The 54735-nt window shown below is 66.8% G+C and carries 59 protein-coding genes and 1 pseudogene (2 of these 60 cut by a window edge); 21 read left to right on the top strand and 39 right to left on the bottom strand.

What is annotated here, in order from left to right; translation table 11 throughout:
• Positions 1-306, top strand: partial view of a urate hydroxylase PuuD gene (locus tag C4B30_RS11550; protein ID WP_027784717.1) — the final stretch only. 888 nt of this gene lie to the left of the window's left edge; the window shows 306 of its 1194 coding nt (coding positions 889-1194); its start codon lies off the left edge, out of view; its stop codon occupies positions 304-306.
• Between the two features lie 99 nt (positions 307-405).
• Here the strand turns inward: C4B30_RS11550 and C4B30_RS11545 are convergent, their stop codons facing one another.
• Complete coding sequence (locus C4B30_RS11545) at positions 406-816, bottom strand: ACT domain-containing protein (protein ID WP_027784718.1); 411 nt, start codon at positions 814-816, stop codon at positions 406-408.
• A gap of 177 nt (positions 817-993) precedes the next feature.
• Here C4B30_RS11545 and C4B30_RS11540 point away from each other — a divergent pair, with 177 nt between their 5' ends.
• A complete protein-coding gene (locus tag C4B30_RS11540; protein WP_227789485.1) occupies positions 994-1158 on the top strand; it encodes a hypothetical protein in 165 nt (54 codons plus the stop codon).
• A 76-nt stretch (positions 1159-1234) separates the two neighbouring features.
• Here C4B30_RS11540 and C4B30_RS11535 read toward each other — a convergent pair whose 3' ends face one another.
• The 11 genes from C4B30_RS11535 to C4B30_RS11485 form a co-directional block, all read right to left on the bottom strand.
• A complete protein-coding gene (locus C4B30_RS11535) occupies positions 1235-1747 on the bottom strand; it encodes an ureidoglycolate lyase (protein WP_027784720.1) in 513 nt (170 codons plus the stop codon).
• Positions 1744-2757, bottom strand: coding sequence for an allantoicase (gene alc, locus C4B30_RS11530; RefSeq protein ID WP_027784721.1), 1014 nt, complete (start codon positions 2755-2757; stop codon positions 1744-1746). Before alc ends, C4B30_RS11535 begins: the two co-directional genes overlap by 4 nt.
• Before the next feature lie 62 nt (positions 2758-2819).
• The gene (gene uraD, locus C4B30_RS11525) at positions 2820-3341 is read right to left on the bottom strand and encodes a 2-oxo-4-hydroxy-4-carboxy-5-ureidoimidazoline decarboxylase (protein WP_027784722.1); all 522 of its coding nucleotides are present in this window, start codon (positions 3339-3341) and stop codon (positions 2820-2822) included.
• Positions 3338-4291 (bottom strand): allantoinase PuuE, encoded by a 954-nt coding sequence (puuE, locus tag C4B30_RS11520; RefSeq protein WP_027784723.1) that lies wholly within the window; start codon positions 4289-4291, stop codon positions 3338-3340. Before puuE ends, uraD begins: the two co-directional genes overlap by 4 nt.
• Before the next feature lie 147 nt (positions 4292-4438).
• On the bottom strand, positions 4439-5230 hold the full coding sequence (locus C4B30_RS11515; RefSeq protein WP_027784724.1) for an aspartate/glutamate racemase family protein: 792 nt from the start codon (positions 5228-5230) through the stop codon (positions 4439-4441).
• Between the two features lie 10 nt (positions 5231-5240).
• A complete protein-coding gene (locus C4B30_RS11510; protein WP_027784725.1) occupies positions 5241-6725 on the bottom strand; it encodes an NCS1 family nucleobase:cation symporter-1 in 1485 nt (494 codons plus the stop codon).
• A 149-nt stretch (positions 6726-6874) separates the two neighbouring features.
• Positions 6875-7579 (bottom strand): GntR family transcriptional regulator, encoded by a 705-nt coding sequence (locus tag C4B30_RS11505; RefSeq protein ID WP_027784726.1) that lies wholly within the window; start codon positions 7577-7579, stop codon positions 6875-6877.
• Positions 7580-7899: 320 nt separating this feature from the next.
• Entirely contained in the window at positions 7900-8838 is a 939-nt protein-coding gene (gene ldcA, locus C4B30_RS11500; RefSeq protein ID WP_027784727.1) for a muramoyltetrapeptide carboxypeptidase, read from the bottom strand.
• A gap of 100 nt (positions 8839-8938) precedes the next feature.
• The gene (gene tadA, locus C4B30_RS11495) at positions 8939-9535 is read right to left on the bottom strand and encodes a tRNA adenosine(34) deaminase TadA (protein ID WP_027784728.1); all 597 of its coding nucleotides are present in this window, start codon (positions 9533-9535) and stop codon (positions 8939-8941) included.
• Positions 9532-9933 (bottom strand): DnaJ family domain-containing protein, encoded by a 402-nt coding sequence (locus C4B30_RS11490; RefSeq protein WP_027784729.1) that lies wholly within the window; start codon positions 9931-9933, stop codon positions 9532-9534. The genes tadA and C4B30_RS11490 overlap by 4 nt, the downstream gene beginning before the upstream one ends.
• A gap of 280 nt (positions 9934-10213) precedes the next feature.
• Positions 10214-11449 (bottom strand): MFS transporter, encoded by a 1236-nt coding sequence (locus tag C4B30_RS11485; protein ID WP_152777301.1) that lies wholly within the window; start codon positions 11447-11449, stop codon positions 10214-10216.
• Between the two features lie 303 nt (positions 11450-11752).
• Here C4B30_RS11485 and C4B30_RS11480 point away from each other — a divergent pair, with 303 nt between their 5' ends.
• The 11 genes and pseudogenes from C4B30_RS11480 to C4B30_RS11430 all read left to right on the top strand — a co-directional run bounded on the left by C4B30_RS11480 (position 11753) and on the right by C4B30_RS11430 (position 20398).
• Positions 11753-12523 carry a GntR family transcriptional regulator gene (locus tag C4B30_RS11480; RefSeq protein ID WP_027784731.1) on the top strand — a complete coding sequence of 257 codons (771 nt, stop codon included), beginning with the start codon at positions 11753-11755 and terminating at the stop codon, positions 12521-12523.
• Positions 12520-14259 (top strand): fumarate reductase/succinate dehydrogenase flavoprotein subunit, encoded by a 1740-nt coding sequence (locus tag C4B30_RS11475; RefSeq protein ID WP_027784732.1) that lies wholly within the window; start codon positions 12520-12522, stop codon positions 14257-14259. Before C4B30_RS11480 ends, C4B30_RS11475 begins: the two co-directional genes overlap by 4 nt.
• An 11-nt stretch (positions 14260-14270) precedes the next feature.
• A complete protein-coding gene (locus C4B30_RS11470) occupies positions 14271-14516 on the top strand; it encodes a 4Fe-4S dicluster domain-containing protein (RefSeq protein WP_027784733.1) in 246 nt (81 codons plus the stop codon).
• 48 nt (positions 14517-14564) lie between these two features.
• Positions 14565-15989 carry an ABC transporter substrate-binding protein gene (locus C4B30_RS11465; RefSeq protein ID WP_027784734.1) on the top strand — a complete coding sequence of 475 codons (1425 nt, stop codon included), beginning with the start codon at positions 14565-14567 and terminating at the stop codon, positions 15987-15989.
• A gap of 45 nt (positions 15990-16034) precedes the next feature.
• A complete protein-coding gene (locus C4B30_RS11460; protein ID WP_027784735.1) occupies positions 16035-16910 on the top strand; it encodes an ABC transporter permease in 876 nt (291 codons plus the stop codon).
• Complete coding sequence (locus C4B30_RS11455) at positions 16907-17695, top strand: ABC transporter ATP-binding protein (protein WP_027784736.1); 789 nt, start codon at positions 16907-16909, stop codon at positions 17693-17695. Before C4B30_RS11460 ends, C4B30_RS11455 begins: the two co-directional genes overlap by 4 nt.
• A gap of 39 nt (positions 17696-17734) precedes the next feature.
• Complete coding sequence (locus C4B30_RS11450) at positions 17735-18730, top strand: HEAT repeat domain-containing protein (protein ID WP_027784737.1); 996 nt, start codon at positions 17735-17737, stop codon at positions 18728-18730.
• Positions 18727-19005: a gamma-butyrobetaine hydroxylase-like domain-containing protein gene (locus tag C4B30_RS11445; protein WP_027784738.1), complete on the top strand. Its 279-nt coding sequence runs from the start codon at positions 18727-18729 to the stop codon at positions 19003-19005. Before C4B30_RS11450 ends, C4B30_RS11445 begins: the two co-directional genes overlap by 4 nt.
• 104 nt (positions 19006-19109) lie before the next feature.
• A pseudogene (locus C4B30_RS36295) lies at positions 19110-19205 on the top strand (NAD(P)-binding domain-containing protein); the annotation flags it as partial.
• Positions 19206-19383: 178 nt separating this feature from the next.
• Positions 19384-19857, top strand: a complete 474-nt coding sequence (locus C4B30_RS11435; protein WP_089500434.1) for an NUDIX hydrolase — start codon at positions 19384-19386, stop codon at positions 19855-19857.
• A 91-nt stretch (positions 19858-19948) separates the two neighbouring features.
• On the top strand, positions 19949-20398 hold the full coding sequence (locus C4B30_RS11430) for an acetyltransferase (protein WP_089500309.1): 450 nt from the start codon (positions 19949-19951) through the stop codon (positions 20396-20398).
• An 82-nt stretch (positions 20399-20480) separates the two neighbouring features.
• Here C4B30_RS11430 and C4B30_RS11425 read toward each other — a convergent pair whose 3' ends face one another.
• Positions 20481-21104 (bottom strand): 2'-5' RNA ligase family protein, encoded by a 624-nt coding sequence (locus C4B30_RS11425; RefSeq protein ID WP_051421400.1) that lies wholly within the window; start codon positions 21102-21104, stop codon positions 20481-20483.
• 117 nt (positions 21105-21221) lie between these two features.
• Between C4B30_RS11425 and C4B30_RS11420 the strand changes: the two genes are divergently transcribed.
• Positions 21222-21839, top strand: coding sequence for a 3'-5' exonuclease (locus tag C4B30_RS11420; RefSeq protein WP_027784743.1), 618 nt, complete (start codon positions 21222-21224; stop codon positions 21837-21839).
• A gap of 212 nt (positions 21840-22051) precedes the next feature.
• On the opposite strand, the gene guaA is transcribed toward C4B30_RS11420, so the two are convergent.
• The 5 genes from guaA to C4B30_RS11390 all read right to left on the bottom strand — a co-directional run bounded on the left by guaA (position 22052) and on the right by C4B30_RS11390 (position 27755).
• Positions 22052-23671, bottom strand: a complete 1620-nt coding sequence (guaA, locus tag C4B30_RS11415) for a glutamine-hydrolyzing GMP synthase (protein ID WP_027784744.1) — start codon at positions 23669-23671, stop codon at positions 22052-22054.
• Positions 23672-23777: 106 nt separating this feature from the next.
• Entirely contained in the window at positions 23778-24386 is a 609-nt protein-coding gene (locus C4B30_RS11410) for a hypothetical protein (RefSeq protein WP_027784745.1), read from the bottom strand.
• Between the two features lie 6 nt (positions 24387-24392).
• Positions 24393-25853, bottom strand: coding sequence for an IMP dehydrogenase (guaB, locus tag C4B30_RS11405; protein WP_027784746.1), 1461 nt, complete (start codon positions 25851-25853; stop codon positions 24393-24395).
• Positions 25854-26150: 297 nt separating this feature from the next.
• Positions 26151-26963: a DUF2182 domain-containing protein gene (locus tag C4B30_RS11395; protein WP_027784747.1), complete on the bottom strand. Its 813-nt coding sequence runs from the start codon at positions 26961-26963 to the stop codon at positions 26151-26153.
• A gap of 27 nt (positions 26964-26990) precedes the next feature.
• Positions 26991-27755, bottom strand: coding sequence for a DUF899 domain-containing protein (locus C4B30_RS11390; protein ID WP_027784748.1), 765 nt, complete (start codon positions 27753-27755; stop codon positions 26991-26993).
• 114 nt (positions 27756-27869) lie between these two features.
• Between C4B30_RS11390 and C4B30_RS11385 the strand changes: the two genes are divergently transcribed.
• From C4B30_RS11385 to C4B30_RS11375, 3 genes are all read left to right on the top strand, one after another.
• Positions 27870-29090: a hypothetical protein gene (locus C4B30_RS11385; RefSeq protein ID WP_027784749.1), complete on the top strand. Its 1221-nt coding sequence runs from the start codon at positions 27870-27872 to the stop codon at positions 29088-29090.
• Between the two features lie 31 nt (positions 29091-29121).
• The gene (locus tag C4B30_RS11380) at positions 29122-29808 is read left to right on the top strand and encodes a Vgb family protein (RefSeq protein ID WP_027784750.1); all 687 of its coding nucleotides are present in this window, start codon (positions 29122-29124) and stop codon (positions 29806-29808) included.
• A 122-nt stretch (positions 29809-29930) separates the two neighbouring features.
• Positions 29931-30896 carry a DMT family transporter gene (locus tag C4B30_RS11375; protein WP_027784751.1) on the top strand — a complete coding sequence of 322 codons (966 nt, stop codon included), beginning with the start codon at positions 29931-29933 and terminating at the stop codon, positions 30894-30896.
• A 42-nt stretch (positions 30897-30938) separates the two neighbouring features.
• Here C4B30_RS11375 and C4B30_RS11370 read toward each other — a convergent pair whose 3' ends face one another.
• Together C4B30_RS11370 and C4B30_RS11365 are read right to left on the bottom strand one after the other, a co-directional pair.
• Positions 30939-31262, bottom strand: a complete 324-nt coding sequence (locus tag C4B30_RS11370; RefSeq protein ID WP_027784752.1) for an RnfH family protein — start codon at positions 31260-31262, stop codon at positions 30939-30941.
• Between the two features lie 4 nt (positions 31263-31266).
• Positions 31267-31704: a type II toxin-antitoxin system RatA family toxin gene (locus C4B30_RS11365; RefSeq protein WP_027784753.1), complete on the bottom strand. Its 438-nt coding sequence runs from the start codon at positions 31702-31704 to the stop codon at positions 31267-31269.
• Between the two features lie 99 nt (positions 31705-31803).
• On the opposite strand from C4B30_RS11365, the gene smpB reads away from it, so the two are divergent.
• Positions 31804-32250 (top strand): SsrA-binding protein SmpB, encoded by a 447-nt coding sequence (gene smpB, locus C4B30_RS11360; RefSeq protein WP_027784754.1) that lies wholly within the window; start codon positions 31804-31806, stop codon positions 32248-32250.
• 154 nt (positions 32251-32404) lie between these two features.
• On the opposite strand, the gene C4B30_RS11355 is transcribed toward smpB, so the two are convergent.
• The 3 genes from C4B30_RS11355 to ppsA all read right to left on the bottom strand — a co-directional run bounded on the left by C4B30_RS11355 (position 32405) and on the right by ppsA (position 36410).
• Positions 32405-33340, bottom strand: a complete 936-nt coding sequence (locus C4B30_RS11355; protein WP_027784755.1) for an SPFH domain-containing protein — start codon at positions 33338-33340, stop codon at positions 32405-32407.
• A 32-nt stretch (positions 33341-33372) separates the two neighbouring features.
• Positions 33373-33807: an NfeD family protein gene (locus tag C4B30_RS11350; RefSeq protein WP_027784756.1), complete on the bottom strand. Its 435-nt coding sequence runs from the start codon at positions 33805-33807 to the stop codon at positions 33373-33375.
• A 203-nt stretch (positions 33808-34010) separates the two neighbouring features.
• Entirely contained in the window at positions 34011-36410 is a 2400-nt protein-coding gene (gene ppsA, locus C4B30_RS11345; protein WP_027784757.1) for a phosphoenolpyruvate synthase, read from the bottom strand.
• A 377-nt stretch (positions 36411-36787) separates the two neighbouring features.
• Here ppsA and ppsR point away from each other — a divergent pair, with 377 nt between their 5' ends.
• Positions 36788-37603 (top strand): posphoenolpyruvate synthetase regulatory kinase/phosphorylase PpsR, encoded by an 816-nt coding sequence (gene ppsR, locus C4B30_RS11335; protein ID WP_027784758.1) that lies wholly within the window; start codon positions 36788-36790, stop codon positions 37601-37603.
• Positions 37604-37700: 97 nt separating this feature from the next.
• Here ppsR and C4B30_RS11330 read toward each other — a convergent pair whose 3' ends face one another.
• The 16 genes from C4B30_RS11330 to rpsB form a co-directional block, all read right to left on the bottom strand.
• Positions 37701-38483 (bottom strand): TrmH family RNA methyltransferase, encoded by a 783-nt coding sequence (locus C4B30_RS11330; protein WP_027784759.1) that lies wholly within the window; start codon positions 38481-38483, stop codon positions 37701-37703.
• Positions 38480-39124 carry a ribonuclease HII gene (gene rnhB, locus C4B30_RS11325; RefSeq protein ID WP_027784760.1) on the bottom strand — a complete coding sequence of 215 codons (645 nt, stop codon included), beginning with the start codon at positions 39122-39124 and terminating at the stop codon, positions 38480-38482. Before rnhB ends, C4B30_RS11330 begins: the two co-directional genes overlap by 4 nt.
• The gene (gene lpxB / locus C4B30_RS11320) at positions 39121-40290 is read right to left on the bottom strand and encodes a lipid-A-disaccharide synthase (protein WP_027784761.1); all 1170 of its coding nucleotides are present in this window, start codon (positions 40288-40290) and stop codon (positions 39121-39123) included. Before lpxB ends, rnhB begins: the two co-directional genes overlap by 4 nt.
• 3 nt (positions 40291-40293) lie before the next feature.
• Entirely contained in the window at positions 40294-41082 is a 789-nt protein-coding gene (lpxA, locus tag C4B30_RS11315; RefSeq protein WP_027784762.1) for an acyl-ACP--UDP-N-acetylglucosamine O-acyltransferase, read from the bottom strand.
• Between the two features lie 67 nt (positions 41083-41149).
• Complete coding sequence (gene fabZ, locus C4B30_RS11310) at positions 41150-41617, bottom strand: 3-hydroxyacyl-ACP dehydratase FabZ (RefSeq protein ID WP_027784763.1); 468 nt, start codon at positions 41615-41617, stop codon at positions 41150-41152.
• Between the two features lie 129 nt (positions 41618-41746).
• Complete coding sequence (lpxD, locus tag C4B30_RS11305; protein ID WP_027784764.1) at positions 41747-42826, bottom strand: UDP-3-O-(3-hydroxymyristoyl)glucosamine N-acyltransferase; 1080 nt, start codon at positions 42824-42826, stop codon at positions 41747-41749.
• A gap of 16 nt (positions 42827-42842) precedes the next feature.
• Entirely contained in the window at positions 42843-43340 is a 498-nt protein-coding gene (locus tag C4B30_RS11300; RefSeq protein WP_034185423.1) for an OmpH family outer membrane protein, read from the bottom strand.
• Positions 43341-43404: 64 nt separating this feature from the next.
• A complete protein-coding gene (gene bamA / locus C4B30_RS11295; protein WP_034185424.1) occupies positions 43405-45714 on the bottom strand; it encodes an outer membrane protein assembly factor BamA in 2310 nt (769 codons plus the stop codon).
• Positions 45715-45775: 61 nt separating this feature from the next.
• Entirely contained in the window at positions 45776-47149 is a 1374-nt protein-coding gene (gene rseP, locus C4B30_RS11290; protein ID WP_027784767.1) for an RIP metalloprotease RseP, read from the bottom strand.
• An 11-nt stretch (positions 47150-47160) separates the two neighbouring features.
• Positions 47161-48357 (bottom strand): 1-deoxy-D-xylulose-5-phosphate reductoisomerase, encoded by a 1197-nt coding sequence (locus C4B30_RS11285; protein WP_027784768.1) that lies wholly within the window; start codon positions 48355-48357, stop codon positions 47161-47163.
• Between the two features lie 14 nt (positions 48358-48371).
• Positions 48372-49193, bottom strand: coding sequence for a phosphatidate cytidylyltransferase (locus C4B30_RS11280; protein WP_027784769.1), 822 nt, complete (start codon positions 49191-49193; stop codon positions 48372-48374).
• Complete coding sequence (gene uppS / locus C4B30_RS11275) at positions 49187-49969, bottom strand: polyprenyl diphosphate synthase (protein ID WP_006478494.1); 783 nt, start codon at positions 49967-49969, stop codon at positions 49187-49189. Before uppS ends, C4B30_RS11280 begins: the two co-directional genes overlap by 7 nt.
• 49 nt (positions 49970-50018) lie before the next feature.
• Entirely contained in the window at positions 50019-50579 is a 561-nt protein-coding gene (gene frr / locus C4B30_RS11270; RefSeq protein ID WP_027784770.1) for a ribosome recycling factor, read from the bottom strand.
• A 112-nt stretch (positions 50580-50691) separates the two neighbouring features.
• Positions 50692-51405, bottom strand: a complete 714-nt coding sequence (pyrH, locus tag C4B30_RS11265; RefSeq protein ID WP_027784771.1) for a UMP kinase — start codon at positions 51403-51405, stop codon at positions 50692-50694.
• 156 nt (positions 51406-51561) lie between these two features.
• Complete coding sequence (gene tsf, locus C4B30_RS11260) at positions 51562-52443, bottom strand: translation elongation factor Ts (RefSeq protein ID WP_027784772.1); 882 nt, start codon at positions 52441-52443, stop codon at positions 51562-51564.
• A gap of 162 nt (positions 52444-52605) precedes the next feature.
• A complete protein-coding gene (rpsB, locus tag C4B30_RS11255; protein ID WP_006758564.1) occupies positions 52606-53346 on the bottom strand; it encodes a 30S ribosomal protein S2 in 741 nt (246 codons plus the stop codon).
• A gap of 377 nt (positions 53347-53723) precedes the next feature.
• On the opposite strand from rpsB, the gene map reads away from it, so the two are divergent.
• Entirely contained in the window at positions 53724-54539 is an 816-nt protein-coding gene (map, locus tag C4B30_RS11245; RefSeq protein ID WP_012328760.1) for a type I methionyl aminopeptidase, read from the top strand.
• 46 nt (positions 54540-54585) lie between these two features.
• Positions 54586-54735, top strand: the start of a protein-coding gene (locus tag C4B30_RS11240; protein ID WP_027784773.1) for a [protein-PII] uridylyltransferase. It continues 2427 nt past the right edge of the window; only the first 150 of its 2577 coding nucleotides appear in the window; the start codon lies at positions 54586-54588; the stop codon falls past the right edge of the window.

Here is a 54735-nt window from a genome sequence, read left to right as displayed (position 1 = left end):
TGGACGATGCCCAAGCCGGTCGCCCCGGAAGCGCAAGCGGCCAACGCACCGAAGATCGTGATCAACGACATCATGCCGGTCCTGCAGCAGCGCTGCGTCGAGTGCCACTCGGCCAAGCCGACGCTGATGGGCAGCGCGCCCGCGGGCGTGATGTTCGACACGCCGGATGAAGTGTCGAAGAACGCGCAACGTATCTACGATCAGGCCGTGCGCCTGAAGGCGATGCCGATCGGCAACGTCACGCACATGACCGACGACGAGCGGATGAAGCTCGCGGCCTGGTTCGAGGGCGGCGCGGTCAAGTAAGCCGCCGCGCGCCGGAAGTCGTTCGCCGGCGCCATCCTCTCCGTTCGCGGGCCCGGTGACGGGCCCGTTTTTTTGCCTGCGCGCAATACCCTTCTCGCGTCAGCCGTGCATCGCGTCGCGCTGTAGTGCGACGAGCGCATCGAGCGCGCGCGGGCCGTCGTCGAACGGCACGAAGATGTGATCGTGATACGCGGCGGCCATCACGTTGCAACTGATGCCGGCCGCGCCGAGCGCTCGCGCGAATGCCGCGGTGAGCCCGACGGCGGCAAGATCGGAATGCACGGTCAGCGTGATCCACGCGGCGCGGAACAGCACGGGCCAGCCGCGACGCACGGCCGTCTCCTCGCCGACCACGACCGTCAGCCCTTCCGCTTCGCGGAAGGTCGCAATCGTGTCGGACAACGACACGTCTCCCTCTTTGGGCAGTGACACGAACGCGAACGCACCCGGATGCAGTTCGGGTTGCATCGTGCGCAGCAGGATCGCGAGGTCGTTTTCAGGTTGGCTCATCGAAGGAACACGTCCGGAACCGGACGTCGTGCGGTGAAGGTGCACGCACCATAGCACGCGCGAGGAACGGCGCCATGCACGCCCCGCCGCGATTTCGTCCGCAAGCCAGCGTCGGAACGCGGGTACGCTTCGGGTCACCTCACTTCGTCGACGGATGCCGGCAGCCGGGCAATCGCCTTGATCTCGAACTGGAAGCCGCACAGCCAGGTCACGCCGACGGCAGCGAAGCTGCGCGTGTGCGTCGACTGGGTCGCCGAGTTGATGGCGCGGCATGCGCCGGTCGCGAACCGGCGGCGCGGCAGCCGTGGTTCGCGCGATACCGGCAAGACCGCGTCGACCTGATTCGCGAGCCGGCCAGCGCACATAAAAAAACCCGCGCGGATTGCGCGGGTTTCGACGGACGGACGGACGGCCCGACTCAGGCCGTCAGCGCATGCAGCGCGTCGTCGGTCAGCCACAGCGATTCCTGCAGATCCTGCTCGTTCAGGTTCAGCCCGTCGCCGCCACGATCGACGACGATGAAGTCGCTGACGCCGCCGAGCGCGATCAGCGGGTGATGCCACACGCCTTTCGCATAGTTGACGCCCTGCCAGCCGCTCGTCACGAACGCGCGGATCTTCGCCGGATCGAGATCGCCCGCGGGCGCGACGACGACGAGATACGGCTGGTCGTTCAGCGGCACGAACGCCTGGCTGCCGAGCGGATGCCGCTCCAGCATCTTCACCTCGAACGGCAGCGTACGCGGCTGGCCGCGGAACAGGTTGACGAGCGTGCGACCGCCTTCATCGGTCACGTCGACTTTCGCGAGATCGTGAAAGCGGATCGTCGTGCCGAGGTTGATCGGAATCTGCTTCGCCCCTTCCGTTTCGATCACGTCGCCGAACGGCGCAAACGCTTCCTTGGTCAGCGGTTCGATGGCAAGCGTCTTCATTTGTCGAGCGTCCCCCACAGACGCAGGCGCGACACGCCGCCGTCAGGAATGATGTTCAGTCGCACGTGCGTGACGGGGCCGAGCGACGCGATGTCGTGTTCGAAGTAGTGCTGCTTGTCCATCTGCAGCTTCTGTTCGCCGAGCAGCACCGGCCAGAACATCGACTGCGTGATCAACGAGCTGTCGGTGCCGCCCGACACGTAGGCGGCCTGGATCGAGCAGCGATCCGGGTAGTTGCCCTTGAAGAACGCGGTATCGACTTCGATCTTGCGGATCACGCCCGGCTGTGCGAGCGCGATGATCGCCCAGTCGTTGCCCGGCTCGCGGCGGCGGCGGGTTTCCCAGCCGTCGCCCATGTTCACGCCGCGGCCCGGCAGCAGCAGGTTCGACGCGACGCCGAAGTGCTGGTTGTTCGCCGCCACCACGTAACCGCCGTTTTCCATCGCCGCGAGGTCGAACTGCTCGGTCGCGCTCGCGCCTGCCCAGTCGAGCTGCGGCTGGCCGTACACGCGCAGGCGCGCGATGCCGCCATCCGGGTAGATGTTCACGCGCAGGTGCGTAAACGCCCGCGCGTCGCTCGCTTCGACGTAGTGATGACTGTTGCCTTGCAGCGTGGTCGACGCGACGATCTCGACCCACTCGGTCGCCTGCGTCGGCGCGCCGTCGGCCACGAACGCGGCCTCGATCGACGCGGCCGGCGGGAAGTTGCCGGTGAAGTGGCTCGTGTCGATGTCGAAGCCCTTGATCACGCCGGGGCGCGCGAGCTTGACGATGCACCAGTCGTAGCCGGTCGTGCGCTTGCGGCGCGTCTCCCAGCCGTCCATCCACTTGCCGTGGTCGTCGTACTTGCCGGGGATGAAGACGGCCGGCTCGGGGTTCAGCATCCGGTCCTTCGGCGCGAAGAAATCGTCGCTGGCCTCGAGCGCCTGCGCACCGAGACGCGGGTCGGCAAGATTCACGTAGCGCCGCGTGAAATCGGGTGCGTTCGGATCGAGAAGCGGAACAGCCATGATGTTTCCTTGTTTCAGTGAGGCGATCGGGCCGCTGCGACGCAGCAGGCCGTATTGCGGTGTCAGGCGTCGATCAGGTCGTCGAGGCGAAAGCGCGCGATCCGGTAGATCTGGTCGAGGCTCGCGCGCAGCTCCTCGGCGCGCGAATGATTCACGCGCGACTCGAAGTTCGCGATGATGCCGTGGCGGTCATAGCCGCGCACCGCGAGGATGAACGGGAAGCCGAACTTCTCGCGATACGTGCGGTTCAGCGTCAGCAGCTTGTCGAATTCTTCCTGCGTGCACTGGTCGAGGCCCGCGCCGCTTTGCTCGCGGGTCGACTCGGCCGTCAGTTCGCCGCGCACGGCGGCCTTGCCGGCCAGCTCCGGGTGGGCGTTGATCAGGGCGAGCTGGCGCGCTTCGCCGCCGGTTTCCACCGCATCCGACATCGTCTTGTGCAGCGCGTCGATGCTCGCGAACGGCCGCTCGCCCGCGGCGACTTCGGCCACCCACGGCGAATGTTCGAAAATCCCCGACAGCGCCGCGACAAATGCGCTCGGCGCCATCGTGTTCAGTTGTTCCAACGTATAGCGCATCGCCTTCATGCTTTCCCTTCGTTTCGATGATTGGGCTGATACGGATGATGTTCACGCCAGTGACGCGCGATATCGACACGGCGCGTCACCCATACGCGATCGTGCTTCTCGATGTGATCGAGGAACCGCTGCAGCCCGCGGAACCGGCCCGGCCGGCCGAGCAGCCGGCAGTGCATGCCGATCGACAGCATCTTCGGCGCCTCGTCGCCCTCCGCGTACAGCACGTCGAATGCGTCGCGCAGGTAGTCGAAGAAGTGATCGCCGGTGTTGAAGCCCTGCGGCGTCGCGAAACGCATGTCGTTCGTGTCCAGCGTGTACGGCACGATCAGTTGCGGCGACGTGCGGCCGCCCGACACCTCCACGTCCATCCAGAACGGCAGGTCGTCGCCGTAGTTGTCGGAGTCGTACAGGAAGCCGCCGTATTCGGCGACCAGGCGGTGCGTGTTGGGGCTGTCGCGGCCGGTATACCAGCCGAGCGGACGCTCGCCCGTCACGCGCTCGATCGCTTCCATCCCGAGGCGCATGTGCTCGGCTTCGAGTTCCGGCGTCATGCTCTGGTAGTGAATCCAGCGCCAGCCGTGGCACGCGATTTCGTGGCCGAGCTCGACGAATGCACGGGCAAGCTCCGGATGGCGCTCGATCGCCATGCCGACGCCGAATACCGTCAGCGGCATCCCGCGCTTCTCGAATTCGCGCAGGATGCGCCACACGCCGGCGCGCGACCCGTATTCGTAAATCGACTCCATGCTCATGTGGCGGTCCGGATACGCGGCCGCGCCGACGATTTCGGACAGGAACTGCTCGGAGCCCGGATCGCCGTGCAGCACGCAGTTCTCGCCGCCCTCCTCGTAATTCAGCACGAATTGCACGGCGACGCGGGCGCGCCCCGGCCAGTTCGCCTGAACGGGATGGCGGCCGTAGCCGATCAGGTCGCGAGGATAGTTGGGATCGAGTGACATGGTTCGAAATGCAACGAAAGCGGGCTGAAACAACGGGTTCGCACCGACCGCGCGGTGCCGGAGGCTGGCCGCGCAAGCCGATGCGATGACGGCCCAGTGTAGCGAAAAGGTTCATACGCGCCCATACAGCGGCGCAGATAGTGCGTGTCAGACGGTGTGTATGTGCGGTTGCGGCAAATCGGGGGCCGAATCCGCCGCATCCCCGTCCGGCGGGCTGAAGCGGGCGAACGCGCCGTCGTAGCGCTTCGGCAGCGGCCGCGCGTAGTCGCCGCGCTTCGCGGTCGCGAGGCGCAGCGCGACGAGCGCCTCGGCCCACTTGACGGCCGCCGTGACGCCCTCGACCACCGGCGCGCCGATCTGCTGCTCGATCTCGTGCGCGAATTCGGCCATCCCCGCGCAGCCGAGCACGATCGCGTCGGCGCCGTCCTCGTCGAGCGCGCGCCGGCATTCGTCGACGATGATCCGGCGCGCGGCCGAACCGGGCCGGTCGAGTTCGAGCACCGCGACGTCGGTCGCACGCACGTTGCGGCAGAACCGCTTCATCCCGTACCGCTCCGCGAGGTGCCATGCCATCCCGCAAGTGCGCGCGAGCGTCGTGACGACCGAGAAGCCCGGCGCGAGCACGCTCGCCGCATGCATCGCGGCCTCGGCGATGCCGATCACCGGCCCGCGCGCGAGCTCGCGCGCCGCATACAGGCCCGGATCGCCGAAACATGCGATCACGTACGCGTCGCAGCCGTCGCGCTCGCCCAGTGCGATCTCGGCGAGCAGCCCCGGCGTCGCGAGCGCCTCGTCGTAATACCCTTCGATCGACGGCGGCCCCATCGGCGGGCTCACGGCCACGATCTCCGTGCCGGCCGCCGCGACCTCGCGCGCGCACCGGCCCATCGCGTCGGTCATCCGCTGCGTCGTATTCGGATTGATCAGTCGGATCTTCATTGCACGCTCCTTACGCCTTCGCGCTCACGAGCAGCCGGTAGAACACGAAGCCGAGCCCCGCGCCGATGAACCACGAGAAATTCGCGACGCCCTGCCAGCCCGGCACCATCACGCAGACGACCGCGATCACCGCGGCCGGCAACAGCGCGGCGAGCGCGCGGCGGTTCACGCCGCCCGTGTACCAGTAGGTGCCGCTTTCCGACATCGTGTACAGGTCGTCGCGCACGAGGCGGCCGCGCTTGACGAGGTAGAAGTCCGCGATCAGCACGCCGTACAGCGGACCGATGAACGCGCCGAGCACGTCGAGCGTGTAATGGATCACGGCCGGATTGTTGAACAGGTTCCACGGCGTGATGAAGATCGACGCGACGGCCGCGAGCATCCCGCCCGCGCGCCAACTGATCAGGCGCGGCGCGACGTTCGAGAAATCGAACGCGGGCGACACGAAGTTCGCGACGATGTTGATGCCGATCGTCGCGATCGTGAACGTCAGTGCGCCGAGGATCACCGCGGTCGGATGGTCGATGCGGCCGACCGTCTCGACCGGGTCGGTGATCAGTTCGCCGAACACCGGCAGCGTCGCGGCGGTGGTAATCACCGTGACGAGCGAGAACGCGAGGAAGTTGACGGGCAGCCCCCAGAAATTGCCGCGCTTCACCTCGCCGAACGAGCGGCAGTAGCGCGAGAAATCGCCGAAGTTGAGCATCGGCCCGGAGAAGTACGACACGACGAGCGACACGGCGGTGATCATCACAGGGATCACTTCCGCGCCGTGATACTTGACGCCGCCGAGGTTGATGCCGATGTTGCGCCAGCCCGCGCGCCACACCATGTAGCCCGCCAGGATGAACATCACGACATAGACGGCCGGGCCCGCGAAGTCGATGAACTTCTTGATCGTCTCCATCCCGTTCCAGAACACGAACGCCTGGAGCACCCACAGCAGCATGAAGCCGGCCCAGCCGACCGCCGACAGCCCGAGGAAGCCGTAGCGATGGACGTCCGCATACGGCAGCCATTGCGGGAAGAATTTCAGCACGACGATCACGAGCGCGCTCGACGCGAGATAAGTCTGGATGCCGTACCAGGCGATCGCGATCAGCCCGCGGATCACGGCCGGCACGTTCGCGCCGAGCACGCCGAAGGTCGCGCGGCACGCGACCGGATACGGCACGCCGATCTGCTGGCTCGGTCGCGCGATCAGGTTGCACAGCCCGTTCACGAGGCCGATGCCGACGATCAGCGCGATCAGCACCTGCCAGCTCGTCAGCCCGAGTGCGAACAGGCTGCCCGCGAACACGTAGCCGCCGACGCTGTGCACGTCCGACATCCAGAACGCGAAGATGTTGTACGCACCCCATGTCTGATTTTTAAGGGGTGCCAAATCTTCGTTGTACAGACGTTCGCTGTAACCATCCGGCAGTGCCGGGTCGCCGCCCTCGCCGCCTTCTTCCGCCGGATAGGCGCTGTCGTGCGCCACACTGAACTGAGCCATGACTTCTCCTTGACGCGGCCGGGTGGCCGCTCCACCGTCATCGATATCGCTCCGGATCGTCGCCCGGAGTCGGACCAGCGGCCCGCGGCAAACACCGCAGGCCTGCATTGCTCTCGTCGTGTGGCGCGCGGCCGGGTTCGCGTCGCCGTTCAGGCGCCGCCGAACACTTCGCGCAAATCGACCTGCCCTTGCGCGGGCCGGTCCAGCATCTTCAGTTCGACATGCTGCAGGTGGCGCGCCATCAGCGTCACCGCCCGCTTCGGATCGCCCGCCTCCAGTGCGGCGAGGATCTCGTCGTGGTCGTCGCACGAGCACGGGCTGCGCCCGTGCGATTCGTACAGCGCCGACATCAGCGTCGAACGTGCGACGAGCCCTTCGAGGCACTCGCTGAGCGTCGCATTGCCCATCAGCGTCGCGAGCGCCGTATGGAATTCGCCCGACAGCCGGATCCACGCCGCGAAATCGTGCCGCTCGAACGCCTTGCGCTCCTTGTCGATCAGCGCCGCGACGCCCTTCAGCCGCCTGGCGCCGGGGCCGGTCGCGAGCCGCTCGACCACGGCAAGCTCGATGATCCGGCGCATCTCGAACACTTCATGCACGTCCTGCAGCGTCGGGCTCGCGACGAACGCGCCGCGGTTCGGCTCGAGGTCGACCAGCTTGTCGGTCGCGAGCTGCGCGAGCGCCTGGCGGATCGTCCCGCGCTTCACGCCGAACACGTCGCAGAGCTGCGCCTCCGTCAGCTTCGCGCCGGGCGCGAGCCGATGCTCGAGGATCGCGGTACGGATGCGCTCGGCGATCGCTTCGGGACCGGCTGCACCGGACGGATGGGAATCGGGCTCGTTCATGATCTGCATCGTGTGATGATCCTCATCCTAGGACGGACATAAAGATTGTCAACAATTCTTTTGCAGGATTTCGCACAATTGGCGCGCGGCGGCATGTCTCCATTCGGTGCGCCGCGCACAGAATTCATGCGCAGCAAGCCGAACAGGCAATATGGAGGCGCTTCTCGTCGTATACCCGTCCGGTCATTTTGTTGACAAAAATGGTGCACAACCGGATGAAGATCGGGCAGACGTCGATGAAAAATATGGACCGTTAGTTGCGCATTTACATAAAGAAAAAGGCGGGAAACGATGAACCGACCCCGCCCTTTCGATCGATCGTCCCGCCCTCAGCTGAGGTGCGGATAGTCCGACAGCGTGAGCCGGAACCCGTGCGCATTCGCGACCAGTTGCGCCTGGGCGCCGAACGGCAGCGTCAGCAGGTCGGGCACATGGCCGAACTGGAGCCCCGTGACGACCGGAATCCCGACCACCGCGCGCACTTGATCGATCATCGCCTGCATGTCGTAGCCGTTGTCGTACTCGAACGGCCGCGCTCCGGTGAACTGGCCGAGCACGAGCGCCTGCTGGCGTGCGAGCAGCCCCGACAGATGCAATTGATAGATCATCCGTTCGATCCGGAACGGCTGCTCGTTGACGTCTTCGATGAACAGGATGCCGCCCTCGATGTCGGGCATGTACGGCGTGCCGATCAGCGACGTGAGGATCGCCAGGTTGCCGCCCCACAGCGTGCCCGTCACGTTCACCGTCTGCACCTGCGGTGCGTCGGCGACGATCGTCGTGCTCGGCTGCGTCAGCGTCTGCCAGAAATGTTGCATCGTGAAGTCGCTCGGCGTTTCCGCGCCGAAATCCGCCGACAGCATCGGGCCGCCGAACGTCTTGATGCGCGCCTTCGCGTACAGCGCCAGCTGGATCGCCGTGAAGTCGCTGTGACCGACGAGCGCGACCGGCTGATCGCGCAACCGGCGTTCGAGCCCGCGATAGTCGAGCCCGTGCAGGATGCGCGCGGCGCCGTAGCCGCCGCGCACCGCGAGCGCGATGTCCGGCAGCGGCCGCTCGGGATCGGCGAGGCGGTTCAGATCGCCCGCCCGCTCGCCGTCGGTGCCGCCGAAACGCTGGAAGCGCCGCTGCGTCGCCTCGATGTTCTCGATGCGCTGCTGCGCGGTGCTGAGGCGCTCGAGCGCGCGATTGATCGCCTCGGGGTCGTGCGGATAGCCGGACGGCGCCAGCAGACGGATGGTGTAGGACGCGGCGGGCTGGAAGGACATGGCGAAAGGTGTCGGGGTCGTCAAACCTGCTTAGAGGGTCCGAACCGTGCCCGGTTCACGAAAAACCATGCATACGCGCCATGACGGGCGCGGCGGACGCCTATGACGCGCCGGATTCGGCGTCGCGGGCGAGCCGCGCTTCGCGCAGCGCGCGACGGCGCTCGGCGAAAAACGACTTCAGCGCGGCGCCGCACTCGTCGGCGAGCACGCCGCCGGTCACTTCGGTGTGGTGGTTGAGCTGCGGATTCGCGAATGCGTCGATCACGCTGCCGCACGCGCCCGTCTTCGGATCGGCGGCGCCATAGACGACCCGCGCAATGCGCGCATGCATGATCGCGCCTGCGCACATCAGGCACGGCTCGAGCGTCACGTACAACTCGCAGCCGGGCATCCGGTAATTCTGCAGTTGCCGGGCGGCCATGCGCAGCGCGGCCATTTCGGCATGCGCGGACGGGTCGTGCCCGCCGATCGGATGGTTGAAGCCGCGTGCGATCACTTCGTCGCCGCGCACGAGCACCGCGCCGACCGGCACTTCGCCGGCCGCGCGCGCCTCTTCGGCGGCGGCTTGGGCAAGACGCATGAAATGCAGGTCGCGCGCCGATACGGGCGCGGTTTCGTGAACGGGAGAATCGGCGGCGGGGTCAGCGGCCGCGGCGGCTGCCGAGCAGGCTGCGTCGTGCAGCGCGTCCGACGTCACATCGTCCCCGCTTCGGCGGGCGCGTCGTCGAGCCCGCGCTCGCACAGGCGTTCCGCGATGCGCCGACAGTAGTCGCGCGGCATCACCATCGGGCCGCCGCGCAGCGATTCGAGCGCCATGTCGAGCGCGAGGATCTTCGCCTGCAGCCGGCAGCGCGCGGCACGGTCGCTGACTGCCTGCACTTCGTCGTGCAGGTTGCGCAGCGCGCGCAGTTGCTCGACGGCCGGCGGCACGAAGCCCGCGTTCTTCAGGATACGGTTGGCCACCCGCACCTCCTCGGGCACGAGCAGGTCGTCATCCAGCGCCTGCGGCGCGCCGGTACCCGGCAAATCGTCGAACTCGCCCCGCGCGGCGGCGGCGGCAATACGTTGTTCGACCAGGGCGTCAAGCAATCTCATCAGTCAATGGGAACAATGCGGCAGGCCGAATTCTAGCAGGGTGACGCCGGTATGACAGGCTCTTCGAATATATGCTCGATATTGCATTTTTAGGGGCCGAATCGCAGCGCATGCGCGCCGATCGCCACCACTTGCCGCTCTGCTGCGCCGCAGCAGGCTGAGCGCCGTCCGGACGCTTTCAGACGGAGGCAATATCCGCACCCATTTTTTATCCACGACGTTCCCACTGGCCGCTGCCGACTCGACGAAAACGCCAGCCGCCCCCGCCTGCGCTGCCCGATTACGCTGCCGCCGTTTCCGGCCGCGCTTTCGCGAACGGGCGGAACATCGTCGCGATCAGGAACGCGCCGATCCCGATCGCGAACGATCCGAGGTACAGCCAGCCGTAGCTGCCGAGCGTGTCGACGATCAGGCCGCCCGCGACCGGGCCCGTGGCCATCCCGAGGCTGCCGGCCATCGCGCAGCCGCCGATCACGGTGCCCATCATCCGCAGCGGGAAATTCTCGCGCGCGAGCACCGAATACAGCGGCATCACGCCCGCATAGATGAAGCCGAACAGCGTCGCGACCGCGTAGAAGCCGTCGAGCGTGCGCACGAAGTAATAGCCGAGCGCGCCGAGCGCCTGCGCGAGCAGCCCCGCCACCAGCATGCGCTTCGCGCCGAGGCGGTCGCCGAGGATCCCGAACGCGATCCGGCCGCCCATGCCCGCGAGCCCTTCGACGCTGTAGATCGACACTGCGGCGATCAGCGGAATCCCGCAGGTCACCGCGTAGCTGACCGTATGAAAGATCGGGCCCGAATGCGTCGCGCAGCAGAAGAAATTGGTCAGCAGCAGCACCCTGAACTGCGGCGAGCGCAGCGCATCGGCGACCGACATCGCGGCGGGCGTGCCGGCGGACGCAGGCGTGGGCACAGTGCGCGCGGGTGCCGCGTCGAGCGCCGGCGCCCGACGCACCAGCAGCGACACCGGAATCATCACGACGGCCGCCAGCGCGGCGATCAGCAGCATCGACGTGCGCCAGTCGCGCACCGACACGAGCCATGCGGCCAGCGGCGCCATCGTCATCGGCGCCATCCCCATGCCTGCCGACACGAGCGATACCGCGAGGCTGCGGTGCGTGTCGAACCAGCCGGTCACGCACGCCATCATCGGCGCGAATATCGCGGCCGTCGCGCTGCCCACGGCCAGGCCGAAGGTCAGCTGAAACACGAGCAGCGACGGCGCGCGGCTCGCCAGCGCCAGGCTCGCCGACAGCAGCACGGCGCCCGCGATGACGACCGGCCGCGTGCCGACGCGGTCCGACAGGCTGCCCCATGCCATGCTCGCAAACGCCATCGCGATGAAGCCGAGCGTCATCGCGCCGGAAATGCCGGTCATCGACCAGCCCGTATCGCGCGCGATGGACCGCAGGAACACCGGTAACGAAAACATCGCGCCGATCGCGACGCAGCCCATCAGGCCGCCCGCGGCGACGATCACCCAGCGGTATCGGGAATCCGGTATGTGGCGTGTCATGTGGCATCTCCTCGTTCGTTGCGCCATTCGCGGCAATCGGGCGCCAGCCGCATGGCGCGGCGTGCTGCCCGCTCGATATCGATACGACGGGCGACGCAGCGGGAAATCGACATGTGCGGCGCATGGGCCGTGGAATTTTTATTGTCGGCGATTCAGCGCGACTCGCAAGGGTCGAATCATCCGGGCGCCCGCCAGCTGCCGCGCCGCTTTTCCGAAACGGGAAATTCGAAAGCAGAAATGGTTGGTTGGGGCACGCACTGGCGCTGGCTACACTCGCCCCATCTTGTCATAACAAGTTGACCGATGACTTCACCCAACGTCGTGCCGCTGTCCGGGGCCCCGCTCTACGTGCAGATCAAGGACACGCTACGCGCGCGCATTCTCGACGGCACCTATGCACCGCACAGCCGGATGCCGTCCGAGCACGAACTCTGCGCGATGTTCGACGTCAGCCGCATCACGGTGCGCCAGGCGCTCGGCGACCTGCAGAAGGAAGGCCTGCTGTTCAAGCTGCACGGCAAGGGCACGTTCGTGTCGAAGCCGAAGGCCTTCCAGAACGTGACGTCGCTGCAGGGGTTCGCCGAGGCGATGTCGTCGATGGGCTACGAGATCGTCAACCAGTTGCGCAGCCTGCGCACCGTGAAGGCCGATCGCCATCTCGCGACGAAGCTGAACGTGCCCGAAGGCGCGCCGCTCGTCGAGATCCACCGCGTGCGGCTGCTGAACCGCGAACCCGTGTCGCTCGAACAGACCTGGGTGCCCGAAGCGCTCGGCAAGCGCCTCGCCGGCGCCGATCTCGCGACCCGCGACATCTTCCTGATCCTGGAGAACGACTGCGGCATTCCGCTCGGCCATGCCGACGTGTCGATCGACGCGATCCTCGCCGACGACGAAATCGTCGACGCGTTGCACGTCGAGGAAAGCAGCCCCGTCCTGCGTATCGAGCGTCTCACGCACGACGCATCGGGTGCGCCGATCGACTACGAATACCTCTACTTCCGCGGCGACGCCTTCCAGTACCGGCTGCGCGTCGATCGGCAGAAGGCGCGCAAACCTGCAAGGAACCCGCGATGAATACCCATGTGCACGAATACGACGTCGTCGTGGTCGGCGGCGGCACGGCCGGCCCGATGGCGGCCATCAAGGCGAAGGAGCGCGATCCGTCCCTGCGCGTGCTGCTGCTCGAGAAGGCCAACGTGAAACGCAGCGGCGCGATCTCGATGGGGATGGACGGCCTGAACAACGCGGTGATTCCCGGTCATGCGACGCCCGAGCAGTACACGCGCGAGATCACGATCGCCAACGACGGGATCGTCGACCAGGAAGCCGTGTACACGTACGCGACGCACAGCTTCGCGACGATCGAGCAGCTCGACCGCTGGGGCGTGAAGTTCGAGAAGGACGGCACCGGCGACTACGCGGTGAAGAAAGTCCATCACATGGGCTCGTACGTGCTGCCGATGCCGGAGGGCCACGACATCAAGAAGGTGCTGTACCGGCAACTCAAGCGCGCACGCATCGCGATCACGAACCGGATCGTCGCGACGCGCGTGCTGACCGATGCGCAGGGCCGCGCGAGCGGCGTGCTCGGCTTCGATTGCCGCACCGCCGAATTCCACGTGATCCGCGCGAAGGCCGTGATCCTCTGCTGCGGCGCGGCCGGCCGCCTCGGTCTGCCGGCATCGGGCTACCTGATGGGCACGTACGAGAACCCGACCAACGCGGGCGACGGCTACGCGATGGCCTATCACGCGGGCGCGGCGCTCGCGAACCTCGAATGCTTCCAGATCAATCCGTTGATCAAGGATTACAACGGCCCGGCGTGCGCGTACGTGACGGGCCCGCTCGGCGGCTTCACCGCGAACGGCAAGGGCGAGCGCTTCATCGAATGCGACTACTGGAGCGGCCAGATGATGTGGGAGTTCTACCAGGAACTGCAGAGCGGCAACGGCCCCGTGTTCCTGAAGCTCGATCATCTCGCGGAAGAAACGATCCGGACCATCGAGCAGATCCTGCATACGAACGAACGGCCGAGCCGCGGCCGTTTCCATGCGGGGCGCGGCACCGACTACCGCAGCCAGATGGTCGAGATGCACATCTCGGAGATCGGCTTCTGCAGCGGCCACAGCGCATCGGGCGTGTACGTGAACGCGCGCGCGGAGACGACCGTGCCGGGGCTGTACGCAGCCGGCGACATGGCGGCCGTTCCGCACAACTACATGCTCGGCGCCTTCACGTACGGCTGGTTCGCCGGGCAAAACGCGGCCGACTACGTGGCCGGCCGCGAACACGCGCCGGTGGACGATCAGCAGGTCGATGCCGAGCGCTCGCGCGTGCTCGCGCCGTTGCTGCGCGAGCGCGGCCTGGCGCCGGCGCAGGTCGAGTACAAGCTGCGCCGCATGGTGAACGACTACCTGCAACCGCCGAAGGTGACGCGCAAGATGGAAATCGGGCTTCAACGTTTTGACGGAATTACTGAGGATATCGAAGAAATCAAGGCGGACAATCCACATGAACTGATGCGTGCGGCCGAAGTACGCGCGATCCGCGATTGCGCGGAAATGGCCGCACGCGCGTCGCTGTTCCGCACCGAGAGCCGCTGGGGGCTGTACCACCATCGCGTCGATTTTCCGCACCGCAACGACGCCGAATGGTTCTGCCACACGTGGCTGCGCAAGGATGCCGCGGGCGCGATGCGCAGCGAGAAGCGGCCGGTCGAACCGTACGTCGTGCCGCTTGCCGACGACGAACGCGGCGCCTATGCGCAGTTGCGCATCCGCGAACCGGCCGCGCTCGCGGCCGCCCTTTGAGGAACCTTGCCATGCCCCATACCCCGCACGACATCTTCCAGCGCGGCAGCGCGCCCGTGACGATCGACGAGGCGCTGTGCATCGCCGACAAGGGCTGCACCGTCTGCGTCGACGTGTGCCCGCTCGACCTGCTCGCGATCGACGTCACCAAGGGCAAGGCGTACATGCAGTTCGACGAATGCTGGTACTGCATGCCGTGCGAACGCGACTGCCCGACCGGCGCGGTCAAGGTCGACATCCCTTACCTGCTGCGCTGACACGGCGCGCCACCCGCGCACTGCCCCCCACTACCGGACTCACGACACATGAAGAGAACGCTACGGATGTTCCGCCTGCTCGCCGCGTCGATCGCGGTCGCGGCCACCGGTTTCGCGCATGCGGAGACGATCCGCATCGCGATCGGCACGCAGGACACGACGATCAATTGCGCGACCGGCGGCCTGCTGATCCGCGAACTGCATCTGCTCGACAAGTACCTGCCGCGCACCGGCAAGTACCAGGACGTGAAGTACGACGTGCAGTGGAAGGATTTCACGTCCGGCGCGCCGCTGACCAACGAGATGGTCGCCGGCAAGCTCGACTTCGGCGCGATGGCCGATTTCCCCGGCGCGCTGAACGGCGCGGCGTTCCGCAAGGCCGGCCGCCGCAGCGTGTTCATCACCGTGCTCGACGGCAGCATCGACGGCAGCGGCAACGGGATCGTCGTGCCGTCGAATTCGACGGTGCGCGGGCTGGCCGACCTGAAGGGCAAGACGATCTCGGTGCCGTTCGCATCGACCGCGCACGGCATGCTGCTGCGCGCGATCAAGGCCCAGGGCTGGAACCCCGATACCGACGTGAACATCGTCACGCAGGCGCCCGAAGTGGCCGGCAGCGCGCTGAAGGCGAACAAGATTGACGCACATGCGGACTTCGTGCCGTTCGCCGATCTGTTCCCGTACCGCGGCATCGCGCGCAAGATCTACGACGGCGCGCAGACCCACGCGCCGACCTTCCACGGCGCGCTCGTCGACGCGGATTACGCGCGGCGCTATCCGGAAATCGTGGTGGCCTATCTGCGCGCCGCGATCGAAGCGAACCGCTTGCTCGCGCAGAACCCGGAAAAGTACAGCCTGCTGATCGAGAAGGTCACCGGCATCGAGGCGCCAGTCGACTACCTGTATCACGGGCCGCTCGGCATCCAGACCCGCGACCTGACGTGGAAGCCCGAATACCGGCAAGCGGTCGCGACGGCCATCGACACGCTGAAGCTGCTGAAGAAGACCGACACCGCGCCCGACCCCGCGACGTTCGTCGACGATCGCTATATCCGTGCGGCATTCAAGGCGTCCGGGCTCGACTACGACGCGGCGCTCAAGCACTCCGGCAAGCAGCCGCTCGTCGCGAACGACGCGTCGACCGGCAAGCCGATCCACGACTTCAACGATGTCGCACAGGTCTGGCTCGCCGGCGACGACGCCGTGCGCCACTATGCCAGCCCCGCCGCCGCGTTTGCGGCGCTCGGCAAGCTCGGCCCGTCCGCGAAGGTGCGCGCCGTGTTCGTGCATGACCACGGAAGCGGCCTGAAGCTGTTCGCCGACCAGGCGTGGTACGTGAAGGACGCGCACGGCGTGCTCACCGCGTTCCTGCTGAAGTCGGGCGCCGACGCGTACGCGCAGCAGGTATCGGGCGCGGTGGTCGACTATGCGGCCGCGAAGACCGTCACCGCGCAGGCGCTCGCCGCGCGCTGAGCGTCGCACGCCCCCTCTTTCCCTTCGTCGACACCGGACTTCCGCATGGCTGCCACCCTCGACCTCGTCAAACGCCGCGTCACCGACGCACCGCGCAGCGGTGATGCCCGCTCGCCGCATTTCGCCGCGCGCCGCCGCCCGACACCGATGCGCCGCCGCGCATGGCGTATCGCATCGCTCGCCGCCTGCATCGCGCTGTGGCAAGCGGCCGTCCACTGGCGGCTGTCGCTCGGCATCGTCACGTTCGCGAACGTACCCGCGCCGGCCGACGTCGGCCCCGCGCTGGCATCGTTCCTGCAATCGCCGAAGCTGCCGATGCACTTGTTCGCGAGCATCACGCGCGTGCTGGCCGGCTTCGTCGCGGCGGCCGTCGCCGGCATCGGCCTCGGGCTCGCGATCGGCCGCTATCGCGCGCTCGAGGACACGCTGCTGCCGCCGCTCGAGATGCTGCGGCCGATTCCGGCCGTCGCGTGGATTCCGCTCGCGATCCTGATGTTTCCGTCGTCGGAGCTGAGCATGATGTTCATCACGTTCGTCGGCGCGCTGTTCCCGATCCTGCTCAATACCGTGCATGGCGCCGAAGCCGTCGACCCCCGGCTCGTCGCGACCGCGCGCAGCCTCGGCACGCGCGGCCTCGCGCTCTATGCGGAAGTGATCCTGCCCGGCGCCGCGCCGTCGATCTTCACGGGCCTGTCGATCGGGATGGGCACCGCGTGGTTCTGCCTCGTCACGGCCGAGATGATCGCCGGTCAGTACGGCATCGGCTATTTCACGTGGGAATCCTATACGTTGCAGAACTACCCGGACATCGTGGTCGGCATGGCGCTGATCGGCCTGCTCGGGATGGGCAGCAGCCTGCTCGTCAAGCGCATCGGCGCGGCGCTCACGCCGTGGTACGCACCGCGCGGAGGCCGGCCATGAGCGCAGCGGACACGACCTCGGCCGCACCCGGCCGCGTCGGCGTGCGCGCGCTGACGATCGAACTCGGCCCGCCGCATGCGCGCTTCGCGGCGCTCGATGCGCTCGACGTCGACATCGCGCCCGGCGAATTCGTCTGCGTGCTCGGGCCGTCCGGCTGCGGAAAATCGACGCTGCTCGGCGCGCTCGCCGGCCACCTCGCGGCCACGCACGGCGAGATCGTCGTCGATGGCGAACCGGTCGACCGCCCGCATCCCGATCGCGGGCTCGTGTTCCAGCAGCACACGCTGTTTCCGTGGAAGCGCGTGATCGACAACGTCGCGTTCGGCCTGAAGATGAAAGGCGTGAGCGCACACGAACGCCGCCGCGAAGCGGCCGAACTGCTCGAACTCGTCGGGCTCGGCGGCTTCGGCGCGCACTACCCCGCGCAGCTTTCCGGCGGCATGCAGCAGCGCGTCGAGATCGCCCGCGTGCTGATCAACCGGCCACGCGTGCTGCTGATGGACGAGCCGTTCGGCGCGCTCGACGCGCAGACGCGCCGGATGATGCAGACGCTGCTGCTCGACATCTGGTCGCGCATCGGCACGACCGTGCTGTTCGTCACGCACGACATCGAGGAAGCGCTGTTTCTCGGCGACCGCATCCTGATGCTGTCGCCGCGGCCCGCGCGCATCGTCGCCGACATCCGCGTGCCGCTCGCGCGCCCCCGCACCGACGACAGCACGACCGAGCCCTCGTTCGTCGACATCAAGCGCCGCTGTCTCGCGCTGTTGCGCAACGCCGCGTGAGCGTGCGTGCCTGCCCCTTCACCGCACCGATTTTTTTCCATGACCGCTTCTTCCTCCGCTTTCCCGCTGCCCGGCGTGCCGGCCGCCGAACATGCCGCGCTCGTCGCGCGCTTCGCCGCGGCCGATGCATCGGTGCGTCGCATCGCGCTGCTCGAACTCGCCGATCTCGAGGCGCCCGAACTCGTGCCGTCGTTCGTCGCGGCGCTGCGCGACGATCCGTCGGCCGACGTGCGCAGCGAGGCCGCGCGCGTGCTCGACGCATGGGAGCAGCCCGATGTCGTCGACGCGCTGTGCCACGCGCTGCTCGATCCGGACGACGGCGTGCGCGCGACGGCCGCGCAGAGCCTGTCCGAACTGAAGAACGCGGCATCGGGCGCCGTGCTTTGCCGCTGGGCCGACCGGCCCGAGCCGTTCGTGCGCGGTGCCGTACTGCGCGGCTTGCGCGAATTGCGCGACCCCGACGCATTCGCGCCCGCGCTGCGCGCGCTCGACGCGAGCGCCGCTGCCGTACGCGCCGAGGCAGTCGTCGTGCTCGGCTGGCTCAAGGACGGCCGCGCGCTGCCGCCGCTCGCCCGCGTCGCGACCACCGACGCCGATGCCGACGTGCGGCGCGCCGCGGTCGGCGCGATCGGATTTGCCGCGGCCGGCGATACCGCCGTCGTCACCGCGTTGCTCGCGGCGCTGCGCGACGTCGAATGGCAGGTGCGCGAAGAAGCGGCTGCCACACTCGGCAAGCTGCGCGCCGCCGTTGCGCGCGATCCGCTCGTCGCCGCGCTCGACGACGATTACTGGCAAGTGCGCCTGCGTGCCGTACGCGCACTTGGCCAATTGCGCGACGCGGCCGCGGCATCGGCCGTCGTCGCGCTGCTCTCTCATGCGATCAGCAACCTGCGCAAGGAAGCCGCGCTCGCGCTCGGCGAATTGCGCGACCGGGCGACGCTGCCCGCGCTGCACGACGCGCTCGACGATCGCGACCCCGAAGTCCGCAAGGCCGTGCGGATCGCGATCGGACAGATCGACGAGGCGTCGCGATGATCGCGCCGACCGAAATCGCACTCGATCACCGGGCACGCGCACTGACGCTTCATTGGCCCGACGGCGCCACGCAACGCATCGGCTATGCACGGTTGCGCAGCGATTGCCCGTGCGCGGAATGCCGAAAAGTCCGGTTCGACGGCGGCCACATCGACGCGCGGCCGGGCCTGACGCTCGACGGCGTGGAAGCGCTCGGCTACGGCGTACGCTTCCTGTTCGGCGACGGCCATGCACGCGGTATTTATCCGTGGCCTTACCTGGCGGGCCTCGCGTAGTGGCGATGACGCGGCGTTCGCGGTCGCGGGACAGATGGCAGGCATGCGAAAACGCTGCGATACTGACGCCCACGATCGTCGCCACCTACCGTGGGAGCAGCACCATGCAAACCGCAGTCGGATTTATCGGCCTCGGCGTGATGGGCACGCCGATGGCGCTCAATCTCGCACGGGCCGGCATGCCGCTCGTCGCGCGGAGCATCGGCATCGCGTCGCCGCCGCTCGACATCCGCCACGCATTTTACGGCGAAACCAAGCAGGCCGGACATGGCGCGGCCGACATGGTCGTGATCCGTGCGATCGAACGACGTTCTGGAAACGCCCGGTGAGCCGCGTGCACACCCGCGCGTTCGTTCGAACCAACGGATACGCATGACCATGTCCGCAACCGGCCACGCTGCTTCCTTGCGCCCCGTTCCCGCCGTGATCGGCATCGTGCTGCGCGAACGCGACGTGCTGCTCGTGCGCCGCGCGAATCCGCCCGATGCGGGCTGCTGGGGCTTCCCCGGCGGTAAGATCGAGCCGGGCGAGCCGCTCGCGGATGCGGTCGTGCGCGAGATCGCGGAAGAGACGACGGTCGACGTGGAAGCGCTCGACATCTTCACCGCGCTGGATGCCTTCGATTACGATGCGCACGGCGCAGTGCGCCAGCATTTCATCATGGTCGCGGTGCTGTGCAGATGGCTGCGCGGCACGCCTGCCGCCGGCGACGATGCACTCGACGCACGCTGGTTCGGCATCGACGAACTCGACCGCGACGATTTGCCGATGAGCGCGGGCGTGCGCGACGTCACGCTGAGGGCAATCGAGCGAGCGGCGGTGCTGGGCAACGCGCGTCCGCCATTCGCCTGACACTTCGCTGTCGCTTGTGCATCAGCGCGATGCATTCGTTCCGTCACGGAGCAAGCTACCTGCCGAGCGCAGAATCACAACGTATCAAACCATGATCAGAATTCGACAATCCACCGAGGCCGACGGCGCACGCGCGCTGAATATCTGGCGCAACGCCGTCGACGCCACGCATCACTTCCTGAGCGACGACGATCGTCGTTCAATCGAATCCGAAGTCGTCGCGTTTCTGCCGCGCGCACCGCTCGACCTGGCCGTCGACGAGAGCGATCGTCCGATCGGTTTCATGCTGCTCGACGGTAGTCACATGGAAGCGCTGTTCGTCGATCCCGCCCACCACGGCGCGGGAGTCGGGCGGCGGCTGGTCGAGGAAGCGCTCAAGCGCCATCCCGATCTGTCGACCGACGTCAACGAACAGAACGAAGCGGCGGCGGGATTTTATGAGCGGCTCGGATTCGAGCGCTGCGGGCGATCGGAGCGGGATGGACAAGGGCGCCCTTATCCGCTGATTCACCTTCGTTATCGCGGTGGCGATCGGGACTAAGCTGGCGGCCCGGCGGGCACGGGACACTGCACCGGCCCGGTCAGGATGCGCAGAAAACGACACCACACTTGCGGCATCACGATCATCCCGACGGGCCACCGGTCGTCAGCGGCCAGCGCCCCAACACGTCGTAGTGCGACTTGCCGAGCCAGCTATCGATCAGGACGAAGTCGAACGCGGTCCAGGTAATCGGCTCGACCCTGTACTCGTCTGGCCTCCCCGCGCCGTACAGCAGCGTCACGTGCGGGGTGAAACTCGACGGAAAAACGCGCACGCCCGCTCGTTTCAGCGCGTCTCGCAACCGCCGTCGAAAATCGATCAAGTCTTCCAGACCGGCCCGCCCCGTCAGCACCAGCGGCTGATGCCCGGGCCGCCCATTGAAGCTGATGATCTTGTCGAACCTCACGGAGAAAGACGGCACAGCCACGCGGTCCGCCACCGCACGTGCCCGCGCAAGGGTGGCACCCGGCACATAAGCGAAATCGCCCAGAGAACCCAGCGTGACATGCAGACGCTCGGTATCCATCGGGCTGTCCTTCTCGAGTTGCAAGCTTTTGGCCATGCCGGCAATGCGCACGGCCGCAGCCGGATCCGGCATCACGGCGAAAAAGAAGCGGTGCACGGGAACCGGCGGCGGCGTATCGAATCCGGGTAGCGTCAGTTGAGTCACGGTGGCATCTCCGACAGGCCGGGAGCGTAATTTCATTATCGTCAATCGGAAGCCGGTCCGCTCGCCGCTCGATGAATCCGCCGTTCGCGAGCACGAAAATGCTACCCTCTCGGCCAAACTCGACATCCTCTGATGAAGCATCCGAATTCAACCATGCAAACCGTCGCGGTACTGGACTTCGAAACAACCGGGCTGTCGCCGAATCTGGGCGACCGTGCGACCGAAATTGCCGTCATCCTGCTACGCGACGGGCAAGTCGTCGACCGTTTCCAGAGTTTGATGAATGCAGGCAGACGCATCCCGTCCGATGTCGTTGCGCTCACCGGCATCACGAACGACATGATCGCGACGGCGCCGCCGGCGTCCGACGTCATGAAGGAAGCGGCGGCGTTCGTCGGCAAGCATGCGATCGTGGCCCACAACGCCGGGTTCGACAAGCGCTTCTGGCAGTCGGAACTCGGGGCGCTCGGCATGTCGGCCGACCATGCGTTTGCGTGCACGATGCTGGTGGCGAGACGGATCTACCCGGACGCCAGGAGTCACCGCCTGTCGAGCCTGGCCGAGATGCTGCGGTTGCCGCAAACGGGCCGTGCGCACCGCGCGATGGTCGATGCCGAGATGGCTGGCCATCTGTGGTGCAGGTTGCAGCACGATATTTCGCGGACTTATGGACTGGATCGGATCGATCACGCGTTGATGTCGCGAGTCCAGGCGACGACCAAGGCGAAGGTGCCGATGTATCTGCGGTCGCTCGTGCGTGCGCATGCGTGATGTATCCGAGACCGGAACGGAAAACACCACGCTCGCTGACTGACGTCGCGCGTTAACGCAAAACGGCCTGGCAATTGCCAGGCCGCTTCTTGCCCCGACGTCAGCCGGAACAGCAATCCAGCCGAACCGGCAAGCCGCTTCCGACCTATCGCGACATCAAACGATACGCAACGCGACGCAAGCGGAATCGAATGCCGATTCGGCCGGAATGCTTACTCCCACTCGATCGTCGCCGGCGGCTTCCCCGAGATGTCGTACACGACCCGGTTGATCCCGCGCACCTCGTTGATGATCCGATTCGACGCGCGGCCGAGCAGCGCGTACGGCAGGTGCGCCCAATGCGCGGTCATGAAGTCGGTCGTCTGCACCGCGCGCAGCGACGTCACGTAGTCGTACGTGCGGCCATCGCCCATCACGCCGACCGACTTGACCGGCAGGAACACCGCGAACGCCTGGCTCGTCAGGTCGTACCAGCTCTTGCCGACATCGGCCTCGCCGCACAGGCCGGCAGCCGCATCGTGCGCGGTCGCGGTCGTGTTGCGCAGCTCCTCGATGAAGATCGCGTCCGCACGGCGCAGCAGGTCCGCGTACTCGCGCTTCACTTCGCCGAGAATCCGCACGCCCAGGCCCGGGCCCGGGAACGGATGACGGTACACCATCTCCGGCGGCAGGCCGAGCGCGACGCCCAGCTCGCGCACTTCGTCCTTGAACAGGTCGCGCAGCGGCTCGAGCAGCTTCAGGCCGAGCGTTTCCGGCAGGCCGCCGACGTTGTGGTGGCTCTTGATCGTCGTCGCCTTCTTCGTCTTCGTGCCGCCCGATTCGACCACGTCCGGGTAGATCGTGCCCTGCGCGAGCCACTTCGCCTTCGCCAGCTTCTTCGCCTCGGCCTGGAACACCTCGACGAACTCGCGGCCGATGATCTTGCGCTTCGCTTCCGGATCGGTCACGCCGGCCAGATGACCGAGGAACTGGTCGGACGCATCGACGTGCACGACCTTCGCATGCAGGCGGCCCTCGAACATGTCGAGCACCATCTTGCCTTCGTTCAGGCGCAGCAGGCCGTGGTCGACGAACACGCACGTCAACTGATCGCCGATCGCACGATGGATCAGCGCGGCCGCGACGCTCGAATCGACGCCGCCCGACAGGCCGAGAATCACTTCCTCGTCACCGACCTGCTCGCGGATCTTCGCGACGGCTTCCTCGATGTGGTTCTTCATGATCCAGTCGGGCTTCGCGCCGGCGATCTGCAGCACGAAGCGTTCGATGATCTGGCGGCCCTTCACGGTGTGCGTGACTTCCGGGTGGAACTGCACCGCGTAGTAGCCGCGCGCCTCGTCGGCCATGCCGGCGATCGGGCAGCTCGGCGTCGACGCCATCAGCGCGAAGCCCGGCGGCAGCTCGGCAACCTTGTCGCCGTGGCTCATCCAGACCTTCAGCATCCCGTGGCCTTCGGCCGTCGTGAAATCCTCGATGCCGTCGAGCAGGCGCGTATGGCCGTGCGCACGCATTTCCGCGTAGCCGAATTCGCGATGGTCGCTCCACTCGACCTTGCCGCCGAGCTGCACGGCCATCGTCTGCATGCCGTAGCAGATGCCGAGCACCGGCACGCCGAGATCCCACACCGCCTGCGGCGCGCGCAGCTGATGGTCTTCGTACGTGCTCGCGTGGCTGCCCGACAGGATCACGGCCTTCGGCGCGAACTCGCGGACGAAGTCGTCGGACACATCGTTCGGATGGATTTCGCAGTAGACGTGCGCTTCACGCACGCGCCGTGCAATCAGTTGGGTGACTTGCGAACCGAAGTCGAGAATCAGGATTTTGTCGTGCATGGCTGCGGACGGGATGAAGAGAATAAGAAAAGCAGCGCATCGAGCGCTGCGTCAAAAGCATGGACAGCGGCGTCGGGCGGCGGCGGCACGCGCGACGCATCGCCGGTCAATCCTGCGACGGCGGGCGCGCGTCGAACGCGACGCTGCCTGACGCGCGCTCGGACGCGGCCGATGGGGTCGCCGCGGCCGGCGCCGCCGAAGGCGCCACCGGACGGCCGACGACCGGCTCGACCCGCGGCTGCGCTGCGGAGGCGGAGGCCGGCGCCGGTTCGACCGGACGCTTCGCGTCCCGGCCCTCGAGCGCCTGCACTTTCTCGCGCCGGCGCACGGCCGATGCGAGCCGCACGCCGCCGAGGCCGAGCACGATCAGCGCGACCCCGGCCACGGCCGACAGCACCCGGCCGGCGGCGGCGAGCGCGGGCCCGTTGCCGGTGCCGATCGACCACACGACCGTCAGCACGCCGGTCAGCCAGTACACGTGGCCGACCGACCGTGCGACGGGCGCCGTGAGATCGCCGTTGAACGCCGCATGAAACGCGAGCCACGCGAGCCCGAGCAGCGCGATACCGAACGCCTGGCCGAGCATCGCCGGCTGGATGTTCGCCAGTTGCAGCGCGTTGAACAGCGCCTGCCAGGGCGTCAGCACGAACAGCACGCCGAACGCCAGCAGCAGCACGGCATCGACGATCAGCACGGCTCGCAGCAGCGGTTTCATCGGCGATCAGTCCACGTGATAGTTCGGTGCTTCCTTCGTGATCTGCACGTCGTGCACGTGCGACTCGCGCATGCCCGCCGCGGTGATCTGGACGAATTCGGCCTTCTCGTGCAGCTCGTCGATCGTCTTGCAGCCGCAGTAGCCCATGCTGGCGCGCACGCCGCCGACCAGCTGGAACAGGATCGCGTTGACCGAACCCTTGTACGCGACGCGGCCTTCGATGCCTTCCGGCACGAGCTTGTCGATGTTCGCCGAGTTGTCCTGGAAGTAGCGGTCTGCCGCGCCGTCCTTCATCGCGCCGACCGAACCCATGCCGCGATACGACTTGTACTGGCGGCCCTGGTACAGGAACACGTCGCCCGGCGCCTCTTCGGTGCCCGCGAACATGCTGCCCATCATCACCGCGTTCGCGCCGGCCGCGAGGGCCTTCGACACGTCGCCCGAGAAGCGCACGCCGCCGTCGGCGATGCACGGCACGCCGGTGCCCTTCAGCGCTTCCGACACGTTCGCGATCGCGCTGATCTGCGGCACGCCGACGCCCGCGACGATCCGCGTCGTGCAGATCGAACCCGGGCCGATACCGACCTTGACCGCGTCCGCGCCGTATTCGACGAGCGCCTTCGCGGCGGCGGCCGTCGCGATGTTGCCGCCGATCACCTCGACGTGCGGGAAGTTCTGCTTGACCCAGCGCACGCGCTCGAGCACGCCCTTGCTGTGACCGTGCGCGGTATCGACGACGATCACGTCGACGCCGGCCTGCACCAGCAGCTCGACGCGCTCTTCGTTGTCCGGACCGACGCCGACCGCCGCGCCTGCGCGCAGCTTGCCGTGTTCGTCCTTGCACGCGTCCGGGTGCTCGGTCTGCTTCGTGATGTCCTTGACGGTCATCAGGCCGCGCAGTTCGAACGCGTCGTTGACGACCAGCACGCGCTCGAGGCGGTGGCTGTGCATCAGCGCCTTCGCTTCGGCAAGCGGCGTGCCTTCCTTGACCGTGACGAGGCGCTCGCGCGGCGTCATGATCGACTTGACCGGCTCGTCGAGGCGCGTTTCGAAACGCAGGTCGCGGTTCGTAACGATGCCGACGAGCTGCGGGCCTTCGACGACCGGGAAGCCCGAGATGCCATGCTGGCGCGACAGCGCGATCACGTCGCGCACCTTCATTTGCGGCGGCACCGTGATCGGGTCGCGGACGACGCCCGACTCGAAACGCTTGACCTTCGCGACTTCGCGGGCCTGTTCGGCCGGCGTGAGGTTCTTGTGGACGATACCGACGCCACCCTGCTGCGCCATCGCGATCGCGAGGCGACCTTCGGTGACCGTGTCCATCGCGGCGGACACGAGCGGCATGTTCAGGGAGATGTTGCGGGTCAGCTTGGTCTTGAGGCTGGTGTCGCGCGGGAGAACGTCGGAGAAGGCGGGAACGAGGAGCACGTCATCGAAAGTGAGTGCTTTTTGGATCAGACGCATGGCAAATCCTATGGGCGCAAAAGCGAATTATACGCGAAGCGCCACGAATTTTCACAACACGAACAACGGCTTAGCCGGTTCCGGCCGTTCGGGGGCCGAATCGTTCGGATCGCCGTTCGGTTCGCTTTCGATCGCTTTTCGTTTCATCGCCGCATCGAGCCATTCGCGCAACCGGCGGCTGGGCGGCAAGTGCCCGCGTCGCGGCAGGGCCGCAGGGCCGCGGCGGAAGCGGCCGCGGCGGAAGCGGCCGCGCACGGCGCGCCCGGCGACCCGCCGAAGCGGCTTGCCTGCCGTGCGTCACGCCAGCCCGGCCGCGCGGACGATCATCGCCATGCCGCCCGCCGCCGCCCCGCAACCGACGACCCTCGCGACGCGCCCGCCGGCCGGCGCAACGCGTTCGGCGGCGATCGCCGCCGTCACGGCGGCCATCACGCGCAGATCCATCATGCCGGCCGCCAGCGCGATCGCCATCAGGTTGCCGCAACACGCCCCGCACCGGATGGCAGCGCGCACGCCGTACCACCATGCCGTGACGGACGACGCTCGCGACTGGTGTGCGTGCGCCGCCGCCTGCCGGCCGTGCCCGCAGCACGCCAGCCGGCGCGCCTTCCATCCGGAGAATTGCAACGCGCCCGCGGCCAGCACGATGGCGCCGGCCACGAAGGGCATCGCACGGGCGAGCGCCGGTAGCCGGGCGGCGGCCGCCGTCAGTGCGAGGCCGGCCGGAAACACGAGCGCTCCGAGCGCCATCCAGACCGAGAAATATCCCGCCCCCGCGACGACGACGAGCCAGGCCGAGCGCGCCGTCCGCGGGCCGATGCGCTGCCGGTAATGCCAGAGCTGCGGCGCGAGCACGGGCAGCATCATCGTCACCGTCATCGCGCCCCACATTCCGGCGAACGCCGCGAACGCGCGCCCGGCGCCCTGACCGCACGGCCGCAGCCAGGCGGCCGAGGCCATCCAGCCGCCGGGCATCGGCTCGCCGCCCATCGCGGCCATCGATGCGTGCTGCCCCAGCCACGCCATCGCGGCGACCGCGAACACGGCCGCGACCGCCACGCCGAATGCCCGCGGATCGGCGGCCGTCTCGCCGGTTGTCGGCCGTGTCATCGCGTGCTCCCGCTCGCAGCCGGCCGATCAGCCGCGCGCGTACTCGTCGTGACGGCGCCACCACGGGCCGGCCTCGTTGCGGCCGCGCGGCGCGCGATCGAGCCACTGGTACATCCCCCACAATCCGTCGAGGCCACGCGCGTAGGTCGAATACGTGTGATAGACGGCGCCGTCCTCGCGCACGAACGCGCTCATCCCCGGCCGGTCGCGCGAATACGTGGCCGCATCGGTGCCGCACGTGGCCGCGAACTGCACGACGGGCGCCGGCGGCGGATCCATGTCCATCGCGTGGCCGGCCCGCGCATAGTTGTATTCGACGTCGCCCGCGCGCTGCTGCGTTTCGGTGAACGACACGTTGAAGTCGAAGTTGAAATCGCTGCCGACCGACGACGCCCACGGAAACGTCCACCCCATCCGCTGCCGGTACGCGAGCAGTTTCGCGAGCGGCGCGCGCGACACGGCTGCGAGCGTCACGTCGTGGTGCGCCAGATGCACGGCGAAGCCGTCGAAGCCGTCGGCGAGCGCCGAGCACGACGGGCAGCCCGCCTTGTAGTCGGGACCGAACATGAAGTGATAGACGAGCAGTTGCGAACGGCCGCGAAACAGGTCGTCGAGCGTCGCCTGTCCGGCTTCGGTATCGAATCGGTAGGTCTTGTCGACGCGCACCCACGGCAGCGCCTGGCGCCGCCGCGCGAGTTCGTCGCTTTGCCGCGTCAGCGCCTTTTCCGCGTCGAGCAGCGCGCGGCGTTCGACCAGCCATGCGTCGCGTGTTCCGGTGAGATGAGTCGTCATTGCGGGTTGCTCCTTCCGATGGGTATCCGGGCACGGCGTACGGAGCCGTGTGCGTGGTGCTAGATTAGTGCCGGGCATCGGACCGGAGGGAGTGACAAGTGTGTCGGGATTCGAATGGATTCGCTGATCACGGCGGCCGCGCGCGCGCTCGCGGCCGGTGACGCGCTCGGTGCGCTGAACCGCGTCGCGCTGCGCGACGATGCGCCGGCGCTCGCGCTACGCGGAATCGCGCTCGCGCAACTCGGCGATTTCGAACGGGCGCGAGCGCTCGTGCGCGGCGCCGCACGGGCATTCGGCGCGAAGGAAGCGATCGCACGGGCGCGCTGCGTCGTCGCGGAGGCCGAGATCGCGCTCGCGTCGCGCGACCTGCACTGGCCGACGCGTGCGCTCGATGCGGCCTGCGCGACGCTCGACGCGCACGGCGACCGCGCGAACGCCGCGCATGCCCGCTATCTCGGCGTGCGCCGGTTGCTGCTGATCGGTCATCTCGACGAGGCCGAGCGGCTGCTCGCGCATCTCGATCCCGCACCGCTGCCGCCCGCGTCGCGCGCCGCCCATGAATTGATCGCGGCCGGCATCGCGATGCGCCGCATTCGCACGCAGGCGGCCCGCGCGGCACTTGCCCGGGCGCGGACGGCCGCCCGCGCCGCCGGCATCGCCGCGCTGACGGCCGAGGTCGACACCGCGGCGCGCGTGCTCGACGCACCGGCCGCGCGGCTCATCGCACGCGGCACGTCGCGGCTCGTCCCGCTCGACGAAGTCGAGGCGCTGTTCGAGTCGAATGCGCTCGTCGTCGACGCGTGCCGCCACACGGTGCGCGACGCGCGCACGACCGTATCGCTCGCGCGGCGTCCAGTGCTGTTCGTGCTCGCGCGTGCGCTCGGCGAGGCGTGGCCGGCCGACGTGTCGAGAAACGCACTCGTCGCCGCCGCGTTCCGTGCGAAACAGGCCGACGAATCGCATCGCGCGCGGCTGCGGGTCGAAATGGGCCGGCTGCGCGCGGTGCTGCGCCCGCTCGCGAACGTCGTCGCGACGCCGCGCGGCTTCGCGCTCGAACCGCTCGGCGTGCGCGAAACCATCGTCCTCGCGCGCCCGGTCGACGATCGCCATGCGGCCGTGCTCGCGCTTCTCGCCGACGGCGAAGCGTGGTCGAGCTCCGCGCTGGCGCTCGCACTTGGCGCCAGCCAGCGCACCGTGCAACGCGCGCTCGATGCGCTCGCGGAAACCGGCAAGGTTCAGGCGCTCGGCCGCGGGCGCGCGCGCCGCTGGATGACGCCGCCGCTGCCCGGATTCGCGACGACCTTGTTACTCCCGGTTGCGCTGCCGGGAGATTAGGATGGCCCCATCGAACAACGAGGTGACGAACATGAAACGCTCCACTGCAGACATCCTTCGCGAGTACGGCCCGTTTCCGGGTGTCGACGGCGTGCACGGCGTCACGTTCGACGGGCAGCACGTGTGGTACGCGTCCGGCGACAAGCTGAATGCGCTCGACCCCGAGCGCGGCACGACAGTCCGTTCGCTCGACGTCGCCGCGCACGCGGGCACCGCGTTCGACGGCCGCCACCTGTTCCAGATCGTCGAGGACCGCATCGAGAAGATCGATCCCGAATCGGGCCGCGTGCTCGCGACGATTCCGGCGCCCGGCGGCGGCGCCGATTCGGGGCTCGCGTGGGCGGAAGGCACGCTGTGGGTCGGCCAGTACCGCGAACGCAAGATTCATCAGGTGGATCCGCAATCGGGCGCCGTGCTGCGCACGATCGAATCGAACCGCTTCGTCACCGGCGTGACGTGGGTCGACGGCGAGCTGTGGCACGGCACGTGGGAAGCCGACCAGAGCGACCTGCGGCGCATCGATCCGCGCACGGGCCAGGTGCTCGAGCAGATCGACATGCCGGCCGGCGTCGGCGTCGCGGGGCTTGAATCCGACGGTCATGACCGCTTCTACTGCGGCGGCGGCAACAGCGGCAAGCTGCGTACCGTGCGCCGCCCGGCGCGCACGCGTGCCGCCACCGACGGCACAGAAGCGACACCCGATCCGGTAGAGGACTGATTCGCCGCCCGTCGAAGCCGCGCGACGCGCCGAACCATGCTCCGAGTGCAGGAATGAACAAGACGCCGCCGTGGCGGCATCGCTAAGATGCGCGCACCTCGGTCATTTGTTCGGAGCGGTCGATGCGGCGCGGCGTGGTGTACGGTGTCCTGGCAGGCGCCCTGTGGGGCATGGTGTTTCTCGTTCCGCGGCTGCTGACCGATTTCTCGCCGCTGCTGCTGAGCGCCGGCCGCTACGCGATGTACGGCCTCGTGTCGCTCGCGGCCGCGTTGCCCGCCACCCGCTCGCTGCTCGCACGGCTGACTCGCGAGGATCTCGCCGCACTGGTGAAGCTCGCCATCGTCGGCAACGTCGCGTATTACGTGCTGCTGTCCGGCGCCGTGCACCTGATCGGCATCGCGCCCAGTTCGCTGATCGTCGGCGTGCTGCCCGTGACCGTCACGCTCGCGGGCCTCGGCGAGCGCGGCGCCGTGCCGCTGCGGCGGCTCGCCGCCCCGCTCGCGCTGGTGATCGCGGGCATCGTCTGCATCAACGTCGACCTGTTTACGTCCGACGCCGCGCACGCGACGACGCTCGCTCGGAAGCTCGCGGGCATCGCCTGCGCGGCGGGCGCGCTCGCGAGCTGGACCTGGTATGCGGTAGCGAACACACGATACCTGCAACGCCATCACCGCTTCGGCGGCAACGAATGGTCGGTGCTGTGGGGTGTCGTGACGGGCCTGCTCGGCGGGCTCTGCTGGCTGGCGATCCTCGCGCTGCCGGCCGGCATGGTGCAGGCGGCCGTCCCGGCATCGCGCTGGCAGTTGTTCTGGCTGCTGAATCTCGTGCTCGCGATCGGCGCGTCGTGGCTCGGCAACGGGCTGTGGAACGCCGCGTCGAAGCGGCTGCCGCTCACGCTGTCGGGTCAGTTGATCGTGTTCGAAACCGTGTTCGCGATGCTGTACGCGTTCGTGTACGACCGGCGGATGCCGCATGCGCTCGAGATCGCCGCACTCGTGCTGCTGCTCGCCGGCGTATACGGCTCGGTGCGACGGCATGGCGACACGCCGGGCAGCGCGCCCACAAACGCAAACGCCGCGGCCCACTGAGCGCCGCGGCGTTCGATCCGACCAATCCGGGCGAACAACGCGTCAGCGCGCGTCCTTGTGCAGCCACTTGCGGCCCTCGATCGAGCCGTCGCGGCGGGATTTGTCGACACGCCGCTGGCGCGCAAGCTTCGGATCGACGATCAGCGGACGGTAGATCTCGACACGGTCGTGATCGACGAGCGGCGCATCGAGCGGCGCGAGCTTGCCGTGGACGCCCGTCTTCGCGTGCGCGAGATCGATCTCCGGGTGCAGCGCGAGCACGCCGCTCGCGTCGATTGCCGAGCGCACGGTCGCCCCTTCGGGCAGCGACAGCGGAATCAGCGTCTGGCGCTCCGGCAGTGCGTAGCAGACTTCGATCGACAGCATCGCGTCACCCCTTTCCGTAGCGCTGGTCCGCGCGCTTCACGAACGAATCGACGAACGTGTTCGCGATGTGGCTGAACACCGGCCCGATGATCTTCTCGAGCAGGATGCTCGAAAACTCGTAGTGCAGCGCGAATTCGATCTTGCACGCATCAGCGCGCAGCACCGTGAAACGCCACGAGCCCGTGAATTTCTTGAACGGGCCGTCCGTGAACTCCATGTCGATCCGCGTCGGGCGCTGCTGCGTGTTGCGCGTCGCGAAATGCTGCTTGATGCCCTTGAAGTTGATGTCGATGCGCGCTTCCATTCCGCTCTCGTCCTGACGGCGAATCTCGACACCGCCGCACCAGGGCAGGAAATTGGGGTAATCGGCCACGTCGGTGACGAGGTCGAACATCTGTTCCGCCGAGTGACGGATCAATACGGTTTTCTGGACATCTGCCATAAATCGCGCGGCATCGCTTGAAGTGGGAAAGCCAAGCCGGGCGATTCTCGCCCCGCTTTGCTAAAATCGTGATTTTAAACGACTTGGCCCGATCCTTTCATGAGCATCATCGATAACAGGAAAGCGCACTTCGATTATCACATCGAGGAACGCTACGAGGCGGGGCTGGTGCTTGAGGGCTGGGAAGTCAAGGCGCTGCGCGCCGGACGCGGCCAGATCAAGGAAGGCTACGTCGTGGTGAAGAACGCCGAGATCTTTCTGATCGGGACCCATATCAGCCCGCTGCCCGAAGCCTCGACGCACATCCAGCCCGACCCGGTTCGCACGCGCAAGCTGCTGCTGCACCGCGAGGAAATCAAGAAGCTGATCGGCAAGGTCGAGCAGCGCGGCTACACGCTCGTGCCGCTGAACTTCCACTACAAGGGCGGTCGCGTGAAATGCGACATCGCGCTCGCGAAGGGCAAGAAGCTGCACGACAAACGCGAAACCGAGAAGAAACGCGACTGGGAACGCGAGAAGGCGCGCATCATGCGCGCCGGCACCTGACGCACGCAACGTTCATCGCAAACGACACGGCCCGCTCGAAGCGGGCCGTGTTGCTTTGGACTCCCTGAATCGCACCGGCTAGTCACCCGGCGGCGCGACGATTCGCCGCACGGCGCGGCGCACGCGGCAGCCGCGCGCGCATCGATCATCGGGCTCAGCCCTTCGCGCCGGACGCCGCCCCCGCGCTCTTGACGATCGTCAGCGCCGACGAGATCGCGGTGCCGAGATCCGACAGGTTCGACGGCACGATCAGCGTGTTGCCCTGCTTCGCGAGATTCGCGAACGCGCCGACATACTGCTCGGCGACCTTCAGGTTCACCGCGTCCATCCCGCCTTGCGACTGAATCGCGCTCGCGATCTTCTGGATCGCCTGCGCGTTCGCCTCGGCCACCGCCAGAATCGCGGCGGCTTCGCCCTGCGCCTGGTTGATCGCCGCCTGCCGCTCGCCTTCGGACTTCTGGATCGCGGCTTCGCGCGCACCCGACGCGAGGTTGATCTGCTCCTGCTTGCGGCCTTCGGACGCGGCAATCAGCGCACGCTTTTCGCGCTCCGCGGTGATCTGCGCCTGCATCGCGTGCAGGATCTCCTTCGGCGGCGTCAAATCCTTGATCTCGTAGCGCAGCACTTTCACGCCCCAGTTCGCCGCGGCGTCGTCGAGTGCCGACACGATGCTGTGGTTGATGAAATCGCGCTCCTCGAAGGTTTTGTCGAGCTCGAGCTTGCCGATCACCGAGCGCAGCATCGTCTGCGACAACTGCGTGATCGCGAGCACGAAGTTGCTCGACCCGTACGACGCCTTCATCGGATCCATCACCTGGAAATACAGCACGCCGTCGACCTGCAACTGCGTGTTGTCGCGCGTGATGCAGACCTGGCTCGGCACGTCGAGCGGAATCTCCTTCAGTATGTGCCGGTACGCGATGCGATCGACGAACGGCAGCACGATATTGAGGCCGGGCGACAGCGTCGCGTGGTAGCGCCCGAAGCGCTCGAGCACCCACGCATGCTGCTGCGGGACGATCTTCACCGTCTTCGACACGATCACGATCGCCATGACGAGCAGGACAACCCAGATGATCAGCGAATCCATGAATATTTCCTCCTTGTTGTATCAGCGGACGATCAGCCCGCGGGTTTCGCCACGACCACGAGGCAATTGCCGCGCACGGCGCTCACCTGGTACACGTGCGCATCGTCGCGCTCGCCGTGCGCGAGTTCGACGTCCCAGTCGGCCCCGCGATACTGCACGCGCGCGCGGCCGTCACGCCACGCGTCGACCGTGACGGTCGAGCCGATATCGAGATTGACGTCGGGATTCGTCGACGTGTCGCGCTTCTGCTTGCGGCCGAGCCCCGAGCGACGCAGCACGATCATCGCAACGATCGCGACCGCGGCCGCCGCGCCGAACTGCACGTGCGGCGCGAAACCGGCCAGGTGCAACAACCCGCCCGCGAGAAAGCCGAGCGCGATCATCAACAGATAGAACGTGCCCGTCAGCAACTCGGCGACGACCAGCACACCCACCCCGCCCCACCAGAACAGATGCCCCGACATCATTGTGGTCTCCCGGAAAACGGCCCCATGCTCACTCTCGTTCACTGCCCCGGAGGGGCGGCCGGTACGCCTGGGACGGTTCGACACGTACCGACAAACAAAAACACCCCGGTGCTTACCGGGGTGTTTATAGCATGAACCTTGCATTTTGCCTTCATTGAAGGAGCGATGGTGCCGCTCCTTCAATGAAAAGGCATGACCGACCGTTACTTCCGGTTGGCGAGCGCCTGCCACGTATCGATGATCGTGTCGGGGTTCAGCGAGATCGACGCGATGCCTTCGTCGGTCAGCCACTGCGCGAAGTCCGGGTGATCGGACGGGCCCTGGCCGCAGATACCGACGTACTTGCCCATCTTGCGGCAGGTATCGATCGCACGCTTCAGCAGGAACTTGACGGCCGGGTCGCGCTCGTCGAAGTCGACTGCCAGCAGTTCCATGCCCGAATCGCGGTCGAGGCCGAGCGTGAGCTGCGTGAGGTCGTTCGAGCCGATCGAGAAACCGTCGAAGTGTTCCAGGAACTCTTCGGCGAGGATCGCGTTGGTCGGGACTTCGCACATCATCACGAGACGCAGGCCGTTTTCGCCGCGCTTCAGGCCGAACTTGTCGAGCAGGCCGACGACGCGCTCCGCCTGCTTCACGGTCCGCACGAACGGCACCATGATCTCGACGTTGGTCAGGCCCATCTCGTCGCGCACGCGCTTCAGTGCACGGCATTCCATCTCGAACGCCTGCGCGAAATCGTCGGCGATGTAGCGCGACGCGCCGCGGAAGCCCAGCATCGGGTTTTCCTCGTCCGGCTCGTAACGCGAACCGCCGATCAGCTTCTTGTACTCGTTCGACTTGAAGTCGGACAGACGCACGATCACGGGCTTCGGATAGAACGCCGCCGCGATCGTCGCGACGCCTTCCGTCAGCTTGTCGACGTAGAACTGACGCGGCGACGCGTGGCCGCGCGCAACGCTCTCGACCGCCTTCTTCAGGTCCTGGTCGATGTTCGGGTACTCGAGAATCGCCTTCGGGTGAACGCCGATGTTGTTGTTGATGATGAACTCGAGACGCGCGAGGCCCACGCCGGCGTTCGGCAGTTGCGAGAAGTCGAACGCGAGCTGCGGGTTGCCGACGTTCATCATGATCTTGACCGGGATTTCCGGCAGTTCGCCGCGCTGCACTTCCGTGACTTCCGTCTCGAGCAGCCCGTCGTAGATCTTGCCTTCGTCGCCTTCCGCGCACGACACGGTGACGAGCGCGCCGTCCTTCAGGATGTCGGTCGCATCGCCGCAGCCGACGACTGCCGGCACGCCGAGCTCACGCGCGATGATCGCCGCGTGGCAGGTGCGGCCGCCACGGTTCGTGACGATCGCCGCCGCACGCTTCATCACCGGCTCCCAGTTCGGATCGGTCATGTCGGCCACCAGCACGTCGCCCGGCTGCACGCGTTCCATTTCCGACGGATCCTGGATCACGCGCACGGGGCCCGCACCGATCTTCTGGCCGATCGCACGACCCGTCGCGAGCACCTGCGACTGGCCCTTCAGCTTGAAGCGCTGCTCGGCCTTGCCCGTTGCCTGGCTCTTCACCGTTTCCGGACGTGCCTGCAGGATGAAGATCTTGCCGTCGCGGCCGTCCTTGCCCCACTCGATGTCCATCGGACGCTGGTAGTGCTTCTCGATGATGACCGCGTACTTCGCCAGCTCGATCACGTCCTCGTCGGTGATCGAGTAGCGGTTGCGCTGCTCGTGCGGCACGTCGACCGTCTTCACGCGGCCCGGCTCGCCCGGCTGCGTGAATTCCATCTTGATCAGCTTCGAGCCGATCGAGCGGCGGATGATCGGGTACTTGTCCTGCGCGAGCGTCGTCTTGAACACGTAGAACTCGTCCGGGTTCACCGCGCCCTGCACGACGGTTTCGCCCAGGCCGTAGCTCGACGTGATGAACACGGCGTCCTTGAAGCCCGATTCGGTATCGATCGTGAACATCACGCCGGCGGCGCCGACGTCCGAGCGGACCATGCGCTGCACACCGGCCGACAGCGCGACTTCGGCGTGAGTGAAGCCCTTGTGCACGCGGTAGGAGATCGCGCGGTCGTTGTACAGCGACGCGAATACGTGCTTCATGCGGTCGAGCACGTCGTCGATGCCGACGACGTTCAGATACGACTCCTGCTGGCCGGCGAACGACGCATCGGGCAGGTCTTCCGCGGTCGCGGACGAGCGCACGGCGAACGACAGCTCGCCCGGCGAGCCGTTCTTCAGCACTTCGAACTGCTCGCGGATTTCCTGCTCGAGGCGCGCCTGCAGCGGCGCATCGACGATCCACTTGCGGATTTCGGCGCCGGCTTCGGCGAGCGCCTTCACGTCGTCGATGTCGAGCGACTCGAGACGCTTGGCGATACGATCGGTCAGGTCGTTGTGCTTGAGGAAATCGCGGAACGCGAGCGCGGTCGTGGCGAAACCGGTGGGTACGCGAACGCCTGCTTCGGAAAGCTGGCTGATCATCTCGCCGAGCGACGCATTCTTGCCGCCCACGATCTCCACATCGGTCATCCGCAACTGCTCGAACGGAATTACATACGCCTGGTCCTTTGCGACGTTTGCTGCGTTAGTCATACAAGCCCCTAAGTGTGAAAAAAATACTCGATCGCGCAAGTGGGCTCGAACGCGGGCGCTTGCAAAAAGGCGCGGCGCGTCTTGCGCAACCTGTTAGATAAACACTCGCAGCGGCGGAAATCTCCCGACCCCGATTTGCAAAAATCCCGGCAGAAGGGCGATATTTGCAGACAAATCGCCAGACTTGCCGGGAATTCGGAAATCGCGCGGCCCAGCCACCGGGCGCCGTTCGCGCCCCGCCCCCGCAATTGCTTATCCAACAGGTTGCCGCTATTCTACCGTGCCGGCTGCCGGATGTGGCGCGACCTTGTCACTGGGTCTGGAGGCGCACCTCCAGCCGCCCGCGCAACCGCCCTTCACGCTCGACGTCCAGATTCATGCTGCCTACCGTATTCATCGTCTCCGACGGCACCGGGATCACTGCCGAAACCTTCGCGCATTCGATCCTCTCCCAGTTCGACCAGAAATTCCGCCTCGTGCGCGTGCCGTTCGTCGACTCGCTCGACAAGGCCTATGCGACCGTCGAGAAGATCAACGAGGCCGCCGTGCACGACGGCCGCCGCGCGATCGTGTTCACGACGCTCGTCGACAGCGAATCGAACGACATCGTCAAGCGCTCGAACGCGCTCGTGCTCGACATGTTCCAGCGCTTCGTCGAACCGCTCGAGCAGGAACTGGAACTCAAGTCGAGCCACGCGATGGGCCGTGGCCACCAGAATGCGGACACCGAGGAATACAAGACGCGAATCGAGGCGATCAACTTCTCGCTCGCGCACGACGACGGCCAGTCGAACCGCAACCTGTCGGAGGCCGACGTGATCCTCGTCGGCGTGTCGCGCAGCGGCAAGACGCCGACGAGCCTGTATCTCGCGATGCAGTACGGCGTGAAGGCAGCCAACTATCCGCTGATTCCGGAGGATTTCGAACGCGGCAAGCTGCCGTCGGCGCTGTCGGCGTACAGCGACAAGCTGTTCGGGCTGTCGATCGACCCGCAGCGCCTGTCGGAGATCCGCAACGAGCGCCGGCCGGGCAGCAAGTATGCAGCGCCCGAGAACTGCCGCTACGAGATCAACGAGGCCGAGGCGATGATGCGCCGCGAAGGGATCAAGTGGCTGTCGTCCACGCACAAGTCGATCGAGGAAATCGCGACGACGATCCTGCAGGAAATCCGCCTCGACCGGCAGTCCTACTGAGCGCGAGCGCGCCGACGGCCGTCCGGCCGTCGCCGAAAGCAACAAGGCCGCGTCAAACGCGGCCTTGTTTCGTTTTACGGCAAATGCGCGCGCGGCGTCACGCCGGTCGCTGCTGCCGCACCTGCTCGAACAGGCAAACTGCCGCCGCCGCGGCGACGTTCAGCGACTCCATCCCGCCCGGCTGCGGAATCGTCACGCGATGCGTGGCCGCGTCGCGCCAGAACGCCGACACGCCGGCGCCTTCGTTGCCGAACACCCATGCAACGGGCCCCGACAGGTCGCAGTCGTAGACCGCCTGCGCGCCGTGCGAGTCGGTCAGCGCGACCGGTACGGCGAGGCGCTCGGCAAGCGACGCGGCTTCGATATCCTCATGGATCGACAGCAGGAAATGCGCGCCCATGCCCGAACGCAGCACCTTCGACGACCACGCATAGGCCGTCCCCGGCGCGCAGAACACGTGACGCACGCCGGCCGCCGCCGCGCTGCGCAGGATCGAACCGACATTGCCGGCATCCTGCACGCCGTCGAGCACGACCGACGTGTGCGTCACGCGTGCGGGCAGCGGTTGCGCCGGCCGATCGACCAGCAGCAGGAAGCCGACGCCGTTGACGACGTTCGACAACTGCCCGAACAGCGCGTCCGGCAGCGTGACGATCCGCTGCGCGTCGATACGCGCGACGATCGCCTGCGCCTCGGCGTGGCCGAGCGCGCCTTCGGTCGTGACGCACAGCTCGGGTGTCGCACCCGTATCGAGGTACGCGCTCGCCAGGTGGAACCCTTCGAGCAGCGCCTGGCCGCTGCGGCGCTGATGGGGCGTCGAACCCGCGAGCGCCTTCAGGCGCTTGTACAGCGGGTTGTCGCGGGAAGTAATGCTTTTCATCGAATCAGATCGAGCGCTTCACGGACGGGCGCGAACGAGCGCCGATGCGCTTCGCACGGGCCGTGCTCGCGCAATGCGGCAAGATGTTTCGCGGTGCCGTAGCCCGCATGCACGTTGAAGCCGTACACCGGGAAGCGTTCGTGCAGGTCGACCAGCATCCGGTCGCGCGTGACCTTCGCGAGGATCGATGCGGCCGAGATGCTCGGCACGAGCGCGTCGCCGCTGACGATCGCCTCGGCACGCACGGTCAGCGTCGGGCACCGGTTGCCGTCGATCTGCGCGAGCGTCGGCAGCACCGACAGCCCCTCGACGGCCCGCTTCATCGCGAGCATCGTCGCGTGCAGGATGTTCAGCGTATCGATCTCGTCGACGCTCGCCGACGCGACGCAATACGCGTGCGAACGCGCGACGATCAGGTCGTACAGCATGTCGCGCTTCTTCGCCGACAGCACTTTCGAATCGTCGAGCCCGTCGATCGGCCGGGCCGGATCGAGAATCACCGCGGCGGCCACCACCGGACCCGCGAGCGGGCCGCGGCCTGCTTCGTCGACACCGCAGACGATCTCGTCCGGACGGCTGAAATCGAAACCGCCCTGCCCGTCGCTCGACGCGCGGCGGCGGGGTGCACGGACCGCGGTCATGCGCGCCCCTTGCGTTGTTCGAGCACGCGCACGACGGCCTCGGCCGCCTTCGCGGCCGTGTTCTGCCGCAGCGAAAGATGCATTTCGGTAAATACTTCGGTCAGCGTGCGGCGGTTCGCGTCGTCGCGCAGTTGCGTGAGCGTCGCATCGGCCAGCGCCTCGGGCGTCGCGAAATGCTGCAACAGTTCGGGCACGACGAAGCGCCCCGCCAGGATGTTCGGCAAGCCGACATACGGCAGGTAGCCCTGCCGACGCATGATCTGCCCGGTCAGCCAGGGCACCTTGTACGAGATCACCATCGGCTTCTTCAGCAGCGCGGCTTCCAGCGTGACGGTGCCGCTCTTCACGAGGATCGCGTCGGCGGCCGTCATCGCGACCTGCGAACGGCCGTCGGTGATCGTCAACGCGAGCTGCGGGTGCGCGTCGACGAGCGGCTGCAGCAGTTCGCGCAGTGCAGGCGTCGCGGCCGGCATCACGAACCGCACGCCGGGCTCGCGCTGCTGCATCAGCGCCATCGCCGCGAAGAACGTCGGGCCGATCAGCGCGATCTCCGAGCGCCGGCTGCCCGGCAGCACCGCGATCACGGGACCGTCGGCCGGCAGACCCAGCGCGATGCGCGCGCCGTGCGTGTCGGGTTCGAGCGGAATGTCGTCGGCGAGCGGATGGCCGACGTAGGTCGATGCGACGCCGGCCTTGTCGAGAATCGCCGGTTCGAACGGGAACAGGCACAGCATGTGATCGACGGACTTCGCGATCTTCTTGATCCGGCCGCCGCGCCACGCCCAGATCGACGGGCACACGAAGTGGATCGACGGGATGCCCGCGTCGCGCGCGGCCTGTTCGACGTTGAAGTTGAAATCGGGCGCATCGACGCCGATGAACGCATCCGGCCGCTCGGCGAGCAACTGGCGCTTCAGTTCGCCGCGAATCCGCAGGATCTCGGGAATCTGGCCCAGCGCCTCGACATAGCCGCGCACCGTCAGCTTGTCCATCTGCCAGTGCGAGTCGAAGCCCTGCGCGATCATGCGCGGCCCGCCGATCCCGTAATACTGGGCCGATTCGGGCAGCCGCTCGCGCAGGCCGCCGAGCAGCGACGCCGCGAGCAGGTCGCCCGACGGCTCGCCGGCCACCATCGCGAGCCGGAGCTGGTTGGTCGGGAGCGGCATCGCCTAGCGGATGATGCCGCGTTGCGACGCGACGACGAACTCGACGAGCGCCTTCACCGGTGCATCGCCTTCGCCGCCCGCTTGCGCGAGCTCGCTCAGTTGCACCTTCGCTTCCTCGAGCGACAGGCCGTTCTTGTACAGCACGCGGTACGCGCTGCGCAGCGCCGAGATCGCGTCGGCCGAGAAGCCGCGCCGGCGCAGCCCTTCGACGTTGATCCCGTGCGGCTCGGCCTTGTTGCCCGCCGCGATCACGAACGGCGGAATGTCCTGCACGAGCGCCGATGCGCCACCCAGCATCGAATGCGCGCCGATGCGCACGAACTGGTGCACGCCCGACATGCCGCCGACGATCGCCCAGTCGCCGATCTCGACGTGGCCCGCCATCTGCGCGTTGCTCGACAGGATCACGTGGCTGCCGACGGTGCAGTCGTGGCCGATGTGCACATAGGCCATGATCCAGTTGTCGTCGCCGAGCGTCGTCACGCCGACGTCCTGCACGGTGCCCGTGTGAATCGTCGTGAATTCGCGGATCGTGTTGCGATTGCCGATCACGAGCCGGGTCGGTTCGTCCTTGTACTTCATGTCCTGCGGACGGCCGCCGACCGACGCGTAATGGCCGATGCGGTTGTCCTCGCCGAGCGTCGTATGGCCTTCGATCACGCTGTGCGAGCCGATCGTCGTGCGCGCGCCGATCGTGACGTGCGGGCCCACGATCGCGTACGGGCCGATCTCGACCGATTCGTCGATCTGCGCGCCCGGCTCGACGATCGCGGTAGGATGAATCCTGGTCATGCGCCGTTGCCTCTCGATATGATGTGTCGCGTTGCTCGCGTTACGTTACCCATGCGTGCCGCGTCGCTCAGGGCGCCGCGTCGGCCGTCTTGACCGTGCACATCAGTTCGGCTTCCGCCGCCACCTTGCCGTCCACTTCCGCCACCGCCTTGAATTTCCAGATGCCGCGGATGTAGCGCTCGAACGTCACGTTCAGGATCAGCTGGTCGCCCGGTTCGACCACGCGCTTGAAGCGGGCACCGTCGATCCCGACGAAGTAATACAGCGTGTTTTCCGGATCCTTCGGCGTCTCTTCCGCGAACGTCAGCAGCGCCGCGGCCTGGGCGAGCGCCTCGAGGATCAGCACGCCCGGCATCACCGGCCGCTTCGGGAAGTGCCCCTGGAAGAACGGCTCGTTGATCGACACGTTCTTCAGCGCTTTGATCCCTTTGTGCGGCTCGAGTTCGAGCACGCGATCGACGAGCAGAATCGGGTAGCGATGCGGCAGCAGCGTGAGGATCTTGTGGATGTCGAGATTGATTTTTTCAGTGCTCATGATGGTTCGTCTCACGCAGAGGCTGCGCGGTGGTGATGCAAAGGCTGAAGCGGGCCGCCGCGCGGCCCAGTCTGACAAACCGGGCCGGTTGCGCTGGCCGTGCCCGGTTCGTGGTCTCGCATGATGCGCTCAGGCGTGGGTGCCGCCCTGGGCGGCGAGCGCGGCTTCGAGCGCCTTGATGCGCTCGCGCAGCTTGTCGAGGTTGCGCACGAGCGCGGCGCTCTTGTTCCATTCGCCGTGGTCGACGGCCGGGAACGCGCTGGTATAGATGCCGGCCTTCGGCAGCGACTTCGATACGCCCGACTTCGCGGTGATGATCACATAATCGCCGAGCGTCACGTGGCCGGCGATCCCCGCCGCGCCGCCGATCATGCAATGGCGGCCGATCGTCGTGCTGCCCGCGATGCCGGCGCTGCCGGCGATCACCGTGTACGCGCCGATCCGGCAGTTGTGGCCGATCTGGACCTGGTTGTCGATCTTCACGCATTCCTCGATGACGGTATCCGCCATCGCGCCGCGGTCGATCGTCGTGTTCGCGCCGATTTCGACGTCCGGGCCGATCGTCACGCCGCCGACCTGCGGGATCTTGACCCAGCTGCCGGTGCGCGCGTCGCCGTCGCCGACGAAATCCGGTGCGAAGCCGAAGCCGTCCGAGCCGATCACGGCGCCCGAATGGACGATCGCGCGCGGGCCGATCTTGCAGCCGTGGTACACCGATGCGTTCGGATAGAAATGCGAGCCGGCGCCGATCGTCGTGCCGCGGCCAACGAATACGTTCGCGTCGAGCTGTACGCCGTCTTCGATCACCGCGCCGGCCTCGACCGTCACGTGCGGGCCGATCACCGCGGTCGCGGCGACCTTCGCCGCCGGATCGATCGTCGCGCTCGGATGCACGCCGGCCGCGCGCGGCGGCATGGCGAGATCGATGAACATCTGCGCGACGCGCGCGAAGTACGCGTACGGATTCGGCGTCACGATGAAATTGCGGGCTTTGGCGGCCGCACCCAGCTTTTCGAGATCCTTCGGCGCGATCAGCACCGCGCCGGCGCGGGTCGTCTCGACCTGCGACAGGTACTTCGGGTTCGCAAGAAACGCGAGTTGCTGAGGGCCTGCCTGGTCGAGCGGCGCGAGGCCGCCGACCGTGCACTGTGCATCGCCGGCGATCTCGCCGCCGAACCGCTTTACGAGTTCATCGAGCGTCAATGCCATTCGTCGTCTGCTCCGTTCAGTTCGTCGAGCCGGACGCGAGCGCCTTGAGCACCTTGTCGGTGATGTCGATGCGCGGGCTGACGTACACGGCTTCCTGCACGATCAGGTCGTAGTTCTGCTGCTCGGCGATCTGCTTGATGACCTTGTTCGCCCGCTCCAGCACGGCCGCCAGTTCCTCGTTGCGACGCTGGTTCAGGTCTTCGCGGAACTCGCGCTGCTTGCGCTGGAAGTCGGTGTCGAGCTGAGCGAGATCGCGCTGCTTCTGCGCGCGATCGGCCGCCGACAGCGACGTGCCGCCCTTGTCCAGCGAATCGGACATCGACTTCAGACGCGCCGCCAGATCCTGCAGATCCTTGTCGCGCTTCGCGAACTCGGCTTCGAGCTTCGTCTGCGCCGCTTTCGCGGGCGCCGACTCGCGCAGGATCCGATCCGAATTGACCGCCGCGATGCGGGCGACGTCCTGTGCGTGCACCGTTGCCGCGCCCAGGGCCAGCGCAACGGTCAGCGCGCACATCACTCGTTTCGAAAACTTACCGGTTAGCAAAATTACCCTCTCGTTGCTGTTGTCATGCGTTCGGTCAGAACGCCGTCCCGATCTGGAACTGGAATTTCTGGTACTGGTCGCCTTCGTGCTTCTGCAGCGGGAAGCCGAGACTCAGTTTCAGCGGGCCGATCGGCGAAATCCATGCGAGACCCACACCGTAGCCGTAGCGCAGGCCGTTGGAGCCCGTACTCGTGCCGCCCGGCGCATTGCCCCACACGTTACCGCCGTCGAGGAACGTGAACACGCGCAGCGTGCGGTCGTAACCCGTGCCCGGCAGCGGGAACGTCAGCTCGATGTTGCCGACCAGCATCTTCGAACCGCCGATCGGGTCGTTCGTCTTCGTGTCGCGCGGGCCCAGCGAGCTCGGCTCGTAGCCACGCACGGAGCCGATACCGCCCGCGTAGTAGTTCTTGAAGATCGGGTACGGGTTGCCGATACCGTTACCGTAGCCGCCCTGCAGGTTCAGGCCCAGGATGAAGCCGCGCGAGAACGAATAGTAGTATTGCGCCTGCAGGTCGGCCTTGTAGTACTGGATCTTGCCGACCGGCACGCCGTACTCCATGTTCGCCTGCGTGAAGTAGCCGCGGCTCGGAATCAGCGCGCTGTCGCGCGCATCGCGCGACCACGCCACCGTCAGCGGCACCGTGTTCGACACGCGGCCGAACTCGTTCACGTAATCCTGGTAGCTCTGCGGCGTGTTCGAATCGACGTCGAGGCGGTTCTGCTCGAAGCCCGCGCCGAAGTACACGGTGTCGACTTCCGAGAACGGAATGCCGAATTTCAGGTTGCCGCCCGCGCTGATGATCCGGAAGCTCGAGCTCGTCGAATAGTAGAGCGGCTGGTACGTACGGTAGAAGACGTCCGTGATCCGCTTGATGCCGTCGACCGTGAAGTACGGGTCGACCTGCGTGACGGTCAGCGTACGATAGCTCTTCGCGGTGTTGACGTTCACCGACAGGCTCGTGCCCGAACCGAACACGTTGTCCTGCGACACGCCGGCCGACAGCACGACCTTGTCCGTCGACGAGAAGCCGGCGCCCAGCGTGATCGCGCCGGTCGGCTTTTCGTCGACCTTCACGTTCACGTCGACCTGGTCGTTCGTGCCTTCGACCGGCACCGTCGTCACGTCGACGTTGGTGAAGTAGCCGAGACGGTTCACGCGGTCCTTCGACAGCGCGAGGCGGTTCGAGTCGAACCACGAGCTTTCGAGCTGGCGCATTTCGCGGCGCACCACTTCGTCGCGCGTGCGCGTGTTGCCGACCACATTGATGCGGCGCACGTACACGCGGCGGCTCGGGTCGACGACGAGGTTCAGGTTCACCTTGTGGTTCGCCTGGTCGATGTCCGGCTGCGCGTTGACGGTCGCGAATGCATAGCCGTATTCGCCGAGCTTGTCGACGATCGACTTGGTGGTCTGCTGCAGCTTTTCGGCCGAGAAGCGGTCGCCCGGCTTGATCTTGATCAGCTTGTTGAGTTCGGCCTCGCGATCGAGCAGGTTGCCCGACAGCTTGATGCCCGACACCGTGTACGGCTCGCCTTCGTGCAGCGTGACCGTCAGGTACATGTCCTTCTTGTCCGGCGAGATCGACACCTGGGTCGACTCGATGTTGAACTCGAGGTAGCCGCGGTTCAGGTAGTACGAACGCACGGCCTCGAGGTCGCCCGTGAGCTTTTCCTTCGAGTACAGGTCGTTCTTCGTGTACCAGGAGAACCAGTTCGGCGTCGACAGCTGCATCTCGTCGCGCAGCGTGCTGGTGCTGAACGCCTTGTTGCCGATGAAGTTGATCTGGCGGATCTTCGCGCTCGGGCCTTCGGCGACCGCGAACAGGATCGACACGCGGTTCGCGTCGACCGGCGTGATCGTCGTCTTGACCTCGGCCGCATAGAAGCCGCGCGTCAGGTACTGGCGCTTGAGCTCCTGCTCCGCCTTGTCGACGAGCGCCTTGTCGTAGTAGCGGCCATCGGCGAGGCCGACCGCGCGCAGCGCCTTCGTCAGGTTGTCCTTGTCGAATTCCTTCGTGCCGGTGAAGTCGATCGACGCGATGGCCGGACGCTCCTGCACCTGCACGATCACGACGTTGCCCTGCGTGGCGATGCGAACGTCGTTGAAAAAGCCCGTCGCGTACAACGCGCGGATTGCTTCGGATGCCTTGTCGTCCGTGAAGGTATCGCCCTGCTTGATCGGCAGATAGGCGAACACCGAACCCGCTTCGACGCGCTGCAGCCCCTCGATCTTGATGTCTTGCACCACGAACGGTGCCGCTGCATGCGCCGCGAGGCCGTGCGCGGCGAGCGCGGCCGCTGCAACTGTCTTAGGTACAAAGCGATGAGGTTTGAACAACATGCATCCCCAGTATTTAGCTGCATCAAATCGGGCGGCTGGCCAGCGGCCGCCGCCTGACGCTTCAGAAATGGATTAACCGAGCCAGATCGTTGAACAGCGCGATCGCCGACAATGCGACGATGCAGATCAACCCGGCTCTTTGCAGAATCAGCTGCCAGCGCTCCGAGACGGCTTTCCCGGTCGCGGCTTCAACCGCATAATATAACAGATGCCCCCCGTCCAAAACGGGAATCGGCAACAAGTTCAGGACGCCAAGGCTAATGCTGACAAGGGCGAGGAACGACAGGAACGCCGACGGGCCGAGCCGCGCGCTCTTGCCTGCGTAGTCGGCGATCGTCACCGGGCCGGACAGGTTCTTCAGCGACGCGTTGCCCGTGATCATGCGCCCGAACATCTTCAGCGAATACACGGAAATGTCCCACGTGCGGTGCGCGCCGAGCCGCAGGCTCTCGATCGGCCCGTAGCGCACGTCCACCGACGGCGCGTGCATCGACAGCGCCGCGCCGATCCGGCCGACCTGCTGCCCGGATTCGTCGTCGCGCTGCATCTGCGGCACGATCGACACCGTCCGCACGGCGCCGTTGCGCTCGATCTGCAGGTCGAGCGGCTGCCCCGCATGGTGCTTCACCGTATCGATGAAGCGCGCCGCGCCGCCGATCGGCTTGCCGTCGAGCGCGACCAGCTTGTCGCCGACTGTCAGGCCCGCCCGCTCCGCCGCGCTGCCCGGCTGCACCGACGCGACCGACAACGTGCCGCCGCCAGCCTCGAAGCCCAGATGGGCCATGAAGTCGTCGTCGAGCTGGCTGTCGGGCACGTTACGCAGGTCGACGCGGAAATCGAACGTCGTCGCATTGCCGTCGCGCGCGCCGAGCACGACCTCGCGATGGTCGAATGCGGCCGACAGCAGCTTCCAGCGCAGGTCCGACCACGATCGCACCGGTTCGGACTCGCCACCCTGCGCGTCGCGGATCGACACGACCGTCTCGCTGCCGTCGAAACCCGCGCGCGCCGCCGCGGTGCCGGCGGCCGGCGGCGCGACGATCGCGGTCGGCTCGGTCACGCCGGTGGCGAATACGACGGAGAACAGCGCGATTGCCAGCAGGAAGTTCGCAATCGGCCCGGCCGCGACGATCGCGATACGCTTGTAGACCGACTGGCGATTGAATGCCTGCCCGAGCTCCTCGGGCGGGATGCCGGGGCCCGGATCACGCTCGTCGAGCATCTTCACGTAGCCGCCGAGCGGCAGCACGGACAGCGTCCACTCGGTGCCCGTCCTGCGGCTGACCCAGCGCGCGACGGGCTGGCCGAAACCGATCGAGAAACGCAGCACCTTCACGCCGCACCAGCGCGCGACACGATAATGTCCGTACTCATGCACGACGACCAGTATCCCGATCGCCACCGCAAACGCGACCAGTTCGACCAGCACGTTCATGAGCACCCCATTCAGACCGTACGCTCCACGCGTGGCGCAGGCGCTTTTGCAATGATCGCGGCGGCGAGGCGGCGAGCCTCGGCATCCGCCGCGAGGACGTCGTCGAGCCCGTCGGGCGCGCGGTTCGGCAGCGTGTTGAGCACCGCGTCGACCGTCGCCGCGATCGCCATGAAGCCGATCCGGCGCTCGAGAAATGCTTCGACCGCCACTTCGTTCGCCGCGTTCAATGCGGCGCTCGCGATACCGCCTTCCTCGAGTGCCTTCAGCGCGAGCGCGAGGCACGGGAAGCGCGCGTAATCGGGCTTCTCGAACGACAGCTGGGCGATCTGCGCGAGGTCGAGCTGATCGACGCCCGCGTCGACGCGCTCGGGGAATGCGAGCGCGTGTGCGATCGGCGTACGCATGTCGGGGTTGCCGAGCTGCGCGAGCACCGAGCCGTCGCGGTACGACACGAGCGAATGGATCACGCTCTGCGGATGGATCAGCACGTCGATCCGGTCGCCCGGCAGCCCGAAGATCCAGTGCGCCTCGATAACCTCGAGGCCCTTGTTCATCATCGTCGCGGAATCGACCGAGATCTTGCGGCCCATCACCCAGTTCGGATGCTTGCACGCCTCGTCCGGCGTCACGTCGACGAGCGTGGCCGGCTCGCGCGTGCGGAACGGGCCGCCCGATGCGGTCAGGATGATCTTCGAGATCCCGCCGTGCCCGGCCGCGTCGCGCGGCATGCACTGGAAGATCGCGTTGTGTTCGCTGTCCACCGGCAGCAGGATCGCGCCATGGTCGCGCACGGCGTCCATGAAGATCGCGCCCGACATCACGAGCGCTTCCTTGTTCGCGAGCAGGATCCGCTTGCCGGCGCGTGCGGCCGCCAGGCTCGGCGCGAGGCCGGCCGCGCCGACGATCGCCGCGACCACCGTGTCGCAGCCGTCGCTCCTCGACACGTCGACGAGCGCCTGCGGCCCGTGCAGCACGATCGTCTTGCTGCCCGCCGCGCGCAGTTTCGCATCGACGTGCGCGGCCGTCGCGGCATCGCCGACCACCGCCACTTCAGGCGCGAAGCGCAGACACTGCTCGACGAGCTTGTCGCCGTTGCGGTGCGCGGTCAGCGCGTAGACCGAGAAGCGCTCCGGATGGCGCGCGACCACATCGAGCGTGCTGTCTCCGATCGAGCCCGTGGAACCGAGCAATGTCAGACGTTTTTGCATAACAGAAATAATGGTTAACCAAGCAGCAGCATCGCGAGCGGCAGCACCGGCAGCAGCGCGTCGACACGATCGAGCACGCCGCCGTGGCCCGGCAGCAGTCCGCTCGAATCCTTCACACCCGCCTGCCGCTTCAGCAGCGACTCGAACAGGTCGCCGATCACGCTGTACGCGACCAGCAGCGTCAGCGCGGCCCACGCGCCGGGCATCCCGTAACGAGCGGCAAATGCAGAAAACAGGGTCGGTTCGAATGCATGCGTGGCCATCGCGATACCGGCGACGACCATCACCGCGAACCAGCCGCCGATCGCACCTTCCCAGCTCTTGCCGGGGCTGATGGTGATGGCCAGTTTACGCTTTCCGAAGGCCTTGCCGGCGAAGTATGCGCCGATATCGGCCAACCAGACGACCAGAAGCAGCGACAGCACGAACGGTACGCCCTGCGCGCGGGCTGCGACGAGCGCGTGCCAGCAGGCGGCGAACACGACGAGGCCCGCGACCAGCAGGAACGGCCGCCAGACGCCGCCCGCGAGCGCGGGCTTGCGCCGCAGCGCGAACGGGCCGACCAGCAGCCAGAACACGCCGGCCGCCATGAAAAGGGGCCGGGACGATGCGGCATCGACGCCGAGCGGCGCGGTGACCGCGAGCGCGAGCGCCGCGACGACCGCATAGACGATCGGGCCCGCGCCGCCGAGCTTCAGCAGGCGCGCCCACTCCCACGCGGCGAACACGAGCACGACGCCGATCAGCGCGCCGAACCCATCGAGCGGCGCGAACAGCGTCACCGGCAGCAGCACTGCCAGCATCACGATCGCCGTGATCACACGGGTTTTCAGCATGAAAGGGAGTCGGCGTTCTGCGATTGCGGTTCGAGCTGCGCACTCGTGCGCCCGAAACGGCGCTCGCGCTCGGTATACGACGCCATCGCGTCGGCCAGTGCCGCGCCGTCGAAATCCGGCCAGTACTTGTCGGTGAAATAGAATTCGGCGTACGCGAGCTGCCACAGCAGGAAGTTGCTGACGCGCTGCTCGCCGCCGGTGCGGATGAAGAGATCGGGCTCCGGCGCGTAGGCCATTGCCAGGTGCGGCGCGAACGCGTCCTCGGTCACTTCGACCTCGCGACCTTCGCGCACGGCCTGCTCGACGAGCTTCTTCGTCGCCTGCAGGATGTCCCACCGGCCGCCGTAGTTGGCTGCGATGGTGAGCGTCAGACGGGTATTGCGCGCCGTCTTGGTTTCGGCGCGGCGGATCAGTTCGCGGATGCGCGGCTCGAAACGGTCGAGATCGCCGACGACACGCAGGCGGATCCCGTTCGCATGCAGCTTGCCCACTTCGCGCTCGAGCGCGGTGATGAACAAGCGCATCAGGAACGACACTTCGTCGTTCGGCCGGCGCCAGTTTTCCGAACTGAACGCGAACAGCGTCAGGTATTCGACGCCGGCGCGCGCGCAGCCTTCGACCACCGCCCGTACGGCATCGACGCCGCGGGTATGCCCCGCGACGCGCGGCAAGCGGCGTTCGGTCGCCCAACGGCCGTTGCCGTCCATGATGATCGCGATGTGACGCGGCACGACACCGACGTCAGGCACGCGAACGGTAGAGCTGGTATAGGTCATGGCCGTTGAGACAGTAATGCGGGAAGAAGGCGGCGCGCGAGGACGGTCGTCAGACCGTCATGATCTCGGCTTCCTTGGTCTGCACGAGCTTGTCGATTTCGGCAACGTGCTTGTCGGTCAGCTTCTGCACGTCGTCGCTCGCACGGCGCTCGTCGTCTTCCGAGATTTCCTTGTCCTTCACGAGCTTCTTCAGCGCTTCGTTCGCGTCGCGGCGCAGGTTGCGGACGGCGACCTTGGCCGTTTCGCCTTCGCTCTTCACGACCTTGGTCAGCTCGCGGCGGCGCTCTTCCGTCAGCGCGGGCATCGGCACGCGGATCAGGTCGCCGGACGTCGCCGGATTCAGGCCCAGATCGGCTTCGCGGATGGCCTTCTCGACCTTCGCGACCATGTTCTTTTCCCACGGCTGCACGCCGATCGTGCGCGCGTCGACGAGCGTCAGGTTCGCGACCTGCGAGATCGGCACCATCGAGCCGTAGTAGTCGACCTGCACGTGATCGAGCAGACCGGTGTGTGCACGGCCCGTACGGATCTTGGCCAGATCGTTCTTGAACGCTTCGATCGAGCGCTGCATCTTTTGCTCGACGCCCTTCTTGACATCAGCGACACTCATTTCAACCTCCGAACCTTCAAACCATCAAACCTTCAAAGAACGCGAGCCCCGCCCGACGCATGTCGCGCGCCGCGGCCGGCAACCCGCGCCGGTCGCCCGCATCCGCGGGAGTTTACACGTGGACGAGCGTACCTTCGTCCTCGCCCAGCACGATGCGCTTGAGCGCGCCCGGCTTGTTGATCGAAAACACGCGAATCGGCAGCTTCTGGTCGCGGCACAGCGCAAACGCCGTCGCGTCCATCACCTGCAGGTTGCGGCTGATCGCCTCGTCGAAGCTGATCGTCGCGTAGCGCGTGGCCGACGGATCCTTCTTCGGATCGGCAGAATATACGCCATCGACCTTGGTCGCCTTCAGCACGACCTCGGCGCCCACTTCCGAGCCGCGCAGCGCGGCGGCGGTGTCCGTCGTGAAGAACGGGTTGCCGGTGCCGGCCGCGAAGATCACGACGCGGCCTTCCTCGAGCTGACGGATCGCGCGGGGCCGGATGTACGGCTCGACGACCTGATCCATGCGCAGCGCGGACTGCACGCGCGCCTCGATGCCGGCGTGGCGCATCGCGTCCTGCAGCGCCAGCGCGTTCATCATCGTCGCCAGCATCCCCATGTAGTCGGCCGTCGCGCGGTCCATCCCGGCCGCGCCGCCCGCGACGCCGCGGAAAATATTACCGCCACCGATCACGACCGCGAGCTGCGTCCCGAGACGCACGACTTCCGCGATATCGGCCACCATCCGTTCGATCGTCGCGCGATTGATGCCGAAGGCATCGTCGCCCATCAGCGCTTCGCCGGAGAGTTTGAGGAGGACGCGTTTATAGGCATTGGACATAGGGGCTTCCGAGCGACGAGAGGATGACAACCACGAACTGTAGGGGCGAAATACTGATTCGGGCAAGCGCCGCCGACCGGACCGGGGTTCCCGGCCGGCCGGCGACGCCGCCGGCCGCGGCGGAGCGGACGCCCGCCGCGGATACTGCCTGACTGCTTACTGCTGCTTTGCTGCTGCGACTTGCGCGGCCACTTCGGCGGCGAAGTCGTCCTGGCGCTTCTCGATGCCTTCGCCGACGACGAACAGCGCGAACTTCTGCACTGCGGCATTCGCTGCCTTCAGCATCTGCTCGATCGTCTGCTTGTCGTTCTTCACGAACGGCTGGTTCAGCAGCGACACTTCCTTCAGGTACTTCTGGACGCTGCCGTCGACCATCTTCGCGACGATTTCGGCCGGCTTGCCCGATTCGGCAGCCTTCTGCTCGGCCACGCGGCGCTCCGTCTCGATCAGTTCCGCCGGCACGTCGGCCGACGACAGCGCGACCGGCTTCATCGCGGCGATGTGCATCGCGACGTCCTTGCCGACCTGCTCTTCCGCGCCCGTGTACTCGACGATCACGCCGATACGCGCGCCGTGCAGGTACGTGGCGATCTTGTTCGCGGTTTCGAAACGGACGAAACGGCGGATCGACACGTTCTCGCCGATCTTGCCGATCAGCGCGAGACGCACTGCGTCGACGGTCGAGCCTTCGAGCGGCAGCGCCGACAGCGCGCCCACGTCGGCCGGGTTCTGCGTCGCGACGAGTTCCGCGACCGTCTTCGAGAAGGCGAGGAAGTCGTCGTTCTTCGCGACGAAGTCGGTTTCGCAGTTCAGCTCGACCAGCGCGCCGGCGTTGCCGCCGACGAACGATGCGACGACGCCTTCCGCCGTCACGCGCGATGCGGCCTTGCTCGCCTTGTTGCCGAGCTTGACGCGCAGCAGTTCTTCAGCCTTGGCCAGATCGCCGTCGGCTTCCGTCAGCGCCTTCTTGCACTCCATCATCGGTGCGTCGGTCTTTGCGCGCAGTTCTGCCACCATGCTTGCGGTAATTGCCGCCATCATTCGCTCCTTGAGTCTGTGTTCACAACGCCGCCCGCTTGGACGCGAACGGCCGAGATTCGTTTCCGGACCCGCGCCGATTCGGCGCGATCAGGTCCGGCGCACAAGCTTAAAAAAAGGGGGCCTGTTGAGAGCCCCCTTTTTGCGCCGGCTCGGGGCCAGTTACGCGTTTTCCTCGACGTACTCGTCGTCGCCGCGCGCCGCCTGGACCACTTCGTTGACCGCGTTCGCACGGCCTTCGAGGATCGCGTCGGCCACGCCTTCAGCGTACAGCGCGACTGCCTTGCTCGAGTCGTCGTTGCCCGGGATCACGTAGTCCACACCTTCCGGCGAGTGGTTCGTGTCGACCACGGCGATGACCGGCACGCCCAGCTTGTTCGCTTCCGTGACGGCGATCTTGTGGTAGCCGACGTCGATGACGAAGATCGCGTCCGGAATGCCGCCCATGTCCTTCACGCCGCCGATCGACTTCTGCAGCTTGGCGATTTCACGTTCGAACAGCAGCGCTTCCTTCTTGCTCATCTTCTCGGTTTCGCCCGATTCGACAGCCGCTTCCATGTCCTTCAGGCGCTTGATCGATACCTTCAGCGTCTTGAAGTTGGTCATCATGCCGCCGAGCCAGCGTGCGTTGACGTACGGCATGCCCGCACGTTGCGCTTCCTGGGCGATCGTGTCACGCGACTGGCGCTTCGTGCCGACGAACAGGATCGTGCCGCGGTTCGCTGCCAGCTGGCGCACGTACTTCTGTGCGTCCGTGAACATCGGCAGCGTCTTTTCGAGGTTGATGATGTGAATCTTGTTGCGGTGACCGAAAATGAACGGAGCCATCTTCGGGTTCCAGAAGCGCGTCTGGTGACCGAAGTGGACACCCGCTTCCAGCATTTGGCGCATCGTAACTGCCATGTAAATTCTCCACGAGGGTTGGGTCTTAAGCCGGCTGCCGTACCGCCGCGCGAACCCGCCCGAAGGGCGAGCATGCCGCGCGGCCGGCACCCTGGGTGCGCCGGCTTGCGATTCGACACGTGCAAGATGCCCGTGCCGTAAGCCTTTCACCGCGATGCCGCCCCAACATGGGGACAATTCGGCATTTGGATATCGACTTAGCCAAAGAGTATAGCACGCGGATTTGTCCGCTCTCAAGTCGCGCGGCACTTTCGCTTGCCGCGCGGCAGCGGGCCGGACAATCGGCGAAAACCCGCAGCCGCGCGGCCGGCAGGGGCTGCGAGGCCCGCCATAAGGTGCGATAATCCGTCAATTCACCGCATTCCAGGCATACCTCGATGGCTATTACGCTCAAAAACGAACACGATATCGCGGAGATGCGCGTTGCCTGCCGTCTCGCGAGCGAAGTGCTCGACTTCATCACGCCGCACGTCGTCGCGGGCGTCACGACCGCCGAACTCGACCGGCTCTGCCACGAGTTCATGCTCAACGAGCAGGGCACGATCCCCGCGCCGCTGAACTACCAGCCGCCCGGCTATCCGCCGTACCCGAAGGCCACCTGCATTTCGGTCAACGACGTGATCTGCCACGGCATTCCCGGCGAGAAGGTGATCAAGAACGGCGATGCGCTGAACATCGACATCACCGTGATCAAGAACGGCTATTTCGGCGACACCAGCCGGATGTTCATCGTCGGCGAGGGGTCGATCCTCGCGAAGCGCCTCGTGCAGACGACCTACGAATGCATGTGGCTCGGCATCGACCAGGTCAAGCCCGGCGCGCACCTCGGCGACATCGGCTACGCGATCCAGAAGCACGCGGAAGCGCAAGGCTACAGCGTCGTGCGCGAATACTGCGGCCACGGCATCGGCACGGTGTTCCACGAGGATCCGCAGGTCGTCCACTATGGCCGCCCGGGCACCGGCATCGAGCTGAAGGCCGGGATGATCTTCACGATCGAGCCGATGATCAACGCCGGCAAGCGCGACATCCGCACGATGCCCGACCAGTGGACGGTCAAGACGCGCGACCGCAGCCTGTCCGCCCAGTGGGAGCACACGGTGCTCGTCACCGAAACCGGCTACGAAGTGCTGACCGTGTCGGCCGGCACGCCGGCGCGCCCCGTGTTCGCGCAACCGGCCGCCGCCGTCTGAGCGCCGTCGCGCCCGCCCGCCCACTTCCGCACCTGAACGGCCGCCCATGAGCGCTCACGCTGCCCCCTCGCCCGAAGCGCTGTCGCGGCGCGCCGAATTCAAGGCCGCCAAGACGGAGATGCTCGAGCGCTTTCGCCGCGCGGCGAACGTCGCGCCGCTGATGCACGCGCTGTCGAAACTCACCGACGACGCACTG

The organism is Burkholderia sp. BE12, from assembly GCF_002959955.1.
Taxonomy (GTDB): Bacteria; Pseudomonadota; Gammaproteobacteria; order Burkholderiales; family Burkholderiaceae; genus Burkholderia.
This window is presented reverse-complemented; position numbering and strand designations above follow the sequence as displayed.

Excerpts from the sequence above, each read along its gene's own strand:
- C4B30_RS11425 (WP_051421400.1), bottom strand. The coding sequence starts at position 21,104 with ATGAAATTACGCTCCCGGCCTGTCGGAGATGCCACCGTGACTCAACTG.
- uraD (WP_027784722.1), bottom strand. The coding sequence starts at position 3,341 with ATGAAGGCGATGCGCTATACGTTGGAACAACTGAACACGATGGCGCCG.
- C4B30_RS11410 (WP_027784745.1), bottom strand. The coding sequence starts at position 24,386 with ATGAAACCGCTGCTGCGAGCCGTGCTGATCGTCGATGCCGTGCTGCTG.
- lpxD (WP_027784764.1), bottom strand. The coding sequence starts at position 42,826 with ATGGCATTGACGCTCGATGAACTCGTAAAGCGGTTCGGCGGCGAGATC.
- C4B30_RS11535 (WP_027784720.1), bottom strand. The coding sequence starts at position 1,747 with ATGAAGACGCTTGCCATCGAACCGCTGACCAAGGAAGCGTTTGCGCCG.
- C4B30_RS11420 (WP_027784743.1), top strand. The coding sequence starts at position 21,222 with ATGCAAACCGTCGCGGTACTGGACTTCGAAACAACCGGGCTGTCGCCG.
- rseP (WP_027784767.1), bottom strand. The coding sequence starts at position 47,149 with ATGAACGTGCTGGTCGAACTGGTCGCGTTTGCGGTGGCGATCGGGATA.
- C4B30_RS11475 (WP_027784732.1), top strand. The coding sequence starts at position 12,520 with ATGAATACCCATGTGCACGAATACGACGTCGTCGTGGTCGGCGGCGGC.
- rnhB (WP_027784760.1), bottom strand. The coding sequence starts at position 39,124 with ATGACCGCGGTCCGTGCACCCCGCCGCCGCGCGTCGAGCGACGGGCAG.
- C4B30_RS11435 (WP_089500434.1), top strand. The coding sequence starts at position 19,384 with ATGTCCGCAACCGGCCACGCTGCTTCCTTGCGCCCCGTTCCCGCCGTG.
- guaA (WP_027784744.1), bottom strand. The coding sequence starts at position 23,671 with ATGCACGACAAAATCCTGATTCTCGACTTCGGTTCGCAAGTCACCCAA.
- ppsR (WP_027784758.1), top strand. The coding sequence starts at position 36,788 with ATGCTGCCTACCGTATTCATCGTCTCCGACGGCACCGGGATCACTGCC.
- C4B30_RS11430 (WP_089500309.1), top strand. The coding sequence starts at position 19,949 with ATGATCAGAATTCGACAATCCACCGAGGCCGACGGCGCACGCGCGCTG.
- C4B30_RS11350 (WP_027784756.1), bottom strand. The coding sequence starts at position 33,807 with ATGATGTCGGGGCATCTGTTCTGGTGGGGCGGGGTGGGTGTGCTGGTC.
- C4B30_RS11380 (WP_027784750.1), top strand. The coding sequence starts at position 29,122 with ATGAAACGCTCCACTGCAGACATCCTTCGCGAGTACGGCCCGTTTCCG.
- pyrH (WP_027784771.1), bottom strand. The coding sequence starts at position 51,405 with ATGTCCAATGCCTATAAACGCGTCCTCCTCAAACTCTCCGGCGAAGCG.
- C4B30_RS11465 (WP_027784734.1), top strand. The coding sequence starts at position 14,565 with ATGAAGAGAACGCTACGGATGTTCCGCCTGCTCGCCGCGTCGATCGCG.
- C4B30_RS11515 (WP_027784724.1), bottom strand. The coding sequence starts at position 5,230 with ATGAAGATCCGACTGATCAATCCGAATACGACGCAGCGGATGACCGAC.
- C4B30_RS11390 (WP_027784748.1), bottom strand. The coding sequence starts at position 27,755 with ATGACGACTCATCTCACCGGAACACGCGACGCATGGCTGGTCGAACGC.
- C4B30_RS11485 (WP_152777301.1), bottom strand. The coding sequence starts at position 11,449 with ATGACACGCCACATACCGGATTCCCGATACCGCTGGGTGATCGTCGCC.
- ppsA (WP_027784757.1), bottom strand. The coding sequence starts at position 36,410 with ATGACTAACGCAGCAAACGTCGCAAAGGACCAGGCGTATGTAATTCCG.
- C4B30_RS11490 (WP_027784729.1), bottom strand. The coding sequence starts at position 9,933 with ATGAGATTGCTTGACGCCCTGGTCGAACAACGTATTGCCGCCGCCGCC.
- C4B30_RS11505 (WP_027784726.1), bottom strand. The coding sequence starts at position 7,579 with ATGCAGATCATGAACGAGCCCGATTCCCATCCGTCCGGTGCAGCCGGT.
- C4B30_RS11370 (WP_027784752.1), bottom strand. The coding sequence starts at position 31,262 with ATGCTGTCGATCGAAGTCTGCTACGCACTGCCGGAGCGCCAGACGCTG.
- C4B30_RS11450 (WP_027784737.1), top strand. The coding sequence starts at position 17,735 with ATGACCGCTTCTTCCTCCGCTTTCCCGCTGCCCGGCGTGCCGGCCGCC.
- guaB (WP_027784746.1), bottom strand. The coding sequence starts at position 25,853 with ATGCGTCTGATCCAAAAAGCACTCACTTTCGATGACGTGCTCCTCGTT.
- fabZ (WP_027784763.1), bottom strand. The coding sequence starts at position 41,617 with ATGAGCACTGAAAAAATCAATCTCGACATCCACAAGATCCTCACGCTG.
- uppS (WP_006478494.1), bottom strand. The coding sequence starts at position 49,969 with ATGACCTATACCAGCTCTACCGTTCGCGTGCCTGACGTCGGTGTCGTG.
- C4B30_RS11470 (WP_027784733.1), top strand. The coding sequence starts at position 14,271 with ATGCCCCATACCCCGCACGACATCTTCCAGCGCGGCAGCGCGCCCGTG.
- bamA (WP_034185424.1), bottom strand. The coding sequence starts at position 45,714 with ATGTTGTTCAAACCTCATCGCTTTGTACCTAAGACAGTTGCAGCGGCC.
- C4B30_RS11445 (WP_027784738.1), top strand. The coding sequence starts at position 18,727 with ATGATCGCGCCGACCGAAATCGCACTCGATCACCGGGCACGCGCACTG.
- rpsB (WP_006758564.1), bottom strand. The coding sequence starts at position 53,346 with ATGGCAGTTACGATGCGCCAAATGCTGGAAGCGGGTGTCCACTTCGGT.
- C4B30_RS11285 (WP_027784768.1), bottom strand. The coding sequence starts at position 48,357 with ATGCAAAAACGTCTGACATTGCTCGGTTCCACGGGCTCGATCGGAGAC.
- tsf (WP_027784772.1), bottom strand. The coding sequence starts at position 52,443 with ATGGCGGCAATTACCGCAAGCATGGTGGCAGAACTGCGCGCAAAGACC.
- C4B30_RS11300 (WP_034185423.1), bottom strand. The coding sequence starts at position 43,340 with ATGTGCGCGCTGACCGTTGCGCTGGCCCTGGGCGCGGCAACGGTGCAC.
- C4B30_RS11330 (WP_027784759.1), bottom strand. The coding sequence starts at position 38,483 with ATGAAAAGCATTACTTCCCGCGACAACCCGCTGTACAAGCGCCTGAAG.
- C4B30_RS11395 (WP_027784747.1), bottom strand. The coding sequence starts at position 26,963 with ATGACACGGCCGACAACCGGCGAGACGGCCGCCGATCCGCGGGCATTC.
- C4B30_RS11385 (WP_027784749.1), top strand. The coding sequence starts at position 27,870 with ATGGATTCGCTGATCACGGCGGCCGCGCGCGCGCTCGCGGCCGGTGAC.
- lpxA (WP_027784762.1), bottom strand. The coding sequence starts at position 41,082 with ATGACCAGGATTCATCCTACCGCGATCGTCGAGCCGGGCGCGCAGATC.
- lpxB (WP_027784761.1), bottom strand. The coding sequence starts at position 40,290 with ATGCCGCTCCCGACCAACCAGCTCCGGCTCGCGATGGTGGCCGGCGAG.
- C4B30_RS11460 (WP_027784735.1), top strand. The coding sequence starts at position 16,035 with ATGGCTGCCACCCTCGACCTCGTCAAACGCCGCGTCACCGACGCACCG.
- C4B30_RS11375 (WP_027784751.1), top strand. The coding sequence starts at position 29,931 with ATGCGGCGCGGCGTGGTGTACGGTGTCCTGGCAGGCGCCCTGTGGGGC.
- C4B30_RS11365 (WP_027784753.1), bottom strand. The coding sequence starts at position 31,704 with ATGGCAGATGTCCAGAAAACCGTATTGATCCGTCACTCGGCGGAACAG.
- frr (WP_027784770.1), bottom strand. The coding sequence starts at position 50,579 with ATGAGTGTCGCTGATGTCAAGAAGGGCGTCGAGCAAAAGATGCAGCGC.
- C4B30_RS11545 (WP_027784718.1), bottom strand. The coding sequence starts at position 816 with ATGAGCCAACCTGAAAACGACCTCGCGATCCTGCTGCGCACGATGCAA.
- C4B30_RS11355 (WP_027784755.1), bottom strand. The coding sequence starts at position 33,340 with ATGGATTCGCTGATCATCTGGGTTGTCCTGCTCGTCATGGCGATCGTG.
- puuE (WP_027784723.1), bottom strand. The coding sequence starts at position 4,291 with ATGTCACTCGATCCCAACTATCCTCGCGACCTGATCGGCTACGGCCGC.
- C4B30_RS11455 (WP_027784736.1), top strand. The coding sequence starts at position 16,907 with ATGAGCGCAGCGGACACGACCTCGGCCGCACCCGGCCGCGTCGGCGTG.
- ldcA (WP_027784727.1), bottom strand. The coding sequence starts at position 8,838 with ATGTCCTTCCAGCCCGCCGCGTCCTACACCATCCGTCTGCTGGCGCCG.
- C4B30_RS11280 (WP_027784769.1), bottom strand. The coding sequence starts at position 49,193 with ATGCTGAAAACCCGTGTGATCACGGCGATCGTGATGCTGGCAGTGCTG.
- C4B30_RS11480 (WP_027784731.1), top strand. The coding sequence starts at position 11,753 with ATGACTTCACCCAACGTCGTGCCGCTGTCCGGGGCCCCGCTCTACGTG.
- map (WP_012328760.1), top strand. The coding sequence starts at position 53,724 with ATGGCTATTACGCTCAAAAACGAACACGATATCGCGGAGATGCGCGTT.
- alc (WP_027784721.1), bottom strand. The coding sequence starts at position 2,757 with ATGGCTGTTCCGCTTCTCGATCCGAACGCACCCGATTTCACGCGGCGC.
- C4B30_RS11510 (WP_027784725.1), bottom strand. The coding sequence starts at position 6,725 with ATGGCTCAGTTCAGTGTGGCGCACGACAGCGCCTATCCGGCGGAAGAA.
- smpB (WP_027784754.1), top strand. The coding sequence starts at position 31,804 with ATGAGCATCATCGATAACAGGAAAGCGCACTTCGATTATCACATCGAG.